This window comes from Acetobacter vaccinii (genome assembly GCF_008365315.1).
Classification (GTDB): Bacteria; Pseudomonadota; Alphaproteobacteria; order Acetobacterales; family Acetobacteraceae; genus Acetobacter; species Acetobacter vaccinii.
Map to the genome: position 1 here is coordinate 1,386,257 of NZ_CP043506.1, position 56,982 is coordinate 1,443,238.

50 protein-coding genes, 3 tRNA genes and 1 pseudogene (1 of these 54 running past the window's edge) are annotated in these 56,982 nt (G+C 61.4%); 32 read left to right on the forward strand and 22 right to left on the reverse strand.

Annotated features, from left to right (window positions below; all coding sequences use genetic code 11):
* Positions 1-354, reverse strand: partial view of a HesB/IscA family protein gene (locus FLP30_RS06150; RefSeq protein WP_149279034.1) — the 5' portion only. The gene continues 18 nt to the left of window position 1, outside the view; the window shows 354 of its 372 coding nt (coding positions 1-354); its start codon is at positions 352-354; its stop codon lies off the left edge, out of view.
* Positions 355-508: 154 nt separating this feature from the next.
* On the opposite strand from FLP30_RS06150, the gene FLP30_RS06155 reads away from it, so the two are divergent.
* Genes FLP30_RS06155 through FLP30_RS06200 form a run of 10 tightly spaced genes read left to right on the forward strand, consistent with a single transcriptional unit; the run spans position 509 to position 9,918 of the window.
* Complete coding sequence (locus FLP30_RS06155) at positions 509-1,699, forward strand: deoxyguanosinetriphosphate triphosphohydrolase (protein ID WP_149279035.1); 1,191 nt, start codon at positions 509-511, stop codon at positions 1,697-1,699.
* Positions 1,700-1,742: 43 nt separating this feature from the next.
* Positions 1,743-3,542, forward strand: a complete 1,800-nt coding sequence (gene argS / locus FLP30_RS06160) for an arginine--tRNA ligase (protein ID WP_149279036.1) — start codon at positions 1,743-1,745, stop codon at positions 3,540-3,542.
* A complete protein-coding gene (locus FLP30_RS06165; RefSeq protein WP_149279037.1) occupies positions 3,542-4,564 on the forward strand; it encodes an SPOR domain-containing protein in 1,023 nt (340 codons plus the stop codon). The genes argS and FLP30_RS06165 overlap by 1 nt, the downstream gene beginning before the upstream one ends.
* An 18-nt stretch (positions 4,565-4,582) precedes the next feature.
* A complete protein-coding gene (locus FLP30_RS06170) occupies positions 4,583-5,440 on the forward strand; it encodes a segregation and condensation protein A (protein WP_149279038.1) in 858 nt (285 codons plus the stop codon).
* Positions 5,437-6,192, forward strand: coding sequence for an SMC-Scp complex subunit ScpB (scpB, locus tag FLP30_RS06175; protein WP_408834558.1), 756 nt, complete (start codon positions 5,437-5,439; stop codon positions 6,190-6,192). The genes FLP30_RS06170 and scpB overlap by 4 nt, the downstream gene beginning before the upstream one ends.
* A gap of 60 nt (positions 6,193-6,252) precedes the next feature.
* Positions 6,253-6,825, forward strand: coding sequence for a Sec-independent protein translocase protein TatB (gene tatB / locus FLP30_RS06180; protein WP_149279039.1), 573 nt, complete (start codon positions 6,253-6,255; stop codon positions 6,823-6,825).
* A gap of 17 nt (positions 6,826-6,842) precedes the next feature.
* Positions 6,843-7,670 carry a twin-arginine translocase subunit TatC gene (gene tatC, locus FLP30_RS06185; RefSeq protein ID WP_149279040.1) on the forward strand — a complete coding sequence of 276 codons (828 nt, stop codon included), beginning with the start codon at positions 6,843-6,845 and terminating at the stop codon, positions 7,668-7,670.
* A 3-nt stretch (positions 7,671-7,673) separates the two neighbouring features.
* Positions 7,674-8,945: a serine--tRNA ligase gene (gene serS / locus FLP30_RS06190; RefSeq protein ID WP_149279041.1), complete on the forward strand. Its 1,272-nt coding sequence runs from the start codon at positions 7,674-7,676 to the stop codon at positions 8,943-8,945.
* A gap of 20 nt (positions 8,946-8,965) precedes the next feature.
* Positions 8,966-9,304, forward strand: coding sequence for a DMT family transporter (locus tag FLP30_RS06195; RefSeq protein WP_149279042.1), 339 nt, complete (start codon positions 8,966-8,968; stop codon positions 9,302-9,304).
* 32 nt (positions 9,305-9,336) lie between these two features.
* On the forward strand, positions 9,337-9,918 hold the full coding sequence (locus FLP30_RS06200) for a hypothetical protein (protein ID WP_149279043.1): 582 nt from the start codon (positions 9,337-9,339) through the stop codon (positions 9,916-9,918).
* On the opposite strand, the gene FLP30_RS06205 is transcribed toward FLP30_RS06200, so the two are convergent.
* Together FLP30_RS06205 and FLP30_RS06210 are read right to left on the reverse strand one after the other, a co-directional pair.
* Positions 9,915-12,089 (reverse strand): protein-disulfide reductase DsbD family protein, encoded by a 2,175-nt coding sequence (locus tag FLP30_RS06205; RefSeq protein WP_246856614.1) that lies wholly within the window; start codon positions 12,087-12,089, stop codon positions 9,915-9,917. The genes FLP30_RS06200 and FLP30_RS06205 overlap by 4 nt on opposite strands.
* Positions 12,090-12,138: 49 nt before the next feature.
* Positions 12,139-12,363: a zinc-finger domain-containing protein gene (locus FLP30_RS06210; RefSeq protein WP_149279044.1), complete on the reverse strand. Its 225-nt coding sequence runs from the start codon at positions 12,361-12,363 to the stop codon at positions 12,139-12,141.
* Between the two features lie 94 nt (positions 12,364-12,457).
* On the opposite strand from FLP30_RS06210, the gene FLP30_RS06215 reads away from it, so the two are divergent.
* The gene (locus FLP30_RS06215; RefSeq protein WP_408834563.1) at positions 12,458-13,552 is read left to right on the forward strand and encodes an alpha/beta fold hydrolase; all 1,095 of its coding nucleotides are present in this window, start codon (positions 12,458-12,460) and stop codon (positions 13,550-13,552) included.
* Positions 13,553-13,594: 42 nt separating this feature from the next.
* A tRNA-Arg gene (locus FLP30_RS06220) sits at positions 13,595-13,671 on the forward strand.
* Positions 13,672-13,741: 70 nt separating this feature from the next.
* Here FLP30_RS06220 and FLP30_RS06225 read toward each other — a convergent pair.
* Positions 13,742-14,164 carry an organic hydroperoxide resistance protein gene (locus FLP30_RS06225; protein WP_149279046.1) on the reverse strand — a complete coding sequence of 141 codons (423 nt, stop codon included), beginning with the start codon at positions 14,162-14,164 and terminating at the stop codon, positions 13,742-13,744.
* Between the two features lie 138 nt (positions 14,165-14,302).
* Here FLP30_RS06225 and FLP30_RS06230 point away from each other — a divergent pair, with 138 nt between their 5' ends.
* Positions 14,303-14,767: a MarR family winged helix-turn-helix transcriptional regulator gene (locus tag FLP30_RS06230; protein ID WP_210419324.1), complete on the forward strand. Its 465-nt coding sequence runs from the start codon at positions 14,303-14,305 to the stop codon at positions 14,765-14,767.
* 45 nt (positions 14,768-14,812) lie between these two features.
* Here FLP30_RS06230 and FLP30_RS06235 read toward each other — a convergent pair whose 3' ends face one another.
* From FLP30_RS06235 to FLP30_RS06250, 4 genes are read right to left on the reverse strand one after another with little or no spacing between them, the layout of a single operon-like run.
* On the reverse strand, positions 14,813-15,700 hold the full coding sequence (locus FLP30_RS06235) for a TauD/TfdA dioxygenase family protein (protein ID WP_149279047.1): 888 nt from the start codon (positions 15,698-15,700) through the stop codon (positions 14,813-14,815).
* A 21-nt stretch (positions 15,701-15,721) separates the two neighbouring features.
* A complete protein-coding gene (locus tag FLP30_RS06240) occupies positions 15,722-17,002 on the reverse strand; it encodes an MFS transporter (RefSeq protein ID WP_149279048.1) in 1,281 nt (426 codons plus the stop codon).
* Positions 17,003-17,019: 17 nt separating this feature from the next.
* On the reverse strand, positions 17,020-18,426 hold the full coding sequence (locus FLP30_RS06245) for an LLM class flavin-dependent oxidoreductase (protein ID WP_149279049.1): 1,407 nt from the start codon (positions 18,424-18,426) through the stop codon (positions 17,020-17,022).
* 38 nt (positions 18,427-18,464) lie between these two features.
* Complete coding sequence (locus tag FLP30_RS06250; RefSeq protein WP_149279050.1) at positions 18,465-19,700, reverse strand: acyl-CoA dehydrogenase family protein; 1,236 nt, start codon at positions 19,698-19,700, stop codon at positions 18,465-18,467.
* A gap of 302 nt (positions 19,701-20,002) precedes the next feature.
* On the opposite strand from FLP30_RS06250, the gene FLP30_RS06255 reads away from it, so the two are divergent.
* From FLP30_RS06255 to FLP30_RS06265, 3 genes are all read left to right on the forward strand, one after another.
* Entirely contained in the window at positions 20,003-22,477 is a 2,475-nt protein-coding gene (locus FLP30_RS06255) for a TonB-dependent receptor (protein WP_149279051.1), read from the forward strand.
* 212 nt (positions 22,478-22,689) lie between these two features.
* On the forward strand, positions 22,690-23,037 hold the full coding sequence (locus FLP30_RS06260; RefSeq protein ID WP_246856629.1) for a DUF3147 family protein: 348 nt from the start codon (positions 22,690-22,692) through the stop codon (positions 23,035-23,037).
* Positions 23,038-23,671: 634 nt separating this feature from the next.
* Entirely contained in the window at positions 23,672-26,101 is a 2,430-nt protein-coding gene (locus FLP30_RS06265) for a membrane-bound PQQ-dependent dehydrogenase, glucose/quinate/shikimate family (protein ID WP_149279053.1), read from the forward strand.
* A 101-nt stretch (positions 26,102-26,202) separates the two neighbouring features.
* Here FLP30_RS06265 and FLP30_RS06270 read toward each other — a convergent pair whose 3' ends face one another.
* Complete coding sequence (locus FLP30_RS06270; RefSeq protein ID WP_149279054.1) at positions 26,203-26,907, reverse strand: pirin family protein; 705 nt, start codon at positions 26,905-26,907, stop codon at positions 26,203-26,205.
* A 132-nt stretch (positions 26,908-27,039) separates the two neighbouring features.
* Here FLP30_RS06270 and FLP30_RS06275 point away from each other — a divergent pair, with 132 nt between their 5' ends.
* The 3 genes from FLP30_RS06275 (at position 27,040) to rfbD (ending at position 30,192) form a co-directional block, all read left to right on the forward strand.
* A complete protein-coding gene (locus FLP30_RS06275; RefSeq protein WP_149280262.1) occupies positions 27,040-27,948 on the forward strand; it encodes a LysR family transcriptional regulator in 909 nt (302 codons plus the stop codon).
* A 111-nt stretch (positions 27,949-28,059) separates the two neighbouring features.
* Positions 28,060-29,118: a dTDP-glucose 4,6-dehydratase gene (rfbB, locus tag FLP30_RS06280; protein ID WP_149279055.1), complete on the forward strand. Its 1,059-nt coding sequence runs from the start codon at positions 28,060-28,062 to the stop codon at positions 29,116-29,118.
* A gap of 168 nt (positions 29,119-29,286) precedes the next feature.
* On the forward strand, positions 29,287-30,192 hold the full coding sequence (gene rfbD, locus FLP30_RS06285; RefSeq protein WP_149279056.1) for a dTDP-4-dehydrorhamnose reductase: 906 nt from the start codon (positions 29,287-29,289) through the stop codon (positions 30,190-30,192).
* Between the two features lie 116 nt (positions 30,193-30,308).
* On the opposite strand, the gene FLP30_RS06290 is transcribed toward rfbD, so the two are convergent.
* On the reverse strand, positions 30,309-31,208 hold the full coding sequence (locus FLP30_RS06290; protein ID WP_149280263.1) for a LysR family transcriptional regulator: 900 nt from the start codon (positions 31,206-31,208) through the stop codon (positions 30,309-30,311).
* A 261-nt stretch (positions 31,209-31,469) separates the two neighbouring features.
* Between FLP30_RS06290 and metF the strand changes: the two genes are divergently transcribed.
* The gene (gene metF, locus FLP30_RS06295) at positions 31,470-32,399 is read left to right on the forward strand and encodes a methylenetetrahydrofolate reductase [NAD(P)H] (protein WP_149280264.1); all 930 of its coding nucleotides are present in this window, start codon (positions 31,470-31,472) and stop codon (positions 32,397-32,399) included.
* Between the two features lie 68 nt (positions 32,400-32,467).
* On the opposite strand, the gene FLP30_RS06300 is transcribed toward metF, so the two are convergent.
* From FLP30_RS06300 to FLP30_RS06310, 3 genes are all read right to left on the reverse strand, one after another.
* On the reverse strand, positions 32,468-33,502 hold the full coding sequence (locus tag FLP30_RS06300; RefSeq protein WP_149279057.1) for a methionine synthase: 1,035 nt from the start codon (positions 33,500-33,502) through the stop codon (positions 32,468-32,470).
* Between the two features lie 27 nt (positions 33,503-33,529).
* Entirely contained in the window at positions 33,530-34,513 is a 984-nt protein-coding gene (locus FLP30_RS06305) for a DUF1852 domain-containing protein (RefSeq protein ID WP_149279058.1), read from the reverse strand.
* A 580-nt stretch (positions 34,514-35,093) separates the two neighbouring features.
* Positions 35,094-35,168, reverse strand: a tRNA-Gly gene (locus FLP30_RS06310).
* Positions 35,169-35,506: 338 nt separating this feature from the next.
* Here FLP30_RS06310 and FLP30_RS06315 point away from each other — a divergent pair.
* The 10 genes and pseudogenes from FLP30_RS06315 (at position 35,507) to ubiM (ending at position 44,960) form a co-directional block, all read left to right on the forward strand.
* Positions 35,507-36,514, forward strand: a complete 1,008-nt coding sequence (locus FLP30_RS06315) for a zinc-dependent alcohol dehydrogenase family protein (protein ID WP_149279059.1) — start codon at positions 35,507-35,509, stop codon at positions 36,512-36,514.
* Positions 36,515-36,652: 138 nt separating this feature from the next.
* On the forward strand, positions 36,653-38,698 hold the full coding sequence (locus FLP30_RS06320) for an NAD(+) synthase (protein ID WP_149279060.1): 2,046 nt from the start codon (positions 36,653-36,655) through the stop codon (positions 38,696-38,698).
* Between the two features lie 61 nt (positions 38,699-38,759).
* Positions 38,760-39,356 carry an imidazoleglycerol-phosphate dehydratase HisB gene (gene hisB / locus FLP30_RS06325; RefSeq protein WP_149279061.1) on the forward strand — a complete coding sequence of 199 codons (597 nt, stop codon included), beginning with the start codon at positions 38,760-38,762 and terminating at the stop codon, positions 39,354-39,356.
* 151 nt (positions 39,357-39,507) lie between these two features.
* Positions 39,508-40,167 (forward strand): imidazole glycerol phosphate synthase subunit HisH, encoded by a 660-nt coding sequence (gene hisH, locus FLP30_RS06330; protein ID WP_149280265.1) that lies wholly within the window; start codon positions 39,508-39,510, stop codon positions 40,165-40,167.
* Positions 40,167-41,501, forward strand: a pseudogene (gene hisA, locus FLP30_RS06335) (1-(5-phosphoribosyl)-5-[(5-phosphoribosylamino)methylideneamino]imidazole-4-carboxamide isomerase). Before hisH ends, hisA begins: the two are co-directional and overlap by 1 nt.
* Positions 41,495-42,274, forward strand: coding sequence for an imidazole glycerol phosphate synthase subunit HisF (gene hisF / locus FLP30_RS06340; protein ID WP_149279062.1), 780 nt, complete (start codon positions 41,495-41,497; stop codon positions 42,272-42,274). Before hisA ends, hisF begins: the two are co-directional and overlap by 7 nt.
* 5 nt (positions 42,275-42,279) lie before the next feature.
* Positions 42,280-42,723, forward strand: coding sequence for a phosphoribosyl-ATP diphosphatase (locus FLP30_RS06345; RefSeq protein ID WP_149279063.1), 444 nt, complete (start codon positions 42,280-42,282; stop codon positions 42,721-42,723).
* 5 nt (positions 42,724-42,728) lie between these two features.
* Positions 42,729-43,103, forward strand: coding sequence for a histidine triad nucleotide-binding protein (locus tag FLP30_RS06350; RefSeq protein ID WP_149279064.1), 375 nt, complete (start codon positions 42,729-42,731; stop codon positions 43,101-43,103).
* A gap of 62 nt (positions 43,104-43,165) precedes the next feature.
* Entirely contained in the window at positions 43,166-43,756 is a 591-nt protein-coding gene (locus tag FLP30_RS06355) for a nitroreductase family protein (RefSeq protein ID WP_149280266.1), read from the forward strand.
* Positions 43,757-43,763: 7 nt separating this feature from the next.
* A complete protein-coding gene (gene ubiM / locus FLP30_RS06360; protein WP_149279065.1) occupies positions 43,764-44,960 on the forward strand; it encodes a 5-demethoxyubiquinol-8 5-hydroxylase UbiM in 1,197 nt (398 codons plus the stop codon).
* On the opposite strand, the gene FLP30_RS06365 is transcribed toward ubiM, so the two are convergent.
* The 4 genes from FLP30_RS06365 to FLP30_RS06380 form a co-directional block, all read right to left on the reverse strand.
* Positions 44,939-45,379, reverse strand: a complete 441-nt coding sequence (locus tag FLP30_RS06365) for a DUF4186 domain-containing protein (protein ID WP_149279066.1) — start codon at positions 45,377-45,379, stop codon at positions 44,939-44,941. The genes ubiM and FLP30_RS06365 overlap by 22 nt on opposite strands.
* Positions 45,380-45,662: 283 nt before the next feature.
* Entirely contained in the window at positions 45,663-46,889 is a 1,227-nt protein-coding gene (locus FLP30_RS06370) for a glycosyltransferase family 4 protein (protein ID WP_149279067.1), read from the reverse strand.
* Between the two features lie 19 nt (positions 46,890-46,908).
* The gene (locus tag FLP30_RS06375) at positions 46,909-48,186 is read right to left on the reverse strand and encodes a capsule biosynthesis protein (RefSeq protein WP_210419256.1); all 1,278 of its coding nucleotides are present in this window, start codon (positions 48,184-48,186) and stop codon (positions 46,909-46,911) included.
* Positions 48,183-49,871, reverse strand: coding sequence for a capsular polysaccharide export protein, LipB/KpsS family (locus FLP30_RS06380; protein ID WP_168200056.1), 1,689 nt, complete (start codon positions 49,869-49,871; stop codon positions 48,183-48,185). The genes FLP30_RS06375 and FLP30_RS06380 overlap by 4 nt, the downstream gene beginning before the upstream one ends.
* Positions 49,872-50,180: 309 nt before the next feature.
* Here FLP30_RS06380 and FLP30_RS06385 point away from each other — a divergent pair, with 309 nt between their 5' ends.
* Together FLP30_RS06385 and FLP30_RS06390 are read left to right on the forward strand one after the other, a co-directional pair.
* A complete protein-coding gene (locus FLP30_RS06385; protein ID WP_168200057.1) occupies positions 50,181-51,617 on the forward strand; it encodes an LTA synthase family protein in 1,437 nt (478 codons plus the stop codon).
* Positions 51,618-51,790: 173 nt separating this feature from the next.
* Complete coding sequence (locus FLP30_RS06390; RefSeq protein ID WP_149279070.1) at positions 51,791-52,369, forward strand: sterol desaturase family protein; 579 nt, start codon at positions 51,791-51,793, stop codon at positions 52,367-52,369.
* A 57-nt stretch (positions 52,370-52,426) separates the two neighbouring features.
* On the opposite strand, the gene FLP30_RS14340 is transcribed toward FLP30_RS06390, so the two are convergent.
* From FLP30_RS14340 to FLP30_RS06410, 5 genes are all read right to left on the reverse strand, one after another.
* Entirely contained in the window at positions 52,427-52,555 is a 129-nt protein-coding gene (locus FLP30_RS14340) for a hypothetical protein (RefSeq protein ID WP_256366578.1), read from the reverse strand.
* A gap of 541 nt (positions 52,556-53,096) precedes the next feature.
* A tRNA-Glu gene (locus FLP30_RS06395) sits at positions 53,097-53,172 on the reverse strand.
* Between the two features lie 110 nt (positions 53,173-53,282).
* A complete protein-coding gene (locus tag FLP30_RS06400) occupies positions 53,283-53,708 on the reverse strand; it encodes a DUF1489 family protein (protein ID WP_149279071.1) in 426 nt (141 codons plus the stop codon).
* 64 nt (positions 53,709-53,772) lie between these two features.
* Positions 53,773-54,948 (reverse strand): radical SAM family heme chaperone HemW, encoded by a 1,176-nt coding sequence (hemW, locus tag FLP30_RS06405; protein ID WP_408834335.1) that lies wholly within the window; start codon positions 54,946-54,948, stop codon positions 53,773-53,775.
* Positions 54,938-56,935: a potassium transporter Kup gene (locus FLP30_RS06410; protein WP_149279072.1), complete on the reverse strand. Its 1,998-nt coding sequence runs from the start codon at positions 56,933-56,935 to the stop codon at positions 54,938-54,940. The genes hemW and FLP30_RS06410 overlap by 11 nt, the downstream gene beginning before the upstream one ends.
* Positions 56,936-56,982: the final 47 nt, after the last annotated feature.

Sequence of the window (56,982 nt, forward strand, 5' to 3'; positions counted from 1 at the left end):
GGTGCCGCAGCCGCAGGACGAGGCCGCATTGGGGTTGCGGACAGAAAAATGAGCCCCCATCAGCTTGTCAGCAAAGTCCAGCTCGGCATCGGCCAGCAGGTCCAGGCTTGCGGGGTCCACCACCACCACGGCGTCTCCCCGTTCGATTCGGGTGTCGTCCCCGGCAATTTCGGTCGGGCCGACCAGAATGAAACGGTATTGGAAACCGTTGCAGCCCCCGGCCTCCACGGCCACGCGCAGGGCCACGGGGGCTGGTGTGCTGGCGGTTGCTTCGGCCTGCTTGCGAGCGATCACGCTGGCAATGCGGGCTGCGGCGCTGTCCGAAACGGAAAAGAGGGGGGCTGGCTGTGTCATGTCTGATTAGATAGTCCGCCCGCGGCCCGGTTTGAAGGGGTAAAGCAGCACCGGATGGTCAACTTTACCACCATGGCCTAGGATACGGGCCAGCACGGACGCACCCCGCCGGACGGGCGGGCCGCGCCCATGCCCAGCAAGAGGACCATGCCCCATGCTCCAGCCCGCCGATCGCCCGCCACTTGTGCCCTATGCCGTTCAGCCGGGGGAAGGCCGTGGCCGCCGCCTGTATGACGAGCCCACGTCTCTGACCCGGTCCCCCTGGCAGCGCGACAGGGACAGGGTGGTACATTCCTCCGGCTTCCGGCGGCTGCAATACAAGACGCAGGTTTTCATCAACCATGAGGGTGATTTTTTCCGCACCCGGCTGACCCATTCTCTTGAGGTTGCACAGGTGGCGCGGTCCATGGCGCGCTACCTCCAGCTTGACGAGGACCTGACCGAGGCCGTGGCGCTGGCGCATGATCTGGGCCACACCCCGTTCGGCCACGCGGGGGAGGATGCGCTGGCAGCCCAGATGCAACCCTGGGGCGGGTTTGACCATAACGCCCAGGCGCTGCGGCAGGTCATGCTGCTGGAGCGGCGCTATATGGCCTTTGATGGGCTGAACCTGACATGGGAAACGCTGGAAGGGCTGGCCAAGCACAACGGCCCGGTGCGGCGGCCCTCGCTCCGGCTGGCGGAAATGGATGCGCTGTTCCCCCTCGATCTGGGCACCTATGCCTCGGCCGAGGCACAGGTGGCGGCGCTGGCGGATGACATTGCCTACCACGGGCATGATCTGGACGACGGCGTTAAGGCGGGCCTGCTGTCTTTGGATGATTTGCAGGATGTGCCTCTGGTTGGCGGCGCGCTGGCCGAGGCAAGGGCGCTGGCGGTGGATATGCCTGCCTCCGACCCGCGCACCCTGCGGCGTATCCGCCACGAAATGGTGCGCCGGGTCATTCATGCTCTGGTCTCCGACGTGCTGCGCTGCACCCGCCAGCGCCTGGCTGATCTGGCACCACGGAGTGTGGAGGATATTCGGGCCGCCTCCGCGCCCGTTGTGGCCTTTAGCGAGAGCATGCACGAGGCCAATAAGGGGATTCGTAAATTCCTGTTCGCCCGTCTCTACCGGCATTGGAAGGTCAACCGCATGACCCACAAGGCCCGCCATGTCACGGGGGAGCTATTTACGATTCTGACGGAGTCGCCGACACTTTTGCCAGCCGACTGGCAGCGTGCCATTCCACAGGGGGACGAGGCCGGCCTGCACCGCACGGTGGCCGATTATGTGGCTTCCATGACCGACCGTTACGCCATGCAGGAACATAGGCGGTTGACGGACCTCTCGGTTGCAGGCTGATAACGCCTCTTCAGCGCCTTACTCTTATGGGATTGAGTGTTTCATGTCAGACTGTGTGTTCCAGCGTTATCGTCATCATGTGCTCGCCACCGTGCGGAGCCTGCTGCCCGACGTGCCGGAAGAGACACTGGCCCGTGTGGAACTGACCCCCACGCGTGACCCCGCCCACGGGGACATGGCCACCAACGCCGCCCTGCTGCTGTCCAAGGCAGCACGGCGCAAACCTGCTGATATTGCAGCCGATCTGGTAGCCGCCCTGTCCAAGGTGGACGGCATTGCCGCCGTTGCCGCCGCCGGGCCGGGGTTTGTCAACATTACCCTCCAGCCTGCGGTGCTGCGCGGCATGCTGCCCGTTGTCCTGCGTGCGGGCGAGGCCTATGGCACGTCCACACTGGGGGCAGGCACCAGTGTGAATATTGAATATGTGTCAGCCAACCCCACGGGGCCGATGCATGTCGGCCATTGCCGTGGCGCGGTGGTGGGTGATGCCCTGTCCCGTCTGATGTCCAAGGCCGGGTTTGATGTCACGAAGGAATTTTACATCAACGATGCAGGCACACAGGTGCGGGCACTGGCCTGGGCTGTGTACTGGCGTTACCTTCAGGCTCTGGGCACCAGCCTGACGCAGGAGGATTTTTCCGCCCTTGCGCCCGGTGGGTTGCAGTATATGGGGGACTACCTCATCCCCGTTGGGGCCGAGTTGATGGCCCGCTATAAGGGGGAACTGGCCGAGATCGCTGATGACGGTACTGCCCGCCCCGCGCCCGAGGTCACATGGCTGGAAACCGTGCGCGGCTTTGCCGTCGCCCATATGCTGACCGCCATCCGTGAGGATCTGGAACTGCTGGGCGTGCACCATGATGTCTTTACCTCCGAGGCCGAACTGCTGGCCCGTGGGGTAACGGATGCCGCCATTGCCAGGCTGGAAGGCCAGGGCCTGCTGTACGAAGGCGTGCTGGAGCCCCCCAAAGGCAAACTGCCCGAGGATTGGGAGGAGCGTGAGCAGCTTCTGTTCCGTTCCACCAGCTTTGGGGACGATGTTGACCGCCCGCTGCGTAAGTCCGATGGCACCAATACCTACTTCGCCAACGACATTGGCTGCCATGCCGACAAGGTGGCCCGTGGCGGTCAGGTGCTGATTGACGTGTGGGGCGCTGACCACGGCGGTTATGTCAAACGCATGAAGGCGGCCGTGCGGGCGCTGACGGACGATGCCGTGCCGCTGGAAGTGGTGCTGTGCCAGATCGTGCATGTCATGCGGGACGGCCAGCCGGTCAAGATGTCCAAGCGGGCAGGCACATTCGTGACCCTGCGTGACCTGTTGGACGAGGTCGGGCGTGACGCCGTGCGCTTTACCATGCTGACCCGCAAGAGCGATGCGCAGATGGAGTTCGACCTCGACCTCGTGGTGGCCCAGCAGAGGGATAACCCGGTCTTTTACGTGCAGTATGCCCATGCCCGCTGCCGTTCTGTCCTGCGCTCTGCGGCGGCAGAGGCTGTGTATGGCCAGATCGGGGACGAGGCTCTGGCCACGGCAGAGCTGGACAGCCTGACCTCGGATGCTGAAATGGCATTGGTGCGCCGCCTGGCCGAATGGCCCCGTATGGTGGAAGCCGCAGCCCTTGCGCGTGAGCCGCACCGTGTGGCCTTCTATCTTGCCGATGTGGCGGGCGACTTCCACGCATTGTGGAACCGCGGGCGGGACGATGCCTCCCTGCGCTTCCTCCAGCCTGATGCGGTGGAGGCAACGCGTGCCCGTCTGGCGCTTGTGGCAGCAACGGCAACGGTTATCCGTTCCGGCCTTGGTGTCATGGGTGTGGACCCTGTAGAGGAAATGCGCTGATGCGTGATGATGGTCAGACAGCCAGCGCGACGGATGACCGGATCAGCCGCGCGCGGGAGCGGATGAGCATGGATTATGAAGACACCCCCGTCCGCCCGGAAAAAGATCAGCCTGGGCTGATCACCCGTTTTCTGGGCAGTGATTCGGGCACACGCCGCCTGGCTTACGGGGCGGCGGGCCTGGGTGGTCTGCTGGTGCTGGGTATTGGTGGCTGGGCGCTGCTGGGCCACCGCCAGCAGGGTATTCCTGTCATGGGGCCGCCGTCGGTGCCCGTCCGCACCCGGCCGGTAGACCCCGGCGGCATGCAGCTTGATGCCCCCGGCATGGGGGACGAGGCAGAAGGCCAGCATACCCAGCCCGTACCAGCGCCTGAAAAGCCTGACCCGGCCGCTCTGGCGGCAAAATATGGAGCCAACACCCCGGCCCCCGGCACGGCTGCGGCCCCCTCGGCGGCCCCGGCTACCCCCGGCACGCCAGATGGCGCAGCCCCCGCTGTGGTGCCACCCCCGGCTACGGGTGCGACCCCCACGCCGGGTGCTGCCCCCAGCCCCAATGCGCCCGCAGCCCCGGCAGCGGAGGAGGACGCCAACGCCCCCGGTGCGGAGGAGGAAGGCGATAGTGCTGCCGCTGCTGCCCCCACAAGCCAGCCCGCCAGCCCGGTGGCTGAAGAGGCAGCCAAACCCGCGGCTGCCGCACGCCCGGCCCCAGCTCCGGCTACTCCGGCCCGGTCAACCCGGCCGGAGGCTACAGCCAGTGCGGCCCCTGCTGCCAAGGGCGGGCGCTATCAGGTTCAGCTTGCCGCGCTGCAAAGTGCGGAGGACGCCAACAAGGAATGGAGCCACCTGAAAGCCCATTACGCCACACTGTTCGGGGACAAGACACCCGCCATCATCCGTACCGAGCGCAATAACGCCACCTTCTACCGCCTGCGCGTGACAGGCTTTGCGTCGGTGGCTGATGCCCGCACATTCTGTGGCGAGGTGCGCGAGCGTGGCATGGCCTGCATGGTCGCCCGCCAGTAACCATTAGGCGACAGACTTATGGATGCTGGACCCGGGCCTGACCCGTCCACACTGGAGGACGGCCACGGCCCCCGCGTGCCCCTGCTACGGCTGGAGGGGTTCGAAGGGCCGATGGACCTGCTGCTTGACCTCGCACGGGCGCAGAAGGTGGACCTCGCACGTATTTCCATCCTGCAACTGGTGGAGCAGTATCTGGCCGTGCTGGATCAGGCCCGCCAGGTCAGGCTGGAACTGGCGGCGGACTGGCTTGTCATGGCGGCATGGCTGGCATGGCTGAAATCACGCCTGCTGCTGCCCCCTGATGATGAACTGGCCGTGGAGGGGGAGGAGGCTGCCGAACTCCTGCAGGAACGGCTGATGGAGCTGGCCCGCATGGGCCAGCTTTCCCGCTGGCTGGAACTGCGGCCCCGTCTGGGGCGTGATGTGTTTGCCCGTGGTCAGGCCGAAAACCTGACCGAGGTTGACCGTTCCGGCCTGGCGCTGGACATGCCGCAGTTGATGCGCGCCTATATGGCGGTCATGCGCCGTGGGGCGCGCAAGCGTGTCTATGCGCCCAGGCCCATCCGCTTCTGGAGCGTGCGTGACGCGCTGACCCGGCTGACCCGCCTGCTGGGGCAACTGCCGACAGGGGGCTGGAACGCGCTGGATTCCTTCATGCCCGAGGTGCTGCCGGAACAGGCGGAGGGCGATGTGGCGGTGCGCCAGCGCCGTGCGGCTCTGGCGGGCACCTTGCTGGCCGGGCTGGAACTGGCCCGCGCAGGCAGGCTGGAACTCCGGCAGGACGAAATATTTGGCCGTATCCTCCTGCGCCCGCACGACCGGGAGGATACCGGCATGGACGAGACAGACGGACAGGAAGAGGAAGGGGGCGCATGAACATCATGACTATGGATGAGACCAAGGGCGCACCCCCGACGGCGACCGACCCTGTGGTGCCGGAGGAAGCTCTGCGGCTGGCCGAGGCGTTCATTTTTGCCTCGGCTGATCCTGTCAGCCCACGCAGGCTGGCCGAATTGCTGGAGGCCCGGCAGTTCATGCCCGGTGGGCAGGACGACCTGGGGGCGTTTGTGGCCGCAGTCCTGCGCGGGCTGGAACAGCGCTATGCCACCAGTGGCGTACGCCCGGTGGAGGTCGCCGGGGGCTGGCAGTTCCGCACCGCACCCGATCTGGCCCCGATGCTGACCCGTGTGCTGGAAAAGCCCCGCCGTCTGCCCCGCGCGGTGATGGAAACCCTGGCCATTATTGCCTACCACCAGCCCTGCACCCGTGTTGAGGTGGAGGAAATACGAGGCGTCAGCCTTGGCCAGACCGTGCTGGATACCTTGATCGAAGCCGGGCTGATTGCCCCGCGTGGCCGTAAAGAAGTGCCGGGGCGGCCTGTGCTGTGGGGTACCACGCCTGATTTTTTGCGCTGCTTTGGCCTGCGCGCCCTCTCCGACCTGCCCCGGCGGGAGGAACTGCTGGTGGAGGTGCCAGAAACCGCCAGTGCCCGCGCGCAGGAACAGGCGGAAATCGTATTCGGCACCACGGCCCCGGCGGAAGTGCGCCCCGCAGGGCAGGCCCCCAGCGCGCCGGACGAGGGGGATGGTGCCGCAGTCGATGCGGTTTCCCCTCCCGAACCGGCATGATAGACACGGGGATGGTCGTGTCCGGGTCCGGGGCACGGGCGGGCAGGAGCGGGGTTGTGCATGTTTGATTTCGCCTGGTCTGAAATCGCGCTGATTGGTGCGGTCGCACTGGTGGTCATTGGCCCCAAGGACCTGCCCGTGGCTATTCGTGCGGTGTCAGGCGGTATCAAGAAAGCACGCCGCATGGCCGGAGAGTTTCAGTCCCATCTGGATGAGATGGTGCGTGAGGCCGATCTGGGCGATGTGCGGGACCTCAAGAACCTGAACGTGCGCGGCAGCCTGATGAAAGTGCTGGACTCCGATGGCAGTCTGGCCCGTGCCGTCGCCCCCCCTGCACCGCTGGTGGACTATCCGCTGCCCGCAGGCCCGCGTGCGCTGGATGCAGCCCCCCCCATAGCCAGCACCCCCTGGGTGGACAGCGTGGCGTCCTACGAGGATGAAACTTCCAACGTGTCCGAAGCCGAGGTGCAGGCCGCCCCGCTGGAACTTCCACCGGGCATTGTGCGCCGAATTCTTAACGAACGCGACCGGCTGAACCCGCCCGCCATTCTGCCGCCGGTGCGTGTTGTGCATGGCCAGCGCGCGGTAGCGCCGGGGCGGTTGCCGGGGGCCGGGCACGACCCGGCGGCATGACAGGCAGACAGGCTGAAATGAGCGAGAACACACAGGGGGGCGAAGACCCCATTCACGACCAGCCCATGTCCCTGCTGGACCATCTGCTGGAGCTGCGGCGCAGGCTGCTGTGGTCGGGGCTGACCTTTATCCTGTGTTTTGCCCTGTGCTACCATTACGCGCAGGCTATCTACCTGTTTCTGGCACAGCCGCTGGGCGACATCATGCGCCAGCAGGGCGAGCAGCCGCACCTGATCTACACGGCGTTGTATGAGGCATTTTTTACCTACATCCGTGTGGCGCTGTTCGGGGCGGCCTTTCTGTCCTTTCCCATGATCGCCATTCAGGCGTGGATTTTTATTGCCCCCGGCCTGTACCGGTCCGAAAAGCGGGCGTTTGCACCGTTTCTGGTGGCAACACCGGTGCTGTTTGTGGCCGGGGCCGCGCTGGCCTATTACTTTATCTTCCCCATTGCGTGGCGGTTCTTCCTGTCCTTTCAGACACTGGGGGCGGGCACAGGGGTACAGATCGAACTTCAGGCCAAGGTGTCGGAATATCTGACACTGGTGATGAAGCTGATCATGGCCTTTGGTGTGGCGTTTGAACTGCCGGTGGTGCTGACCCTGCTGGCCCGGGCGGGCATTGTTACCTCGGCCATGCTGCGCCGGGTGCGGCGCTACGCCATTGTCGGGGCGTTTGTGGTGGCGGCTATTCTGATGCCGCCCGATGTGATTACCCAGGTGGGTCTGGCCGTGCCGCTTGTGCTGCTGTACGAGGTGTCGATCCTGTGCGCCCGGCTGGTTGAACCGGCACGGCTCACCCGCCAGACCGAAGACGAGACGACACCAGAGCAGGAGGCTCCCTGACCCATGCACGACATTCGCGCCCTGCGGGCTGACCCCGCTGCATTCGACGCAGACCTGGCACGCCGTGGCCTGCCGCCCGTGGCGGAGCAGTTGCTGGCCTGGGACGAGCAGCGCCGACAGGCCCAGACCACCCTGCAGGAGCGTCAGGCCCGCCGCAAGGCGCTGGCGCGTGATGTGGGGCAGTTGAAGCGGACTGGCGGTGACACCGCCGCCCTTGAGGCGGAAGGCATTGCCCTGCGCGCCGAAATGGAAGCACTGGAAGAGGCCGTCAACGCGCTGGAAACCCAGAGCACGGCCCTGCTGGCCAACCTGCCCAACAGGCTGGACGCCACCGTGCCCGATGGCGCGGATGAAAGCGGCAATGTGGTGCAGCATGTCTGGGGCACCCCGCGAGACTTCAGCTTTACGCCGCGCCAGCATTTTGAACTGGGGGAAACCCTGGGCATGATGGATTTTGCCACGGCCTCCCGCCTGTCCGGCGCGCGTTTTGTGGTGCTGCGCGGTGCCCTGGCACGGCTGGAGCGCGCACTGGGCCAGTTCATGCTGGACCTGCATGTGACCGAGCATGCCTATGAGGAAACACTGGTGCCGGTGCTGGTCAATGATGACGCCATGTATGGCACCGACAAACTGCCCAAATTTGCCGACCAGTCCTTTCGCACGGAAGATGGCCGCTGGCTGATCCCCACCGCCGAGGTGCCGCTGACAGCCTCTGTCAGTGGTGAGATTCTGGACGGTGCCGTGCTGCCCCTGCGGATGACGGCGCTGAGCCAGTGCTTCCGCAGCGAGGCCGGGGCCGCCGGGCGTGATGTGCGCGGGATGCTGCGCCAGCACCAGTTTGAAAAAGTGGAAATGGTGTCTGTCACCACTCCCGAGGAGAGTGCAGCCGAGCACGAGCGCATGACCCGCTGTGCCGAAACGGTGCTTGAACGGCTGGGTATTCCCTACCGGCGGGTTCTGCTGTGCGCGGGCGACACAGGCTTTGGCGCGGCCCGGACTTACGATCTGGAGGCCTGGCTGCCCGGTCAGGGGGCCTGGCGCGAAATTTCGTCCTGCTCCAACACGCACGACTTCCAGGCCCGCAGGATGAACGCCCGCTTCCGCCCGCAGGCCGGTGCTGCCCCGCAGTTTGTGCATACGCTCAACGGGTCCGGGCTGGCAGTAGGCCGCACGTTGATCGCAGTGATGGAAAACGGACAGAACGAGGACGGCTCCATTACCGTGCCAGAGGTCCTGCGCCCCTACATGGGCGGGCTGGAAACAATCGCCCCGTAAAGTAGAAGGCTGCCCCGACCATGCTGCACAAGCCTATGGTGTTTCTGGCCCTGTCCATTGTGTCTGAAATGGTGGGCACCACCTGCCTTGCGGCATCGCAGGGGTTTGCCCGCTGGGTGCCTGCGGCCATCAGCCTTGTGGCGTATGGTGTTGCGTTTTACTGCCTGTCCATACCGCTCAAGACCATGCCTGTGGGGGTTATCTACGCCCTGTGGGCTGGGGCCGGGGTTGTGTTGAGCGCGCTTGTGGGGCTGGTGGTGTTCAGGCAGACACTGGACGTACCCGCCCTGCTTGGTATCGTGCTGATTGTGGCGGGGGTGCTGGTGGTCAACCTGTTCTCGCACTCCGTCCATCACTGAGTCAGGTGCCGGGGGGCGCACCACCGGGCTTTGTGGCGTACTTTAATAAGCGGGAAACAGCCGTGCCTGTGCGTGTGACAACAGCCCTCATGGGGGTGCTGCTGGTAGGGCTTGCGGGGTGTACCGCCCCTTTGCGCCCGTCGTCGTCGTCCGACCAGTCGGGGTCGTTTGACCAGCCGGGCCGGGGCGAGCCAATCCGCAACTTCCCCTACAAGGCCGGGATTGATTTCGCCCATCTGGAAAATGATCATGCTGATTGCGAGGTCGCAGCCTCGCAACGGGTGCCGCAGAGCATGAGCACCCAGTCCATGCCCGCCTATACCGTGCCCGAGCAGACATTGTGCAACCAGTTTGGCGCACGCACCGTCTGCCGCCAGACTGGCGGGCAGGTAACCGGGGGGCAGGTTTACACGATTGATGTCAACGCCCCTGCCCGGCGGCAGGTGTATGAGCTGTGCATGACGCACAAGAACTATCAGTTCGTCACCCTGCCTGCCTGCTCACGGGGTACGGATCTGTCCACCCAGGGTAAGGATACCGTGCTGGGGTCGTTTTCATCCTCCACCTGCTATCAGGTCTTTTCCTCTGGCGGTTTCGCCATTGGGGAGGATTAAGGCTCCCTGTCCAGTGTGGGTGGGGTTATGGCCTGTATGACCAGAGCCGGGGTGAGCAACTGCGGCAGCGTGACCTCCGCACCATGGGCAGGAACAAACAGATAAAACGGCACACCATCGCGCCCGTGCTGGCGCAGGAAGGTGGTTATGGCGGGGTCATGCCGTGTCCAGTCGCCGCGCAGCAGAGTTACGCCGTCGCGGGCAAAGGCGGCCTGTGTGGCGGGGGTGTCCAGCGCTACACGCTCGTTGATCAGGCAGGTAATGCACCATGCGGCTGTCATGTCGATAAAGACAGGTTTGCCCGCATTATGCAGGGCTTCCAGCCGGGATTGGGAAAAAGCTTCCACTCCGGCGTGCTGCGCCATGCCACCCAGACTGGCCACAGGCGGGGCGGACTGGTGGCGCAGGGCCGGCAGCAGGCTGAACGCCCCCAGCATGACCAGCAGCGCCAGCCCCCGCAGGGTGGTGTTGCCCCGGCTATTGCCCTGGGTGGCCTGTAGCCGCTGCGCCAGCCCATACAGCCATGCCGCCAGCCCCAGCAGCAGCAGGCCAGAGGCAACAAGCAGGGTTGTCGCCCCTGAACCTTCCAGCGTTGCTACCCATAGGAGCCATACACAACTGCCCAGAAGCGGAAAGGCCAGAAACTGGCGTACATACACCATCCATGCCCCCGGCCGGGGCAGGGCGGCGGCAAGTCTGGGGGCATAGGCCAGCACGACAAAGGGGGCGGCAAGGCCAGCCCCCAGGGCGGCAAATATGGCCAGCCCCGCAACCGGCGGGCCTGACAGAGCCCCTGCCATGGCCACCCCCATAAAGGGGCCGGTGCAGGGGCTGGCGACGACCACCGCCAGCAGCCCGGTCAGGATGTCATGCCAGGGCCCGCTGCGGTGTGTGGGCAGGCTGAGGGCCGGGCCGGTAAAGGTAAAAACATCGAGCAGGTTCAGCGCCATGCCAAACAGCAGCCAGCACACCATGGCGACAAACAGCGGGGACTGAAGCTGAAACCCCCAGCCTATGCCGTCCCCAACAAAGCGCAGCCCCATGATCAGCCCGCCCAGCAGCACAAAACCGGCCAGCACACCGCCGCCATAGCCAAGGGCTGCATGGCGCTGTGTCCGCAGTTCGGCCCCGCCAAGGCGGACAAGAGCCAGTGCCTTCATGGCCAGAATGGGAAACACGCAGGGCATGAGGTTCAGCAGCAGCCCGCCCACGAACCCGAAGGCCAGCAGCTTGGCGAATCCCGCGGTCGAGAAAGTGTCTTCCGGCGTGGCGGCGACCGGCTGGGCATGAATGCTCAGGGCTTCCTCCGAGCCAGCCGGGTCTTTGAGAACAACCAGCCCGTCCAGCGCCTTGCCCTGTGGGAAGTCGGCTGCGGGGTGCAGGTGCAGGATCACACGACCCTGGCGGATGGTGGGCGCTTGTGGGGTGGCCTCGGTAATCTGCCCCCGGTCCTGGGGCAGAAACCACGCATCCATGACGGCATGGGGCCCAAGTTCCGGCCCCAGCAGGGTCAGCGTGCCAGTGGGGCTGATGGTGGCAGGGTAGGGGGAGGGATGGGGTGAAAACCGGGCCACCGTGTCAAACAGCGGTGCCTGAATGGAGGGCTGCTGGGGGCCGGTTTTGATATCGAGGGTAAAGTCGGCCTCCTCTGGCACGCAGGACTGGGCGCAGACCAGCCAGCTTGCGTGGGCGTTCAGGGTGGTCAGCCCCCCTTCCGCCGGGTTGGGGGCTGCGGCGGCCAGAGGCAGCAGCAGGGGCAACAGCGTGTCCCCCGTATAGGCGTAGGAAATAAGCGATCCTTCACGGATACGGGTGGGGGTGGGCCACAGGATTGTCTGTGTTGTGCCAGCCAGCGCGCCACTGGCGGTTACGGTTATGGTTGCAGGGTCGCCCGCATCGCCAGGGTTGCGCCAGTAGGTATGCCAGCCCCTGTCAAGCTGGAGCCGCAGCCCCACGCGTAACGGTGCGTTGGGCATGGCCGTGTTGGAATAGGTCAACAGGCTGGCGATGGCATGCCCGGTGCGTATGGGCAGGCTTTCACCCGCATGGCTCCGGGGCGCACAGGCAACCCAGAGCAGCATGGCCACAGCAACGGCATAGAGCCACAGGGCCGCCCGCTGGCGGGCAGGTATGGGGCTATGGCCCAAGGGGGGCGGGCTGGGGCCGGTCATGCCGCAGGGCTGGTCATTGCTGGGGGTGGCGGTTGGGTGGGGGCTGTGTTCAGTGTTCGTGGTCCGCCCCGGCGGAGGGTTGCAGCACAAACAGGCGTGAGCAATAGGGGCAGACAGCCTGATGGCCACCAATTTTCAGCCACACGCGCGGGTGCCCCAACCGACCAAGCCCGCCGTCACAGGCAATTTTGCGCCTGTCCACCACAATGGTTTCAACATGGCCCAGCCGGGGGCGGGGAATGGGGTTGGCAGGCTGCACAAGTGTGGGCACCATGGGGTTTGTCCTCTGCGCGGTTTGGCCGCTATGGCATGAATGTTTGGGGGATGATACGCATCCTGATGTGGTTTTACACCTTTCATTTTTTCCCATGCGCGTGAAGCGGGTTGCACGGCTGGGCCGGGCCATGGCTGCCATGCTGGCGTGCGGGCTTGCCGCCTGCACCACTCAACTGCCGCCCGCCCCCCCAGCACCAGCGCGTTTTCAGGCCGCAGGGCGGCTTGTGCCCCCGGACCGGCACTTTGTCATGGCGGATGGCGCGGTGCTGCCTGCCCGTGTCTGGGCTGCGCCGGGACGGCCCCGTGCCGTGCTGTTGGCCCTGCACGGGTTTAATGACAGCCGTGATGCCTGGGAATATCCAGGCCCGGTCCTGGCAGCACAGGGTATTACCGTGGTGGCCCCTGACCAGCGTGGCTTTGGTGCGGCCCCCGGGCGCGGGCACTGGGCGGGTAGCCAGCGCATGACCGCCGATGTGCGGGAGGAAGTGGCCGTGCTGGCGCGAGAAAATCCGGGCGTGCCGCTTTATCTGGCGGGTGAAAGCATGGGGGGTGCCGTGCTGATGGTGCTGATGGCACAGCCCGATGCCCCGCATGTGGCAGGCACCATTTTACTGGCTCCGGCAGTCTGGCGGCTTGGTCTGGGGGCAACCGTGCCGCTGGATATTCTAGCCGGTCTGTCGCCCGATAGCGTGGTGACGGGGCGTGAACTGCCGGTGCATGTTGTGGCCAGCAACAACATCGCAGCCCTCATCAGGCTGTATTATGACCCGCTGAGCCTGCGTGGCACCCGGCTGGGCACCCTGCGTGGGCTGGTGCAACTGATGGATGAGGCCGCCCGCGCCGCACCCCGGCTGCATGGGCCGGTTTTGTGTGTGTATGGTGGGCACGACCAGCTTGTGCCGCCAGAGGCCATGGGGCAGGTCTGGCGCAGCCTTGGCCCCGCAGGCAGGCGCGACCTGGTGCCCGGTGGCTACCACCTGCTGCTGCGTGACAAAGGCCGTGCCCTGGTCGAGCGTGATCTGGTGGCCTGGATAACCCAGCCAGACTGGTTTTTGCCATCTGGCGGGGATAGTGCCGCCAGTGCCTGGCTGGCGCAGGGCCGGGGGGAGGCATGGCCGGGGCATTGGCAGTTCCCATGGTTCCTGCCTGCCCGGCTGGATACACTGGTGGGTGCAGACAACAGATAAACTCTTGGCAACGCCCCGGCTTTGCGTTAGGGAATGGCGCGTGGACCCGTAGCTCAGCTGGATAGAGCGTTGCCCTCCGAAGGCAAAGGTCGAAGGTTCGAATCCTTTCGGGTCCGCCATTTTCCTCAAAAATTACAAACATCACAGCGGTCAGCCATGCGGGTGCATGGCCTGTGCTGCCGAGTCCGTTCAGGCAATGCTGAGGTGAACCTTCGCACCATGATGCGCCAGGTGCGAATACGGGCAGACAATATCCGCCTCAGCCACCAGAGCTTCGGCCACGTCTGGCGCAATGTCGGGCACGCTCACACGCAGGGCAATATCCAGCCCGAACCCCTTGCCGTCCTCACGCGGGCCAATGCCGACTGTGGCGGTTACGGTTGTGGTTTCAGGCAATTTCACCTTCTTCAGACCGGCAACATGCTTGAGGGCGCTGAGAAAGCAGGCTGAATACCCGGCGGCAAAAAGCTGTTCGGGGTTTGTGCCATCGCCACCGTTGCCGCCCAGCTCCTTGGGGGTGTCGAGGGTGACGGCCAGGCGTCCGTCGCTTGATTTTGCAGACCCGGTGCGCCCGCCGGTGGCAGTTGCTTCAGCACGGTAGAGAATGCTCATAATACCCTCCATTTATATATCGCGATAAATGTTACCGCGATATATTTATGCTAGGGGATGAAACACCATCTGTAAAGTCTGGTCCTTATCACGATAGGAACTGTCGTGATAAAGGGAAGCCCCCGATGGAGACCAACCTTGGACGCCTTGCCCGAAGCCCTGCCGCTGGATGCACATCTTTGTTATGCAATCTATTCCGCCAACATTGCCATTAACCGCGTGTATCGCCCGGTGCTGGAGCGGCTGGGACTGACATACCCGCAATATCTGGTCATGAATGTGCTGTGGGAAAAGGGGGGTCAGTCAATCGGCGCCATTGCGGAGCGACTGGCGCTGGAGTCCAGCACGGTCACACCGCTGGTCAAACGGCTGGAAGCCGCAGCCCTTGTCCAGCGCGAGCGCAACCCTCAGGACGAGCGACAGGTGATTGTCAGCGTCAGCCCCAGGGGGGCGGCGCTGGAGCAGGATGCGCGCTGCCTTGCGGCCACACTGGTCCAGCAGGCGGGCCAGCCTGTTGCCGAACTGGCAAAGCTGACGGCAGAAGTCCGGCGCCTGACCCAAAGCCTGATGGGCAAGAGCGACCGGCTACAGACGGTAGAGTGAGTGCGGTGGCTGTGGTGCCCGCAGGGCAGGCACCACAGGGGCTGGTCAGGGTTGGCGCAGGTAGTGGCTGGTGCGGCCATCCACACTGACAGGCACATCCCCCTGGACGGTAATGCGGCGTAGCTGCCTTTGGTGCTGGTCAAAATCGGCGGGGGCGTAGTGCTGCGTGGCGCGGTTGTCCCAGATGGCAATGTCGCCCTCATCCCATCGCCAGGTCAGGGTGTTTTCCAGCTCGGTAATGTAGCTTTGGAAAATATCGACCAAAGCGTTGGACTCCCGTGTGGAAAAACCGTCCAGACCAACGACAAAGTGCCCCAGCACAAGGCTCCTTTCCCCTGTTTCAGGGTGGACACGGACAACCGGGTGTTTGGTCTCGTAAATGCGGGAAATGAACTCGGCCCGGAAGTCAGCGATCTCCGACTGTCTGGCGTCATATTTATAATAATTGGTGTCGTAGTCATTGGAATGGATGGCCCAGGCCGTATCCGCCAGGTTTTTCAGGGGCTGTGGCAGGGCGTCGTACGCTGTTGCGGTATTGGCCCAGATGGTGGCCCCCCCGTAGGGCGGAATATGCAGCGCACGCAGGATGGAGGCCTTGGGGTAATCCGGCACAAAGGTGACATCCGTGTGCCATGAATCGGTGGAGCGCCCATAGCGGGATTTGAGCTCGAAGGTGTAGTTTGTGCCTTCGGGCGCGGCAATGGTGGGGTGCAGGATCGGCTTGCCAAACACCTGGCTGAAGCGTTCGTGCTGGTCATCGTCCAGAAACTGTTTTTTGAGGAAGATGACCTTGTTTTTGGCAAGCTCGGTATTCAGAAAGCGTTTTTCTTCCTCATTCAGCTCTTGCTTGGCGTCGATCCCGTGGATGATTGCACCCAGCCGGGCTCCGACCTTTTCCACCGACAGGCGGCTTTGGGAGACTGTTTCGGACATAAGCCGGTTTTCCTTATGAGTTTATAGCTGTGCGAGAGAAAGTTGGGAGGGGTCAGGGTGGTTCTGCGGCACAGTGCCCGTCTGGGGTGGAATTTTGATCCACGACACCAGAATACCGCTGAGGAAAAACAGGCCCGCGTAAATATAGAGAACGCCAGAGACCCCAAAAAACGGTTCAAAGGCATACACAACCAGCGGCCCAAGCCAGACACTGCACCCGGCCCCAAAGTTCAGAAACGACATGGCCAGCCCTTTGCGTTCGGGCAGCAGGGATGGGGCCAGCGCGGATAGCGGCACATAACCGGCCAGCGTCAGGCCGAACAGAATGGCCGTGGCATATACAGCCCATGGGTGGCTGTGCCCGTACAGGGCAGGCACCCAGTACAGCATGACACTGACCACACTGCTGCCAATGCCCCCCGCCCACAGGATGGTGCCGCGCCAGGACAGGCGGTCACTGATGGCCCCAAAGAAGACATTGAAAACAATATTGCTGGCAAAAATTGTTTCTAAAAACCGTATCCACAGGTCGTTTGAAAGCCCAAGGGCCTGCACGAAATAGAACGGCATGAAGACAAGAATGCCATGGGTTGCCGCCGAGTTGATGGCCCGGACAACACAGACCAGCAGGAGCGAAGGATTGGCCCGGCAGATCTGCCCAAGGGTTGCGGGTGTCAGGCGTTCGGGCGGCTGTTGTGTCGGGCGGTAGGCTTTTTCATTATCCAGCGAGACAAGGGCCAGCCCCCCACCGGCCACAACAATGACCAGCGCCAGCCAGAATGTCCGGTAGTCCCCAAAGACAGGCAGCGCAAAGGACGCCACGACAGTCCCCAGTGTGGGCAGGCCGCAGGTAAAGCAGAACCAGAAAATACCAGACGCCAGACCGCGTTGTTCCTGACGGACTTCCTTGACCACAAGGGTGAGGATCCCATAGGCCAGCAGCGGGTAGCCCAGACCGCGTATGCTGTATGTCAGCAAAATACCCCAGGTCGAATGGGCAGGCACCGCAACGGACAGGAACAGGATCTGCGGGATAGTCCACAAGGCAATGCCCGCAATAACTACCTTGCGGCAGCCTATGGCGTCGCACAGAAGCCCCGCGGTCCAGGCCGATATGGCAGCCGCGACCCCATACAGGGTAAAGACGAGTGCGGCCTGATGCTCGCTAAGCCCGCATTGAACCAGAAAGGGGGAGAGGTAGCCAACCTCCACCCCGTCCCCGATCATGAACAGCAGCAGCCCGATGTATTGGAAGGCGAAGTCACGCGGCGTTTTGTTAGGGATGGCAAGCTGGCCTAGCATGACCGCGGCTCCTTTCTTCAGGCAGGTACGCGCTGGGCAAACGCATGGCGTGCGGCAGGGTGGTCTTGCGGGGGGTAGGGGCTGCCCTGTTCGGGAAAGAGTTTTTCCCGCAAGGTGGCGCCCCCTTCGGGGCGGATGCGCCCACGTTGCCGGAGTTCTGGCACGACCAGTCGGCCGAAGTCCTCAAAACTCTCGGGATTGACGAGCTGGATCAGATTAATGCCGTCTGTTTCCGTTTCCTCCAGCCAGAGTTCAAGCCCGTCAGCAACAGTGCTGGGAGACCCGATGAAGGTGCGGGCCCGGCCAAAGTTCTTTTCCGGGTTGGCGGCCTGCTCAAGCGTCCACTGCCGCCCGCTGACAGCAGGGTCAAACTGGCTGAGAACAGACTGGCTGGCCTCGGTGGGCTGATAGTGCAGCACATCGGCCCGCTCGGTCTTGGCAAAGTCCACCCCGGTCATGGAGGAGTAGTGGATGATGGAGCCTACGGGGTCATAATAGTTGTAATAGTCTTCAAACTTCTTCAGCGCTTCTTTATCGGTTTCAGCGGTGACAACGGCGACAGCGGTAATGAACTTGATGGCATCGGGGTTGCGCCCATACTGCGCGGCCTGCGCCCGGATACGGCGCACGTTTTCGCGCACGCCACTGGCCCCGGCCCCAACCACAAACACCACCTCGGCATGGCGGGCGGCAAAGTCCGACCCGCGGGCCGATGTGCCTGCCTGTAGAATAACGGGCACACGCTGGGGGCTGGGTTCTACCACATGCCCGTCAGGCACGGTAAAATAGGTGCCTTTGTGTTTGATGGGGTGGACCTTTGCGGGGTCTGTATAAACGCTGTTCTCAAGAGTGGTGTTGCGGACAACCGCATCACTCTCCCACGAGGCCTGCCAGAGCTTGTAGGTGACTTCCAAAAACTCGTCGGCAACATCATAGCGTTTGTCATGGGCCACCTGCTGGCCCAGGCCGAGGTTGCGCGCAGCACTGTCCTGCTGGGATGTGACAACATTCCAGCCAATGCGGCCCTGTGTCAGATGGTCAAGAGTGCTGAACTTGCGGGCTGCCAGATATGGCTGTTCGTAGGTGGTGGACAGCGTAATGCCAAAGCCAAGCCGCTGCGTTGCCGCAGCCATGGCCGACACCAGCAGCAGCGGGTCGATCAGGGGGGACTGAATACCATGGCGGAGCGAGGCTTCGGGGCTGTGGCCATACACATCAATCAGCCCCAGAGCATCGGCAATAAACAGGCAGTCAAACCCGGAGCGCTCAAGCGATCGGGCCAGCTCCACCCAGTAGGCAACGCTGGTGTAGTTGTGGGTATGGTCCCTGGGGTGGCGCCACAGCCCGTAGTTAAGGTGCGAGACCGTGGCCATGCTGAATGCATTGAGGATGATAGGTGCTTTGTTTTTTGCTTTGCCGGGCATGACTTTTCTCCTGTCCTGATCGTGGTGGGGCTGTGTGTTCAGACAGTGCCAACCCGCCACTGGCCGGGGGGGAGTTCGCCATTGACCAGGTAGTCGCCCACCACACGGGTGCGGTAAACGCGGGGGTTATGGCAGCCAATGGTGCGGATATTGCGCCAGTAACGGTCAAGCCCGGCGCTGCGGACTGTGGCGGTGCCACCCAGAGCGTCAAACAGCAGGGAGGTTGCATTGAGTGTCAGCGGGAAAATGATTTCCTGCGCCTGCCAGACTTCCAGTTCCGCTTTGACAGTATGGGGGCCGCGTTCAGTCTCACGGCTTTCCACTGCGGTTTGCAGGGCGTCGGCCGCATGCCGCACAATGGAGCGCGCAGCGTGGGCGGCTGCGCCAACATGGCCGACAATTTCAAGAATTTGCGGGTCGTGGGCAGGCAGGTCGTGGTTGGCGTGGCTAAAACCGCGTTTGCGGTTTTTGACCGCCGCAGCAATATCCAGAGCCGCGGCCTGGGTTATGCCCGCCACTGTTGCCAGGTGGTAAAGCTGGAAAAATGCCTGTGAATACGGAAACTCCGTGTTACCATAACGCAGGATATCGTCCTGAACCAGAACATCGCGGAAGTGGGCCGTGCCGCTGGCGGTCAGGCGCTGGCCTACGCCGTCCCAGTCATCCACAATGTCCAGCCCGGCGTCGGTGCGTGAGGCCAGGCATTTGACGGTCTGTCCATCCTCTGTGGAGCCAGTTACCGTCAGCCAGTCGGCATAGAGCGAGCCGGTGGTAAAATATTTGGTGCCGTTGATGACCCAGCGCCCGTCCTTGTTGGACAGGGTTGTGGCAAAGCGTTCGCGTTCGGTCCCTTTTTCGGCCGCAGCAGCCCCGGCGGTCTGCCCTTTGCCCAGCCGTTCAAACCACAACTCAGTATAGGGGGAGGGTTTTTCGTAAAGCAGGTGTTCGCTAAAGCCAAAATGGGCACGCAGGGCCTGGGCGACGTTGGAGTCAGCCGTTGCTAGATCGATCACCGCGGTAAACAGCTCGGAGATGGAACGCCCAAGCCCCCCAAAACGGGTGGGGACCCGGAAGGCGGTAAAGCCATTGTCCTTGAGGGCGCGCAGGGCCTCGAAGGGTAAAATACGCTCCACCTCGGCTTTAAGGGACTGCTGGCGAATACGCTCCAGCAGGGCGGTATGGCCGTCAATGGCGGTTTCGTACCCTCTGTGCGTGGTTTCTCCCCACAGGGTGGCACTCCGGTCCTGCTCTGGGGATCGATTCTGTTTCAACATGAGTATTGTCCTGACACATGGGTTTCCGACCGTCCTGCTCGGTTGGGAAGACTCTTTGCTGTGTCACCTGTTTTGCGGTCACAGCGGGAAGAGCACCACACGAGCCAGAACAACGTGTTCTATTCGTATTTCGACATATTTGTACTAATCATGCAAGTGGCTTAATTATTGATATGATTAAAATATCGCATTGACTCGTGGGTTGTGCGCGCATTAGCTAGGGTCATACACTTAAAAGTTTCGTTAAAAACTATGATTAACAACGAATTATAATCGTTGTTTTCGCGCGGGAGTCCCTGGAAGTGAAATCGAGAAGAGCACGGCAGCTTGCCACCACAACAGCCCTTGCTGTGTATTCCATGCTCGGGGTGGACCGTCTGGCGCATGCTCAGTCTACCCAGGTGGTCCAGCCTGGGCAGACTTCCCACAAGGTGGCGCAGGCGGGCCAGCCAGTGGCCGCAGTCGCAGGGCAGGGCAGTGCGAACAGCAGGAAAAAAGCCCCATCCGAGGCCGTGGAGGCAACATCGGTCGAAAATGTTGGTGTGCAGGCCCAGCGGCAGGCCAACTGGGTGGTTACTCCCGTGACAGCCGCCACCATTGCCAATTATGTGCCTGGCACAAATGCCCTCAAAGCCCTGACAACCCTGCCTGGCGTGATGTACAATTCAGCCGACCCGCAGGGGCTTAACCTGTGGGGCCAGTCTTTTCTGATGCATGGGTTTGACCAGACACAGATTGGCATGACACTGGACGGCATGCCACTTGGCAACCAGTTCTGGAGCAATTCCAACGGGCTGAGCCCATCGGCTGCGATTTCCTCTGAAAATATCGCCCGTATGGAAGTCTCTGCCTCGGCCGGGTCGGAAGGGGCAGCCAGCACCAGCAACCTGGGTGGCACAGTACAGTTTGTCTCGCGCGATCCTTCGCACAAGGCGGGGGGCACGGTGCGGCAGACCTTTGGCAGCAACTCCATGTTCCACACGTTTGTGCGGGCCGACAGTGGTGACCTTAACCAGCAGGGCACCCGTTTTTATGTGTCCTATATGCGCAATGACACGGATAAATGGCGCGGCGGGCAGGACCAGTTTATGCAGCAGATCAATGCCAAGCTGCTGCACCCCATTGGAGAGCACAGCAAGCTGACAGCATTTTTCAACTATGCTGATGAGCAGATGCAGAATTATCAGGATTACAATATGAACATGTTCCGCCACGGCGGATACTATATTGATAATCTTGCAGGCACACCCAACGGGTATGAAACCGCATACCGCCTGGCCCTGGCCTCCAAAGGACTGCCCGGCGGGGCTGTGCCTGCTGCCTATCAGAAACTGTCCAACCCCTATAACGCATCCTTTTATGATGGAGCAGGCAACCAGCGGCAGTATTTTGGCGGGGTTAACGCAGACCTGGCCCTGACAAGCCGCCTGCGTTGGAGTTCCACCTTCTATGGCCATCGCTCGTGGGAGGTCGGGACTGTGACCAGCCCGTTGATTGCCTCCCCCAACGGTGCGCCGTTTGTGGAACAGGCAACCATGCCCAGCACCAACCGCTTTGGTCTGCTGTCATCCCTGACATACAACATTGCCCATAACGAAATTAATGGCGGGATCTGGTACGAAAATACAAAATTCACCGCAGATAAAAGAGCGTATGAAGAACCCTTGCTGGAGGATGTTCTGTCGGGTGCGGCCAACCCCATTGATGGCATGAACCTGACATCCCCTTACCAGACAGAATACAAGCAGGTGTTTAACACCAACACGTTTGTGGCCTATTTGCAGGACACGTATCACCCGCTGTCCAATGTGGCGCTGCATTTTGGCTTTCGCTCGGTCCTGAACAACACGCGTGTCAGCGAGGTTGCAAACTGGGAGACCTATACAAGAACAAACGCCATTGTCGGCGGGTCTGGCATTACCACCAGCAAGCCGTTTCTGCCGCATATCAGTGGGGAGTGGAGCTTCCTGCCGGGGCACCAGCTGTATTTTGACATTGCCAACAACGTCAAGGTTCTGCCCGTGGCGGGGTATAATGGCGGGGCCTCGCCCTTTGCAACAACCCAGGCGGCCTTTAATGCCTCGGTCGGCAATCTGACATCGGAAACGGATTGGAACTACGCCATTGGCTACCGCTATAATTCCCACTTCATAAGCGGGAATGTTTACGCTTATCACACAGATTTTTCTAACAGGTTGCAGCAGATTTCAAGCGGTAGCCCTAACAACCCCTATACGGCCATCCGCAATGTGGGTGGTGTGACCATGAATGGTGTGGATGCAGGCTTTGTGCTGCGGCCCGTCAAGGGGCTGCAACTGGCCAGCAGCATCAGCTATGACCACGCAACCTATTCCGACAATGTGACATCCACCACAACGGCGGGCATTATCACCTACCCGGTCAAGGGCCAGCAGGTCGTGGCATACCCACGGCTGATGTACAAGGGGCAGTTGTCCTACAGGTGGCGTGATGCGGAACTCCATGCTGATACGCAGTTTATCGGGCAACGTAACCTCAGCTACACAGGGGATGAGAAAGTTCCGTCCTACTGGCTGACCAACGTTGGCGTGCGCTATGACCTGACACCGCTGCTTAACCGCGGCACGGCGGCGGGGATTATCAAAAATGCCTCGCTCGTTTTCAATGTCTATAACATTACCAACGAGCACTATATTGCCACCATGGGGCAGAACGGCTTTCCCATGCAGGGGGATTATCAGTCGGTCGTGCTGGGGGCGCCGCGCCAGTATTTTGGCTCCATCCAGGCTGATTTCTGATAAAACAAACGCGGTTCCAAGGGTGTTTATGAAGTAATGTGCATGCTCCAGCCTGTCGCAAAGCAGGCTGGAGCATTCCTGCGTTCTGAACGTTGTAAACATCCATCAGGAGGCGTGTGGACGCAGTGGCCAGGAAATGCTTTTGTCAGGCCCGTTGTAGGCCGCGCTGCTGCTGTGGTGGCCGGTAAGCTGGGCGGTTGTGTCAGGCTATGCTGTATTTTGTGTTCAAATCCGCCCTTTCGGGTGTGCTGATTGCTATTATCTCCACGCTGGCACGGCGTTTTCCCGGTGTAGGGGCTCTTGTGGCCTCCCTGCCGCTACTGTCCGTGCTGGGCATGCTCTGGCTCTGGCGTGAAAGGCCAGACCCGGTCAACATGGCCGACCATGCGGCGGCAACATTCTGGTATGTGCTGCCATCACTGCCCATGTTTTTGCTGATCCCCTTCCTGCTGCGGCGGGGTGTCAGCTTCTGGATAGCGTTGACATCAGGCTGCTGTCTGACTGTCGTGCTCTATTTGTTAATGACATGGATCGGCCCGCGTTTTGGCCTTAAATTATAGGCTCCTGCGGGGTACCGCACGGCGGGTTCTGTTAAGGTTGTAAACATCCGCCTGTTTGCAAATGTCACGTGTAAATCAGTATTTGCAACCCATAGTGGTGGGGCTGTTATGCAGTGCCGCGTTTTGCAAACCGCGCCTGCAAAATGGTGCGCAGGGGGCCTGGGATCGTCTCCGGGTTGCGGGGTTGAGTCTGCGGACAAGAGTAGCCGGTTCAGATGTATTGTCTTTGTTATAACAAAGAAAGCGCAATATTCGTTTGATTTTAGGTGTGCCTCTTTTTGTGGTCGCATTGTCAGGATGAGCGCACGGTACCTGCGACCGGGTTGCATTAACTGCATGACAGGGCAGCGCCTACTGCCAGTCGCGCATGCCATCATGGAGCGGGCAGGGGCCCCAGCGGTGGGCAGCAGATGGGTTGGCGTAGTCCTGTAAACTTTCTTCTGTTGTCAGCAGTTACGCCTAAAGCCTGTTGTGGGTGGGGCAGGTGGTGGTACCCATGACTGTGCGTGTGCGCACATAGTTTTTATGGTGCGTTACAGGGTGGATTTGTGGCCATAATGCGGCGTAAGGCTTGCGGTGTTGTAACAAGTGTTCAACAACGCAGCGCAGAACCGACGTTTATGGAGTCACAGGTATGAGTGAAACTATACCAATACCCGAAAGACGGGGGCTTAAGGACGCCTACCGGCTTCTTGTTGCTCTTGTTACCGCTGTTGTGGGCCTGGCCCTTATTTATGGCGGTATCAAGCTGGCTATGCTGGGTGGATCGCTGTACTACCTTCTGGCTGGTCTGGCGTACGCGCTTGTAGCCGTTCTTTTCGCGCTCCGGAAAACCCTGTCTTTTGTGGTTTCCGTGGCTATTTTTGCCGCCACCTTTGTGTGGGCGCTGTTTGACACGCCGGAATTCGGCTTCTGGGCGCTGCTGCCGCGTCTGGTTGTCCCGGCAATTCTGTTTGCTCTGGGCCTGTGGGCTGCTGCAACCCTGCCTGCGCTGTCGCGCGGCGTGCGCCGTGGCAGTGTTATTGGCGGGCTTGGGCTGACAGGCGCGCTGCTGGCCACACTGGCCGAGGCCTTTGTGCCCCACGGGCAGGTGCGTAACCCGTACGACGCCACAAAGCCGGAAACTGTTGCCAAGGCTGACGTGCCGGATGACTGGGCCTATTACGCCCGTAACGAGCACGGCACCCGCTATGTGCCCTATACCCAGATCACACCTGAAAACGTCGGTAAGCTGAAGGTCGCCTGGACCTATCGCACCGGGCGGCGCGTGTCTGGCCCCGGCGCGGGTGTTGACGAAAACACGCCCCAGCAGGTTGGCAACGTGCTGTATTCCTGCACGCCCGAAGACCTGATTACGGCGCTGGATGTTGATACCGGCAAGCCGCTGTGGAAGTTTGACCCGCACGCCCACACCGCCGAGCATGTGACATGCCGTGGCGTTGGGTATTACGACGTTGACAAAGACCCCACCCTGACGGCCGAGGAAAAGGCAGCAGACCCGCAGGCACCGTGCCGCCAGAGCATTCTGGTATCCAGTGTTGATGCGCGCTTCTTTGCTCTGGATGCCCATACCGGCAAGACCTGCCCGCGTTTTGGCACCGACGGCTTTGTTGACCTCAAGCCCCGCATGGGACCGACGGAAAACGGCAAGCGTTACCACCCCACCTCTGTCCCTGTTGTCATGGGGCATACGGCTGTTATTGGTGGCTGGGTGCGTGACATTGTGCATGGCGAACCCTCTGGCGTTGTGCGCGCTTACGACGTACGCACCGGGGCGCTGGCCTGGGCATGGGATGTGGGCGACCCGGACAACGCCAACGCAGCCGACCCGCAGAAAGACTACACGTTGGAAACCCCCAACGTCTGGACTATTCCGACCTATGACCGTGAGCTGAACCTGGTCTATCTGCCCACCGGCAACGGCCCGCCTGACTACTGGGGTGGTGACCGCGACGCGGTGAAGGACAAGTTCGGTGCAGCCATTGTTGCGGTCGATGCCTCGACCGGTAAAACCAAGTGGGTCTTCCAGACCGTCCATCATGACGTGTGGGACTATGACCTGCCGTCCCAGCCTGTGCTGTATGATGTGACAAACGCCAAGGGCGAAGTTGTTCCCGCACTGATCCAGACCACAAAGACTGGCAACATCTTTGTTGTGGACCGCCGCACGGGTGAGCCCGTGGCCGATGTGCAGGAAAAGCCGGTTGCAACGCAGCCTGCTGCCCAGGGTGAACGTCTGTCCCCCACGCAGCCGTTCTCGGTTGGCATGCCGCTGATCGGGGCCGACCCGCTGACGGAACGCTCCATGTGGGGCATCAGCACCTTTGACCAGCTGTACTGCCGTATCATGTTCAAGGACTCGGTGTATGAAGGCGCCTTCACCCCGCCGGGTGAAAAGCCGTATATCGAATATCCCAGCCTTCTGGGCGGCATGAACTGGGGCGGTGTGTCCATCGACGAAGCCCGCGGCCTGATGTTTGTCAACGACATGCGCATCCCCCTGCGTATGATGCTGGTGAACGCAGCCAATGCTGGCAAATACAAGATCTCGATGGATGAGGTCCCCGGCTTCATGGGCACGCTGCGCCCGCAGGTTGCTGGTCCTTACCGTGGGGTGCGCATTGATATCCTGCAGTCCCCGCTGGAAATTCCGTGCAACACACCGCCGTTCGGGACCATGAACGCCATCGACCTGCACACCAAGAAAGTGCTGTGGCAGGTGCCGCTTGGCACGGTGCAGGATACTGGCCCCATGGGTATGAAAACCCGTATGCCGGTGCCGCTTGGTCTGCCCACACTGGGTGGCCCCACGGCGACAGCATCTGGTCTGGTGTTCTTCTCCGGTACGCAGGACTACTACCTGCGCGCTCTGAACTCCCTGACGGGTGAGGAAGTCTGGAAGGCACGCCTGCCAGTGGGTGCACCTGCTGCACCGCTCATTTACCGTTCGCCCCGTACGGGTAAGGAATATGTGGTCATTTCCGCAGGTGGCATGAGCCACTCGCCGGATGTGGGTGACTATGTCATTGCCTACACCCTGCCCGACGGCGAAGCCTCTCACTAAGAGGCAGCCTTGGCCCTGCTGGCGCGATAACCGTTGCCAGCGGGGTTGGTGGGTGTGACGTGGTCATACCCACCGGCTTTGGGGCCGCAGCCCCATCCCGCTTAGACCGGGAGAGTATCAACCAGAACGATCTCACTGTCCTCCAGCGCGTGGACACTCAGGATTTCGGTCTGTGACAGTGCTGCGCCATCCCGTTCCCCCACACGTTGCCCTTCTATCAGCACGGCCCCTTTGGCCGGAACCAGATAGCCCAGGCGTTGCGCGCCCAGCGGGTACTCCACGGTCTGCCCTTTCTTGAGGGTCGCCCCGACAACGCGGCTGTTGGAGTGAATACGCAGGGCATCCGTATCGGCCTCAAAACCCGAAGCCAGCGTGACAAACTGCCCCGCCCGATCAGCACCGGGGAATGCGTGCGTGCCCCAGGACGGAGCATGGCCGCGCCGGTCGGGCAGAAGCCAGATCTGGAAAATACGGGTTGTGTCGCTTTCCTTGTTGAACTCGCTGTGGACAATACCTGTCCCAGCCGACATCACCTGCACATCACCGGCCAGGGTCCGGCCGATGTTGCCCATGCTGTCCTGGTGGGTAATCGCGCCGTCACGCACATAGGTAATAATTTCCATATCCTTGTGCGGGTGAGCGCCAAACCCCTTGCCGGGGGCGATTGTGTCGTCATTCCAGACCCGCAGCGCCCCCCAGTGGACATGGGCGGGGTCGTAATAATCCGCGAAGGAAAAGTGGTGCCGGGCGTCCAGCCAGCCGTGGTCGGCATGGCCAAGGGCGGTAAAAGGGCGAAGGGTGATCATGCTGTTGTTTCCCTGATGGAGACTGTCTGGGAAAACCCTAACGCGGGCATATGTGGTATAAAACAGAATTGGTGGAAATCTATTGTTTCCATTTGTGATGTTTAAGGGCAGGAAAGGTAACAGGGCATGTCCATGCGGCTACCGGATTTTGAAGGATGGGCCATTTTTGCAAAGGTGGCGGAATGTGGCTCCTTCGCCCGTGCGGCGGACGAGGTGCAACTGTCCCGGCCTACCGTGTCCAAGGCCGTGTCGCGGCTGGAGCAGACATTGGGTGTCGCCCTGTTCAACCGGACATCGCGCCAGTTGTCGCTGACGGAGGAGGGGCGCGCTTTGCTGGGCCACGCCAGCCGTATGCTGGGGGCTGCCCAGTCGGCGGAGACCGAAGCCATGGAAGGCACAGCCCGCCTGTCCGGCCCGATCCGTCTGGCGGCCCCGATGTGCTTTGGCGTGCATCATGTGGCCCCTTTGCTGCCCGCCTTCCTCCGCCAGTATCCCGGGATCGACATTCTGGCGGATTTTAGCGACACGGCGGTGGACCTGGTGGCCGACGGGTTTGATCTTGCGCTCAGAATTGCATCGCTGGCGGATTCCTCGCTGCGCGCGCGCAAGCTATGTCCGGTCAGGCTGCTGCTTGTGGCCGCCCCGTTCTGGCTGGCAGAGGTCGGGCGGCCCCAGCACCCGCGTGATCTGGTGGGGCGCAAGGGGTTTGTGTACACCAACACCGCAGCCCCCGGCACCCTGCGCTTTCAGCACGGGCAGACAGGGGAGGATTTTGTGCTGTCGCAGGCAGCGCGCATGCGCTCAAACAATGCCGAGGCCTTTTTACCCGTCCTGCGTGAGGGCCTGGGCTACGGCCTGTTTCCGGCCTTTATGGTCCATAGCGCCCTGATGGCGGGGGAGGTTGAGGTTATTCTGCCCGACTGGCAGGTGGCCTCCATTGCGCTGTACCTTGTGACACCACCCAGCCCGCTGCGTTCGGCCAGGGTTAATGTTTTCATGAACTATCTGACCGACCGTTTTCTGGCTCCCACCTGGCTCTGACAGGGCAGCAGGAGGCACAGATGGGCGTAAGTCCTGTGCTGGACATAATTTTTTCATTCTGTGGTTCTATGCTATGGAAAGACCCACTTATTCACAAGTTCAGAGACAATAATGCGTATTTTATTAACAGGGGGCTGCGGTTTTATCGGCTCCGCCGTGGTCCGCCATATCATTCGGGATACCGAACATACTGTTCTGAACGTGGACTGCATGACCTATGCGGCCTCCCCCGAAACGGTGGAAGGGGCCGCCGCCAGCAGCCGCTACAAATTTTCCCAGACCAATATTCTTGACACTCCGGCGCTGGATGCCCTGTTTGCCTCCTTCCAGCCCGATGCGGTCATGCATCTGGCAGCAGAAAGCCACGTAGACCGCTCCATCGACGGGCCGGGCGTGTTTGTCCAGACCAACGTTGTGGGCACCTGCTCCTTGCTGGATGCCGCCCGTCGTTACTGGCTGGGGCTGGACAAGGCGGGGCAGAAGGCGTTCCGCTTCCATCATATTTCCACCGATGAAGTGTTCGGTGCGCTGGAAATGGGCGATCCGCCGTTTAACGAAAGCACTCCCTACGACCCGCGCAGCCCGTATTCTGCCAGCAAGGCGGCGTCCGACCATTTTGTGCGGGCCTGGTACCATACCTATGGTCTGCCGACCTTTGTGACCAACACCACCAACAACTACGGTGTGTGGCACTTCCCCGAAAAGCTGATCCCGCTGGTGACGATCAACGCCATCGAGGGCAAGGAATTGCCGGTTTATGGCACGGGTGAGAACGTGCGTGACTGGCTGTTTGTGGATGACCACGCCGTAGCACTGGTCAAGGCGGTGGAACAGGGCCAGCCGGGCGAGACCTACGCCATTGGTGCCCGCCAGCCGCGCAGCAATATTGAGGTGGTGCGTGCCATCTGCTCCGTGCTGGATGAGCTGGTGCCCGACGCTGCAGGCCCGCGTGAGCGCCTGATCCGCTTTGTGACGGACCGTCCCGGGCATGATTTCCGTTACGAAATCGACCCCTCCCACGCCGAGCAGGCACTGGGCTGGAAGGCGGAACATACGTTTGAAAGCGGCATCCGTCGTACCGTGCAGTGGTATCTGGACAACCGGAACTGGTGGGAGGGTATTCGGGCCCGCCGCTATACCGGCCAGCGGCTGGGTGCGGCTGCGTCGTAAGCCCCCTTTGCCCCGGTCTGCGGCATACGCGGCAGACCATGCGGGGTGGGTGCGGCCCATAAGGGACAATTGCCCCACCCCGGATAACGCTTTTGCTTGAAATCAGGTGGGCAGGACACAGCTTTCCAGCGCGAAAGCCCCGCCCCGTATAGACAGGGAATAATGGGGATGACGACACTGTCCGCGCAGGGCAAGCCTGTTCTGGTGATCGGAGGGGAGGGGCAACTGGCCCTGTCTCTGGCGCATCTGGGTGGGCCGCGTATCCATCGGGTTGGCAGGCCGGTTCTGGATTTTGACCGCCTGGAAACACTGGATGCCGCCGTGGCAGAGGTTGCACCCTGTGCCGTTGTGAACGCCGCCGCATGGACCGCTGTGGACCTTGCGGAAAGTGAGGCCGAAGCCGCAGCCCGTGCCAATACCGCAGGCCCCCAGCGGCTGGCTGAACTGTGCGCGGCGCGTGGCATCCCCTTTATACATGTCTCGACCGACTATGTTTTCAGCGGTGACAAAGGCGCACCCTATCTGGAGACAGACCCCATTTCCCCCCGGACGGTGTATGGTCGCACCAAGGCGGAGGGAGAGGCCGCAGTGCTGGCAGCCTGCCCGCAGAGCATTATCCTGCGGACATCGTGGGTCTATTCGGCTTATGGGCGCAATTTTGTGCGTACCATGCTGAATGCAGGGGCCAAGAACCCGAGCCTGCGCGTTGTGGGCGACCAGCAGGGCAACCCCACCAGTGCGGAAGACCTGGCCAGCGCCATTCTGTCCATTCTGGGCACGATTGAAGCGGGCGGCTGGAAGGAAGACTACGCAGGCATCTACCACGCCTGTGGCACGGGCGATGCTACATGGCACGACCTTGCCGTGGCCGCCTTGCAGGACGCCGTGGCTTATGGGCAGGCCATGCCCGAAGTGACTGCCATCCGTACCGAGGACTGGCCAACTCCGGCCCACCGGCCTGCTGACTCCCGCATGAATACTGACAAGCTGTACCGCGTTTTTGGTGTGCGCCTGCCCCAGTGGCGGGAGAGTGTGCACCATGTTGTGCAGCAGTTGCTGGCGCAGCCTGCCTGAACAGGGTGATCTATCGGCAGGCTTCCGTGCTGGGTAAGGATATTCAGCACGGATGTTTGTCTTCTGGGCAAGCAGGGCTGCTTGTTTAAAATCGAGAGGTGTTTTTTAAAGTTGTGCTAGGAATTCTCGCGTGGTGAGGCAGCGAATTCTATAAAATCACGCAAATACTGAATGTCTTCATCAGTTTCTCGCCGTCCCAGAAAAATCTGCTTTGCAATGCCATTTTTGCCAAGTCTGAGTGGGTAAAGCTCAAAACGTGTGGCGTATTCGTCCACCAGCCAGCGGGGGAGTGCCGCAACCCCCCTGCCATGGGCGACCATGACCAGCATGATATCGGTGGTTTCGATCTGCTTTTGCTGCCGTGGGGCAATGCCCGCAGGTTGAAAGAACTGGGTATAGATATCAAGCCGTTCGGAAGGTACAGGGTAGGTAATCAGTGTTTCACCAGAGAGTTGTTCCGGTGTGACAAACTTCAGGTGCCGCAAAGGGTGCTGGGGGCCGACAACCAGCACCAGTTCATAGTCAAAAACCGGCGTAAATGTCAGTTCTGGCTTATACAGCGGGTCGGGTGTGACTAGGATATCAATCTCGTTACTGAATAACGCCCCGATCCCGCCGAACTGAAACTTCTGCCGTACATCGACATCAACCTTGGGCCAGCGTTCCAGATAGGGCGATACAACTTTTAAAAGCCACTGGTAGCAGGGGTGACATTCCATTCCGATACGCAGCGTGCCGCGCTCGCCATTGCCAAACTGTTCCAGCCGTTTTTCGGCCAGTTCAAACTGCGGGAGCAGCCTGTTGGCCAGCAGCAGCAGCCACTCTCCAGCCTGGGTCAGTACCAGGGAGCGTCCTTCCCGCCGCCAGACTTTGACCCCTAACTGGCTTTCAATTTTGCGAATGGCATGGCTGAGTGCAGGCTGGGTCAGATGCAGGCGCAGCCCGGCGGCAGTTAGGGAGCCCTCACGCGCGACTTCCTGAATGATCTTCAGATGACTGCGCTCTAAAATGCTCATCATGGGCTCCATCAATGCATGGAATTTATATAATCATAAAAACATATCATTTCCGATCATTTTTTAGAAAGCCTATTATGAGAAATCATGACAATTATATTGGAGATTTCTCCATGATCAGGACCAGCCTGTTCTGTTCGCCCGGTATGACTAGGCATGGCCTTGCCGCACGCTCTGTGTGGTGTCGGGGGCGTATGCCTCCGGGTCATTGCATGGTAGAAAACTACTGTCTTACACAAAGCTTTTCCTGTAGTGGCTGAGATGTTTCCAGCCCCACAATCCTGCCTCCTGACAGAACGGTATGGCACCACGCCGCAGCATGAGGGCGCAGGGCCAGCGCTCTCGTTCGAGTTCGTTCCATCACGGACAAAGGCGCAGGAGCAGCGGCTGTGGCAGTGTATCCGCCGTCTGGAGCCTCTTTCACCCCGTTTTGTCTCGGTCACATATGGGGTCGGGGGCACAACACGCACCTCCACCCAGGATACGGTAATGCGTCTGAAGCGGGAGACCACTCTGGCCCCTGCCGCCCATCTGACCTGTGTTGGCGCACCGCGTGAGGCTGTGGATGAGATGGCCCGTAATTACTGGCAGGCGGGTGTCAGGCATATTGTGGCTCTGCGGGGTGACCCACCAGCCGGGCAGGCATACACCCCCCATCCGGGTGGTTATGCCTATGCCAGTGACCTTGTGGCAGGGCTACGCCGGATTGCGGATTTTGAAATTTCAGTAGCGGCGTACCCAGAGACACATCCTGCGGCTATGAGTGCTGCGGCTGATCTGGATAACCTCAAATGCAAGTTTGACGCCGGAGCTACCCGCGCCATTACGCAGTATTTTTTTGACCCCATACTTTATGTGCGTTTTCTGGACCGTTGCCATGCCGCAGGTGTGACCGCGCCGATTGTGCCGGGCCTGATGCCGGTTACCAATTATACTCAGGTGGCACGCTTTTCCGCCGCATGTGGGGTGGATGTGCCCGCGTGGCTGACCCGTTTGTTTGAAGGCACACAAAACAACCGGGAGTTACGCCGCACTCTTGCCTGTGTTGTCATGGCGGAACAGGTGCGCATTTTGCAGGGATATGGGGTTAATGAGTTCCATATCTCGACCCTCAACGCCCCCGAGCCTGCTCACACCATCGCGCATATTCTTGGTGTGCGCCCTATCTGTGCGGGGAAAACAGACTTTTAAAGCCAGCAGGACGACAGACTGCCCGGCGGCGGGGTAAGCCGCCAGGCAAGGCCTGTTGTTGTGTGGTCTTACCCTTGGGCAGACAGTTCCTTGCGGATGATGGCAGCGCCTGCGCTCAAGGCCTGCAGCTTGCCCCGTGCCACATGGCGCGGCAAGGGGGCCATGCCGCAATTGGTGCAGGGGTAGAGCTTGTCAGCATCAACAAACCGCAGTGCCTGACGCAGGGTATTGGCAACGTCTTCTGGCGTTTCAACCGTGTGGGTTGCAACATCAATAGCGCCAACCATCACTTTTTTGCCGCGGATCAGTTCAATCAGATCCATCGGCACGCGCGAGTGCTGGCATTCCAGTGAGATCAGGTCAATATTGGACTTTTGCAGCTTGGGGAAAATTTCCTCATACTGCCGCCATTCGGACCCCAGAGAGTTTTTCCAGTCGATATTGGCCTTGATCCCATAACCATAGCAGATATGGACAGCCGTTTCGCATTTTAGCCCTTCAATGGCTTTTTCCAATGTTGCAATGCCCCAGTCATTCACTTCATCAAAAAAGACATTAAAGGCGGGTTCGTCAAACTGGATGATGTCAACGCCTGCGGCTTCCAGTTCTCTGGCTTCCTGATTGAGAATTTTGGCAAATTCCCAGGCCAGTTTCTCGCGGCTTTTGTAGTGTGCGTCATACAGTGTGTCGATCATGGTCATGGGGCCGGGGAGCGCCCATTTGATCGGTTTTTTGGTAAGGCCGCGTAAAAACTTGGCGTCTTCTACAAAAACGGGTTTTTCGCGTGAGACAGCGCCGACAACTGTGGGCACGCTGGCATCATAACGATTACGAATTTTAACGGTCTGGCGGCTTTCAAAGTCAACGCCGCTTAGGTGTTCGATAAAGGTTGTTACAAAGTGCTGGCGTGTTTGTTCACCATCACTGACAATATCAATGCCTGCACGGTCTTGATCATCCAGCGACAGGCGCAGGGCGTCCTGCTTGCCTTCAATCAAGGCAGCATCCTGCAATTTCCAGGGTGACCAGAGGGTCTCGGCCTGTGCCAGCCAGGAGGGTTTGGGCAGGCTGCCTGCCGTTGATGTAGGGAGTAGTGTTTTCATAAGATACAACCTCGTATTTTTTGTGTCTCAGGCAGCGTATGTGGCAGACCATTCTTCAAGACGGTCCTGATAGGGCGCGATAAAGCTTTCTTGTGTAAACCTGCCCTGTTTAATGGCTAACTGGCTCCGTTCCTCCCGGTCATACACAATCCGGGTGAGCGAATAGTCCTGATGTTTCAGGCTGGGCTGATAGTCTTTTGCCGCTGCGGAATTGGCATTGTAGATTTCCGGACGGTAAACTTTCTGAAAAGACTCCATGGTGCTGATGGCGCTGATCAGCTCCAGGCTTGTATAATCGGCCAGCAGGTCGCCAAAAAAGTAGAATGCCAGCGGCGCAACACTTCGTGCAGGCATGAAGTAGCGTACCTGCATGCCCATTTTGGCAAAATACTGGTCTGTGAGAGAAAACTCGTGCTGCTGATATTCAACCCCCAGGATCGGGTGCTGGTTGTCTGTGCGGTGATAGGTCTTGTTGGTCGAAACGCTCAGGCAGATCACAGGGAGTTTCTGGAATGCCGTTTTATAGGCAGTCGAGTTCAGAAAGCTCTTGAAAAGATTACCATGCAGGTCGCCAAAGTCATGGGGGGCGTTAAACGAGGGCTGGGTTTTGTTGTAGTCCAGCAAAAGAATGCTAAAATCATAATCACGCACGTAAGAGGAGAAGTTGTTGCCGACGGAACCTTCAATACGTGTCTTGGTTTTTTTATCAACAATCGTGGTGTTCAGGATTTCGATCAGCGGGAAGGTATCTGCGCTGTTATCGTTTTCAATCTCGATCTCGGCAGAAATAATCTCGATCTCAACAGAATAGCGATCCCCCGTCGGGTTGTCCCACTGTGCCAGATCATTGAAGCGATTATCAATCATCTTCAGGACATTACGCAGGTTTTCCTGACGGTTTTCACCACGGGCCAGATTGGCAAAATTGGTTGTCAGGCGGGTATTGTCCGAGGGATGATAGGTCTCATCAAAATAAATCCTCTTAATTTTAAAAGAAGAGTCTTTGATCATGGTGGTTTGCCATCCTGTTCTTGAGAGAAGATCATGGCAGAAGGATTGGCGTTATAAAAACGTCCAATTTTCTTTATGATTTTCTCTATCAGAGAGTTCTGTTGTGCGGATCGTCACGCGTTGTTCTTGTTATGCCTGATCAGTTGAGTGAATAAAAATGATTTTATTTCATTAAACCATGAATCTCATTCATGGTCCTGAGTGGCGGGTGCGCGTATCTGGCGGTTGGTGCTGCCAATGGAATGGCGCGGAAAGCATAGGTTATGACTTATGTTTTCCGGGTTATTGCGCAGCCAAAGGTGAACGGGCTTTTTGGGTAGGGCTATAGCCTCTCCCAGCCGGTTCATTGTGGACAGGTTTGCTGCCAGTAGCACGCAGTTCTGTTCTGGGTGGGGCCAGCTAAGGCGGTCAACGTGCTGAGAACTGAACACGCAACTGTCTGGCACAGACGCTGTGTTGTCATGCCGTCTGTTATGTTTGTTTGGTTGTCCGAATGCTGGATGTTTTAGCCATTGGCCAAAACGACAAAAGCCACCTTGCGGTGGCTTTTTGTGTCGCTTCAGAAATCCCGGAGGAAATCTGGAGCGGGCGATGGGATTCGAACCCACGACCCCAACCTTGGCAAGGTTGTGCTCTACCCCTGAGCTACGCCCGCATCGGATGGCCTTCTTCTACGGGTGATGCGGGATGTGCGCAAGAGGAAAAATGCAAAAAATTCAATTTTTCTAATCTTTTCTGGGGCTAGGCGGAAAAAATGGCGGAAAACTGCGACCCTTGCTCGCGCCCCTGCGGCTGGCCACTCATGCCTCCCACCAAAACAGGCTGGTAGGTCATGGTGTTGCGGCCCCGGTAGTGGAGTTTGGGGCATGCAAAAGCTGCGTTACTGGCGCAGCGGCCGGGCAGGCTGCTGCTGGGGCGTATCTTTTGGTATCATGCAGGCATGGTGCCCCCGTCCGGGGGTTGTTGCAGGTTTTCACACAAGGCAGGTGGCGTATGTCCAAGGTTGTTGTTGTTCAGCCCGGCGGTGGGTTCGATCGTGTTGTTATGGAGGAACGCGCCACACCAGCCCCGCAGGCCGGGCAGATTACGGTGCGGCTGCATGCGTCGTCCCTGAACTATCATGACTATGCGGTGGTCAGCGGCATGTGGGGGCCGACCGAGCCGCGCATTCCCATGGCTGACGGCGCGGGGGAAGTGCTGGCTGTGGGTGCGGGCGTGAGCGAGTTTGCTGTGGGGGACAGGGTTGTCAGCACCTTTTTTCCTACATGGCTTGCGGGCACGCCCGAAGTTGTGGGCTTTGCTACCGTGCCGGGTGATGGGGTGGATGGTTACGCCCGGCAGGAGGTCACTGCCGCCGCAACCGCCTTCACCCATGCGCCCGTGGGTTACACCCACGCCCAGGCAGCAACGCTGACCACGGCGGGGCTGACAGCATGGCGCGCCCTGTTTGCCGACGGCCCCTTGCAGCCGGGTGAGACTGTGCTGGTGCAGGGCACGGGCGGGGTCTCGGTCTTTGCCCTGCAATTTGCCAAGCTGGCCGGTGCCACGGTGATTGCGACCTCCTCCAGCGATGAAAAACTGGAACGGATGAAGGCGCTGGGGGCTGACCACCTTATCAACTATCGCACCGACCCGCAGTGGGGGGAGACCGCACTGCGGCTGACAGGTGGGCGGGGTGTTGACCATATTATCGAAGTGGGCGGCCCAGCCACGCTGGAGCAGTCCATGCAGGCCGTGCGGGTGGCGGGGCATATTGCGGTTATTGGTATTCTGGGCGGGGTTGCGACCACATTCCAGTTCGTGCCAGCCCTTGTGCGCCAGATTCGCCTGCAAGGCGTGCTTGTGGGCAGTCGCGCCCAGCAGATTGAAATGATCAGGGGCATCAATGCCAGTGGCCTCAAGCCCGTGGTGGACCGTGCCTTTGCGCTGGACGATCTTGTGGCCGCTTTCCGCTATCAGGAAAGCAACCGCCACTTTGGCAAGATCTGTCTTGAGTTCTGATCACTGACCTGAGGGGGGAGTTCTGCCCCCCGACAAGGGGTGTGATACCCCGCAGGGCTGACTTGTCGTGGCGTGGACTCCAGTCCCCTGCTAAGCAGGGGTATCTGGCAGCAGGCCGATAGCAAGGGAAGCAACGCCATGGCTCCGTCCTCATTCCGATCGCTTTACCATCAGGGGTTTGCCCGTGTTGCGGTCTGCACCGTGCCTGTGGCGCTGGCTGACCCAGCCACCAATGCGGGCAGGATAGGCGATGTCGCGGCGCAATGCGGGCGCGACGGCGCGGTGGTGTGTGTGTTCCCCGAACTGGGGCTGTGTGGCTACTCCATAGAAGACCTTGTCCGGCAGGATGTGCTGCTGGATGCGGTCGAACTGGCGCTGGAAAATCTGGCAGCTGCCACAGCGGAGATGACCCCCATTCTGGTGGTAGGTGCGCCGCTGCGGCACGGCACGGCGCTGTATAACTGCGCGGTTGTGCTGCACCGGGGGCGTATTGTCGGGGCTGTGCCCAAAAGCTACCTGCCCGGCTACCGCGAGTTTTACGAATTCCGGCATTTCACCCCCGGCGTTGCCGTGCGGGGGGAAACCCTGACCCTGCGCGGGCGTGACATTCCCTTTGGCGTGGACCTGCTGTTTGAGGCGCGGGATCTGCCGGGCTTCTGCCTTGGTGTGGAACTGTGCGAGGACCTGTGGGTGCCTGCCCCGCCGTCCACCCAGCAGGCCATGGCGGGGGCCACGGTGCTGGCCAATCTGTCGGCCAGCGATATTACCGTGGGCAAGGCCGAAACACGGGCCATGCTGTGCCGGTCGCAGTCAGCACGCTGTGTTGCGGCCTATCTTTACGCCGCCGCCGGTGAGGGCGAATCGACCACCGATCTGGCGTGGGATGGCCAGACAACCATTTTTGAAAACGGCCAGCTTCTGGCCCAGAGCGAGCGCTTTCCCACAGGGGCCCGCGCTTTGCTGGCCGATATAGACCTGACCCTGCTGCGGCAGGAGCGGCTGAGCATGGGCTCGTTTACCGCCTGCGGGAAGGCGGCAGGGCAGGATGGCTGGCGCAGGATCAGCCTGAGCCTGAACCCTACCCGGCGTGACATTGGGCTGCTGCGGCCCGTATCCCGCTTTCCGTTTGTTCCAGCCGACCCGGCCCGGTTGGAGCAGGATTGTTTTGAGGCTTTTTCCATCCAGGTATCGGCCCTGCGGCAGCGGCTGCTGACCTGTGGGGCGCGGGCCATGGTCATCGGGGTTTCCGGCGGGCTCGACTCCACACACGCGCTGCTTGTGGCGGTGCGTGCGGCGGATGAGCTGGGCTGGCCGCGCACGGCGGTGCGTGGCTACACCATGCCCGGTTTTGGCACGACCGAGAAAACACTGGCCAGTGCGGTGGCCCTGATGGAGCGGCTGGGTATTCATGCCCAGACGCTTGATATCCGCCCCACTGCGCAGGTCATGCTGAAGGAAATGGATCACCCCTTTGCCAGAGGGGAGCCCGTGCATGACATTACCTTTGAGAACGTGCAGGCCGGGCTGCGGACGGACTTCCTGTTCCGGCTGGCCAACCAGCATAACGGGATCGTGATCGGCACGGGCGACCTGTCGGAACTCGCGCTAGGCTGGTGCACCTACGGTGTGGGCGATCAGATGGCCCATTACGGGGTCAACGCGGGTCTGCCCAAGACCCTGATCCAGCATCTTATCCGCTGGTGTATTGCCTCGGGCCATTTCCCCCCGCCTGTGCGTGAGGTGTTGCAGATCGTGCTGGAGACCGAAATCTCGCCCGAGTTGGTGCCTGCGGGGGAGGGGGGTGGCCAGCGGACGGAGGACATCATCGGCCCCTACGCCCTGCACGACTTTGCGCTCTACCATATCCTGCGCCATGGCCTGTCACCGTCCCGCGTGGCCTACATGGCCGAGCACGCTTGGCGGGACGCCACTGTGGGGGACTGGCCCCCGGGCTTTCTGCCGCAGGACAGAAAAGCCTATACTCTGGCCGAAATCCGGCATTGGCTGGGGGTGTTCCTGCGGCGCTTTTTTGCGCTCAGCCAGTTCAAGCGTTCGGCCATGCCCAATGCGCCCAAGGTCATGCCCGGTGGTAGCCTGTCCCCCAGGGGGGACTGGCGTGCGCCCTCGGATGGTAACGCCCGCCTGTGGCTGGCGGAGCTGGAAAACAGCGTGCCGCAGGACTGACACACCCCATGGTGGTGGCCGCAATGGCATTGTCCTGTGTCTTGGGCTATAAGCTGGCCCCATGACAGTATCACGCCAAGCCACCGTGCAGCGCACGACCAGCGAAACCGATATCGCCATTACCCTCAACCTTGATGGGTCGGGGGTTGCCCGCAGTGCAACCGGGATCGGCTTTTTCGACCATATGCTGACAGCCCTTGCCAAGCATGCGCTGTTTGACCTGGACGTAAGCGTGCGTGGTGACCTGCATATTGATGGCCACCATACGGTGGAGGATACAGGCATTGCCCTTGGGCAGGCGCTGCGGCAGGCCTTGGGCGACAAGCGCGGCGTGCGCCGTTTTGGCCATGCGCTGGTCCCGCTGGACGAAGCATTGTGTGAGGCCGTGGTCGACCTTTCTGGCCGCCCGTTCCTGACCTTTAATGCTACCTTTACCCGCGACCGGATCGGGGAGCTGGATACAGAACTGGTGGAGGAGTTTTTTCGTGCCTTTGCCATGTCCGCCATGCTGACCCTGCACCTGAACCAGAAGGCCGGGCACAACTGCCACCATATTGCCGAAGCCGGGTTCAAGGCTCTGGCCCGCGCCCTGCGCATGGCGGTAGAGGCCGACCCACGGGCTGCGGGGGCCATTCCCTCCACCAAGGGTGTCCTGTAAGGTGCAGCGCGCAATCCGGGCGGGCTAGGCGTTCTCCCCTCTGACGGGGTGGCCCCGCTCCGGGCCGGATCAGTCTTTTACGCTGCTGTCCCTGCTGTGTTGTGTGGCGGGTTGGCGGTGTTCCACAGTGCAGACCAGCAAGGGGGTTTTTGTGGCCCAGCCTCTCTCTATCGCCGTTGTTGACTATGAAGGCGGCAACCTTGCCTCCGCCGCCCGGGCCGTGGCCCGCGCGGCTGAACTGTCGGGCGTGGCGGCGTCGGTGGTTATTACCAACCAGGCGGCAGCCGTGCGGCATGCGGACCGTATTATCCTGCCCGGTCAGGGTGCTTTTGCCGACTGTGCACAGGGTCTGGCCGCAACGCCGGGGCTGAAAGACGCCATTATGGAGGCCACGGCGGCGGGCACGCCGTTTCTGGGCATTTGCGTGGGCATGCAGCTTATGGCCCGGCGCGGGCTGGAACACGGTGTGACAGAGGGCTTTGGCTGGATTGAGGGCGATATCATCCCCATGGATGCGCCGGGCCTGCGCCTGCCGCAGATGGGCTGGAACGAGCTTGACCTGCATGCTCCCGCCCACCCGCTGGTGCAGGGGCTGGGGCCAGCACCGCACGGGTATTTTGTACATTCCTACGCACTCGGCCCGACATCGCCTGATGTGCTGGTGGCGACCACGGACTATGGGGGCAGTATTCCGGCCATTGTCTGCCGTGGCAATGTGGCTGGCACACAGTTTCACGTGGAAAAAAGCCAGACGGTGGGCTTGAAGATTCTGGCCAATTTCCTGTCCTGGCAACCGGAAGAGCGGCTCTGATGCCCAAGACCTCGCGCGTTCAGCGTATTCTTGCGCTGGATGAGGACGACCTTCAGGCTTTGTGTGAGGCTGTTGATGCCGCCATCCTTGACGGTGGGGGCTTTGACTGGGTCCAGCCGCAGGGGCGGCAGGTGCTGGAGCGGTATTTCCGTGGCCTGCTGCTGGTGCCCGAGCGCATGCTGTTTGCCGTGCGCCAGCAGGGGCTTATTGTCGGCTGTGCGCAGCTTGTCCGCGCCCCGCGCAATAACGAGCTCCAGGCCATGTGTGTGACTCTGGCGCACCTGTTCGTGGCCCCCTATGCGCGTCGCAAGGGGCTGGGGGCGCTCTTGTTGCAGGAAGTGGAAAGTGCCGCCCGCAACATGGGCTTCCGGGTCATGAATGTGGATGTGGCCGAAAACCGCCATGCCGCCATAGGCCTGTTCCGCCGGGCGGAGTTTCTGCACTGGGGGTCGCACCCGTTTTACGCCCGTACGGCCGATGGTATTCTGCCGGGGCTGTATTTTACCAAGAACCTGGACGACACCCCGCCGTTTCGGGCTGACCAGCCCAGAACCCAGCCATAAAGCCGGTTTTACGCCATGACGATTCCTTCGCGCTCCCTGACCCTCTATCCCGCAATCGACCTTAAGGACGGTGCCTGCGTGCGCCTGCGCCGGGGCGAAATGGACGATGCCACCGTCTATTCCGACAACCCCGGTGCCCAGGCCAAGGCCTGGCAGGACGCCGGGTTCCGCTGGCTGCATGTGGTGGACCTGAACGGCGCTTTCGCGGGCCAGTCCGAGAATGCTCAGGCCGTGCGCGCTATTGTCGAGGCAGCAGATGTGCCCGTGCAGCTTGGCGGTGGCCTGCGCGACATGCAGGGTATTGCGGCTTGGCTGGAGGCGGGCATTACCCGCGTCATTCTGGGCTCTGTCGCGGTCAAGAACCCCGCCCTTGTGCGTGAGGTCTGCCGTGCCTTCCCCGGCCGGGTTGTCGCCGGGATCGACGCCCGCTCTGGCCTGGTGGCGACAGAAGGCTGGGCCGAGGTCTCGGACATGCAGGCAACCGACCTTGCCCTGCGGATGCAGGACGCAGGGGTTGCGGCCATTATCTTTACCGAAATCAGCCGCGACGGCATGCTCGAGGGGCTGGATATTGACCAGACAGTGGCACTGGCCAATGCGGTGTCGGTGCCGGTTATTGCCAGCGGTGGCGTGGGCGGGGTGGAGCATCTGGCCGCCCTGCGTGACGCCGCCCGCGATGCACCGGGGATCGAAGGAGTGATTGTCGGCCGGGCGCTGTATGATGGCCGTGTCTCCCCGGCGGAAGCCTTGCGGGTGTTAAGCTCATGCTGAAGCTGCGGGTTATCCCCTGTCTGGATGTCAAGAACGGGCGGGTTGTCAAAGGGGTCAACTTTGTCTCTCTGCGGGATGCGGGCGACCCGGTGGAACAGGCTGCGGTGTATGACGCCGCAGGCGCGGACGAGCTGACCTTTCTGGACATCACCGCCAGTAATGAAAACCGCGATACCATTCTGGATGTGGTCAGCCGCACGGCCGAGCGTATTTTCCTGCCGCTGACAGTGGGCGGGGGCGTGCGCACGACGGATGACATGCGCCGCCTGCTGCTGGCCGGGGCTGACAAATGCGCCATGAACTCGGCTGCCGTCTCCCGCCCCGAACTGGTGAATGAGGCCGCCCGTAAATTTGGCAGCCAGTGTGTGGTTGTGGCGGTGGACGTGCGACAGGCCGCCCCAGGCCGGTGGGAGGTGTATACTCACGGTGGCCGCACAGCCACCGGGCGTGATGCGCTGGACTGGTGCCGGGAAGTAGCCGAGCGGGGCGCGGGGGAAATCCTGCTGACCTCCATGGACCGTGACGGCACCGGCTCCGGGTTTGACCTGGGGCTGCTGCGCTCGGTTACGGCGGCGGTGCGCCTGCCCGTTGTGGCCTCGGGCGGTGTTGGCGCGCTTGAACATTTTGTGGAAGGGGCCGCCGCCGGGGCCAGTGGCCTGCTGGCGGCCAGTGTCTTCCACTTTGGCCAGTTTTCCATTCCGCAGGTCAAGGCGGCGCTGGCCGATGCTGGCTTGCCTGTACGGCCCTCTCCCGCTCCCTTTCAGGTTGGTTGATGTCCATGATCAAGAAAGTCCCCTCCAAGGCTCCCAAATCCCGCAAGGGCAAGGCCACGCAGGACACGCCCGAACGGGCCACCGTGGCCGAGGCCGCAGCCATGGCGGCTGACAGCAGCGTGCTGGAACGGCTGTATGAGGTCGTGCAAAGCCGTAAGGGAACCGACCCGACTGTCAGCCATTCTGCCCGCCTGCTGTCACGCGGGACATCCAAGATCGCCCAGAAGTTTGGCGAAGAAGCGGTGGAATGCCTGATCGAGGCCGTGGCAGGCCGCCGCACCCTGCTGGTGGGGGAAAGTGCCGACGTGCTTTACCACCTGATCGTCCTGTGGGTAGATGCGGGGATCACGCCTGAGGATGTCTGGGCCGAACTGCGCCGCCGTGAAGGCACAAGCGGTATTGCCGAAAAGGCATCCCGGCCCCGCCCGGCAGACAGCGAGAAAGTGTGAACGCCATGGTTGTGAACGGAAAAGGCCCCTACGACTCGCAGAACATTTTTGCCAAGATTCTGCGTGGCGAAATTCCCTGCGCCAAGGTTTTTGAAAACGACTGGGTGCTGGCGTTTAACGACATCGCCCCCAAAGCCCCTGTGCATGTGCTGATTATTCCGCGCAATGCGTACGTGTCCTTCATGGACTTCAGCAGCACCGCCCCGGCGGAGGAAATTGCTGGCGTTATGCAGGCCGCGGGGGAAGTGGCCCGCCACATGGGGCTGGAAGAAAACGGCTACCGGCTGATTACCAACGCCGGGCGCGACAGCGGGCAGGAAGTCCCGCACTTTCACCTGCATCTACTGGGCGGCAAGGCGCTTCCGGCCTTCCCGATCTGAACACAACGGCAGGCGGGCAGGGCTTGCCCCAAGCCTGCCAGCCCTTGGGGGAATACTCTGTCATGAACGCCATGGACCAGCTTCTTTCCCGCGTTTCTACCGACCGCCTGCACGAGCCAGCCCCTACGGCTGCCCAGCTTGAGCAATGCGTGGCCGCAGCCCTGCGTGCGCCTGACCACGGCTACCTGCGGCCTTGGCGCTATGGCGTGGTCACGGGTGAGGCCCGCGCCCAGTTGGCCGAGCGTGTGGTGGCCAGCCTGCTGCGGGTGGACCCGGCAGCCCCCCAGGCTGCGCAGGACAAGCGGCGGCAGCGTTTTTCTACCATGCCCATGACCCTTGTGCTGGGCATGCGCCTGCGGCCTGACCACAAGATTCCGGTGTGGGAGCAGGAAATGACGGTCGCCGCCGGGGTCATGAACCTGCTGAACGCCCTGCACGCTCAGGGCTTTGGGGCCATCTGGGTGTCAGGCCCCCCGGCGCAGGACCCCGTTCTGGCTGCCGAACTGGGCTTTGCCGCCCCTGACAGGCTGGCCGGTTTTGTGTTTGTGGGCACGCCGGAAACACCGCTGCCTGCCCACCCCCGGCCCGATGCCACCTCGGTCATGGCCGACTGGCAGGGGGGGCCGCTGTCCTTTGCGGCAGATAGGGGGTAAGGCAGCCATGACAGCAGTAACGCATGCAGATGTCGCCATTATCGGGGGTGGGCCTGTAGGCCTGTCCACAGCGCTGCTGATGGCGCGTGCTGGCCTGCGTGTCAGCGTGCTGGAACGGGCCGAGCAGAGGAATTGGGAAGAACCCGGTTTTGACGGGCGTGAAATTGCGCTCACCCACCACTCTGTCCGCATCCTGCAAGACGCGGGCGCGTGGGATTTCATACCCCCCGTGGCCATATGCCCGTTGAAGGAAGCACGGATTGAAACCGGCAGTTTCCGCCATCCTCTGCGGTTTGATACGCAGGGGCATGGGGTGGAGGCTCTGGGCTGGCTGGTTTCCAACAGTCTTATCCGGCGCGCCCTGTTTGCGGCTGCCAGCGTGCAGGACGGCATAACCCTGCTGCCGCGCACGGAGGTCAGCACCATCCGTCAGGGGCAGGATTACGCGGCGGTGCATCACTCCGGCGGCCAGTTGCATGCCCGGCTGGTTGTAGCAGCGGATGGCCGGTTTTCGCCCACGCGGCGCAGGGCGGGTATTGGGGCCATTGTCCATGACTTTGGCAGGACCATGCTGGTCTGCCGCATGGCCCATGAGTCCCACCACCATAACGTCGCGCTGCAATGGTTTGACGAGGGCCAGACTATTGCGCTGCTGCCGGTCAACGGCATGGCGTCGTCCCTGGTGCTGACGTTGCCGGATGCGCAAATCCGCGAGATGCTGGCCATGCCGCGTGATGCCTTTAATGCCGAAGTCACCCGCCGTGTGGGGGGCAGGCTGGGGGCAATGCGCCTTGTCAGCACCCGGCATGCCTATCCGCTCAAGGGCGTGTATGCGCACCGCTTTACAGCGCGCCGCATGGCGCTGGTGGGGGATGCTGCGGTGGGTATGCACCCCATTACGGCGCATGGTTTTAACCTTGGCCTTAAAGGGCAGGAAACCCTTGTGCAGTCCGTTGTTGCCGCTATGGCCCGTGGGGGAGATGCGGGTGATGCCTCCGGCCTGCGCCGTTTTGAGCGCCAGCACCGCTTGGCTACAGCCCCGTTGTTTGCGGGTACGAATGGCATTGCAACACTGTACACACATGATGGCCCGCCTTTCCGCCAGATGCGGCAGGCCTGCCTGCGGCTGGCAGATGGTTTCAGCCCGTTCAAAAAAGCTGTGACAGCCCTTCTGATGGACCGTCAGCCTACACCGTCGGTCTGAACTGGCGGCGTGGTGGCACTGGCATGGAGTTCGCGCTCCAGCCAGACGGCCAGCACCGCCAGCACATACTGCTGCTGGGTCTCGGTCAGGGCCGTGCCTTTGCTCATGCTGTGCCATTTTTCCAGACACGAGCGGCAGCAGGTGCCGGTGGCATGCTGGGCCACAAAAACCGGGTGGCCTTTCCAGGGTGTCTGTCGGCCATCGCGCGTAGGGGCTGCGGGGGCCAGACGGCGGTTAATAAAGCCCCGCCCATGCTCCAGCACGGCTGGCAGGCCCTTGTCGCGCAGATAGGCCATGTCCTGTGCATTGAGATGAAAGCGGCTGCGAAAGGCTGATCGGCTCAGTTTTTGCCAAAGCGCGTCAGCAATATCAGCCTTGGGCAGCGGCTGCGGGAACAGGTCACCCTGAGTCGTGGTCATGCCCGTACTATGGCCCTCTGGCAGGTTTTTTCCACCCCGCAGGGGGCATGGATGGTGTGCTCCCCACAAGCCTTGCAGCCGGACAGTGTGTGGCAGGAGGTGGGGCCTATAGGGCCATAGTCGTGCAGCGCCGCCCCAATGCGTGAGTAGCTTTTGGCGGGGTGGCGCTTGCCGGATTAGCGGCGACTATTGTTTGCAATGGTCATTGTCGCACGCACCGCACCTGCCAACTGGGGGGAGAAACCTCTCCCCCCACGGCCCTTGGTGTTTAGACGGCGGCAGATTAGCCCTGCTGGCGGCGGGCGTGTTCCGCCAGCGCGAAGTCCAGCCCAAGGCGTACCTGATGGGGCCAGTCCTGCACGGGCGGGTGTGTGGCAGTGGGGCGTAACTGCGACAGGCTCTGCCGCGTGGGTGTGCTGGCCAGATTCTGGATGGCAGCCTGCCAGCCGGGGCTGTCCAGCGGATGCAGGTAGTGGGCGGCATCCCCTGCGATTTCACGAAAGACCGGCAGGTCGCTGCACACAATGGGGGTGTCCAGGGCCAGAGCTTCCAGCAGGGGCAGGCCAAACCCTTCGGTAAAGGATGGAAACAGCAGGGCGCGGGCGTTGCCTAGCAGGTGGGCAACGTCGCGGTCGTCCAGTTCGTTCTTTTCGCTCACGCTGCTGGCAATGGCCGGGCAACGGTCGAGCATGTCGATGATGTTTTCATTCTCCCACCCACGGCGGCCGATAATCAGCAGCCGTGGGGTTGCGGCCCCAAGGGTCTGGCTGAGTTCGCGCCAGATGTTCAGCAGCAGCAGGTGGTTCTTGCGTGGCTCAATCGTGCCGATGCAGACAAAATACGGATCCTGCATCTGCGTGCCATCATGCGGTGCTGCGGTGCCCCGGCCCCAGACATGCAGCCCGTGGGCAATGGGGGCAATGGGCACATGGGCGGGTACAAACGGCCGCAGGTCGGCGGCCACCTGGCCGGAGGGCACGGTAATGCTGTCCGCCAGCCTGGCCACGCTGGCAATGCGGCGGCGGTGGCGGTCGTCCTCGCCCGGGCGGTTGTATTCGGGAAACTGCATGGGAATGAGATCGTGGATCATCACGCTCATGCCCGCGCCCGTGTGGTGCAGAAACTGGCTGATGGTGTCCGTGCGCATCAGATGATGGTGGGACAGCAGCAGGTAAAGCGGGCGTTCGCCCCCTGTGCGGGCGGGGGGCGTGCCACTGCCCAGAGCGGCTTCGGACAGCAGACGCCGTGCCAGCCATTTCAGGTTTGACAGGGGTTGTTTCCTGCCGTCCCACAGCTCTGCCGTCAGGGCCAGAAACTGCGCGACAGCCGTGCGTTTGAGAACGCGGATACCCCGCAGCGGCACATAGGCGACAAACACCACCCTGTCCGCCCAGTGGGCATGCACATGGGCGGCATATTCATATTCCACCCGGTCAATCCCGGTAGGAACGGCGTGCCCCGCGCGCGACAGCAGGCGGGAGATATCCATGTAAAGCAGGGTGCGTGACATAGCGGAGGGTCGATAATTCCTAGTTATCCAGATGCGAAGGCAGGAAGACCACGTTATCGGGTTCCGACCTGACACTGCTGACACGGCGCAATGTGCCCGCCACAAGGGTGGACAGCCCTTCTTCCGAGAAGAAACCGCCTTCAATAAGGCAACGGTCGATCAACACCTTCATGAACGCGTGAAGAGTGTCAGGGTCGGGCGGCGTGGGGTTTGCCCAGAAGTCATCCAGCGGCTGCTGGTCTGTAACATGGTCGATATTGTAAACAGCCCGGCCCAGCACTTTGACGGGCACGTTCTGCGCCAGAGCCAACGTGCCGGTGGTGCTGTTGACGGTCACAACCCCGCGGGCATCGCGCACCATGTGGCTGATTTCACCATATTCCACGTAGCGCACCCGCTGGGCGATGCCCAGATGGGTGGCAATACGGGTGATCATGGCTTTCCAGTCCTTTACCCCGTTGTCCAGCGGGTGTTCCTTGACCAGCAGGTACAGGTCGGCAGGGGCATGCAGGGCAAAGGACTGCATGACCATGGCAATGGCCGGTGTCATGCCATTGAAGTTGGAATGCAGGTGGATCTGGGAATCCGCATCCAACTGTAAGGGAAAGAGCACGTAGGGCAGCTTGCCGGTGGCAAACCAGTCCAGCACCTTCTGGGATTCGGCCCGGGCGGTCTTTTTGCGCGCCAGCCTGCGCAGCCAGCTTACACCTTCATACCACGCGCCCCAGGGCCGGTAGTCCTGCCAGTAGGGGAAATGCCTGCGGGTCAGAATATCGGCGGCATTATAGGCCACAGCCTCCAGCGCCCTGCGCGGGAAGGAGGAGGACACCGTCTGGTGCGGAGCCAGCGGGGGCAGCAGGCGGGCCTGCTCGACATACCATGCGGAATTGCGGGGCAGGGTGGAATGGCCGTTAACCCCGTCCATTTCCAGCGTGACCCAGTCGGGGCGGATATAGCCTTCCTCAAACACGTAAATCCGGGTGCCGAGTTTTTTGCACAGGGCAATGGCCTGGCGGTGGCGCGGTCGGCAGTCCCCAAAGAGCATGATGTCGGTAATGCCCAGGCTCTCGATTTTTTCGCGCAGGAACAGCGGCCATTCATCATCCGTGCCGGTAAAGGACATGGCGTTGGGCAAGCGCCAGAACAGGCAGTCCCCACCGTTGAAGTTGATCTTCCAGACCCCGTAGCCGTTTTCACGCAGGGCTGTGCCAATGCGCTGAAAAAAAGGCCCCATCAGGCCTTGTAGCAGAAGGAAGCGGCGTTCCTCCGGGCGTGGGGGAAGGGGGGCTTGGGTCATGGAACGGTGCATGTCCGTATGAAATGGCGGGCTTTTGTGAATAGGCGTGAGGGAAGGGATTGGCGCAGGGCCATCTGGGTACGGCGCAGGGCCATCCACCGTGTTTGCCTCCAGGCATCGGGCTGATCAAAACGGTCGAGCAGGATTTCAACCGGGCAGGGCAGGTGTGTCACCGGGTCAAGGTAACGGGGGTAGAGCAGCAAGGTGCCTGCCACAAGCTCGGCCAGGGTCAATGCGCGGCCCCGGCGTGCGGGAACGGGGGCCTGGTCGGTTGTCAGGCCCCATCCAGCATAAAAAGGTGTGCCATAGGTGGTGACGGGAATACCGCGCACCAGTGCTTCAAACCCGGCAAGGGATGTCAGCGTATGGACGGCATCCACCTGCATCAGCACGGAGGTAATGGCTCCGCCCCGGCTGATTTCATCCGCGGTCTCCAGCACTACGGCGTCGGGCAGGGCACCTTTGCGGTAGCCTGCCTCCACATCCGGGTGGGGGCGGTAGAGAATATAGGCATCCGGCCGGGCGGCTCGTACAGCGCGCAGCAGGGCCAGATTGTCGCGGATCTGCCCCCCACCCCGCAGGACAGACAGGTCATCCGCCACCTGACCGGGCACAAGAATGACAGGGCCGGAGCGTGCCGCCCGCTGGCGTGGCTGTTCTGGCTCACCCTTGCCGTATTTGGAAATGCCAGCATCCCGCAGCCGCACCATGAGCGTTTGCGCACGGGCCCGCAGGGTGTCGTCAAAAACCGTGGTGGCGAGGATATGTTCCAGATCGCTGGGCTGGGCGGGGTCGTAATAGACACCACGGCGGTCAAGGAAAATGGAGGCCGGGGGCTGGAGCGCACTGCCAAGGCCGATGGAGCGGATAAACCCGTCCTCCACCCGCAGCAGGGTCAGACCGGCCTGTGCAAGGTGCTGCTCCACCCCTGCGGGCATGCGGGTTGTCCATATGGCCACACCGGGCCTGCGCGTAGCCCGGCAGGCCGCCACGGCGCGGGGGATGGAGCGGAAAAAGGCAGGATGGCCGGGGGCGCTGGCCAGAAAGGCCGCAATCTGCGGCCTTTTCCACAATGACATGCCCATGCACGCGCCAACCTGACGGTTGGCTTGCAGGGTCTGCTTCCATAAGACCAGCACATCCAGCACGGCGCGGCAGGTGGTGGGCTGGCCGGTAAAGGGGCAGCTATAGCGCGTGTCGTTCAGGATATGGTCCAGCGCTGCCTGTTCGGTCAGGGGCTGGGCTGTCCCGGCAGGACCGGAGGTAATGCTGACGGTCAGGCCACGCAGTGCGGCCAGCAGGCAGAGGTCGTGCTGGGGGCCATCCGGGGTGAGGGCGCAAAGGTCGCGCACCGTGTCCAGCACAGCGTGAGGGTCCAGCACGTGGGCGTCGGCACAGGCAAGGCCCAGTCTGCGGGCCAGACGCTTGCTCTGCCGGTCAAAGCGGGAGGGCAGCAGCAGGATGTTCTGGCGCGGGTGGCGGGCTGCCAACGGGTGCAGTGCTGCGCGTGCCTGGGCCAGCGGCAGGGCAGAGGGCACGCACAGAACGGCCGTAAAACTGCGGGGCAGTGCCTTGGCCCAGAACTGTCCGCCCACCCGTTCCTGCACAATGGTATCGCGCACAAAGGCGCGTTCTGCCGCATCGGGCAGCACATCGGGGCGGGCCGGGGTGGCAAGGGCGGGCATGCTGGCGCGGAAAGGGGGAGGGGCGAGGAAACACCGTGCTCTCTGCCCCGCTGAATACCTTGAAAGCGCCGTCATCATCCCAACACGTTGAGTTCTGTTTTTACGGGGTATGCGTAATAAGCCCGTCTACAGAAAAGGACGACATCACATTTGCATACTATGGCATCGAGTATATACAGGGGCATCCCGCGCTTAACAAGATGAACACTGGCGCGGAAGACCTGACAGAAACCTTGAACCTTCATGCGGCAACGCGGGAACAGGCCAGAGCCGCCCAGCGGGCTGCGGTGTGGAAGAAATTTTCTCCTGATGATGCTAGGCCAGTTCACGGTATTTTACGCCCTGTCTGTTTTTATTGCGTTGCCATCCCTGCTGATGCCCATGCCAGTAAAAAAAGGGGATATTGAGGCGAAGCCTCTGGTCTTTCTGTATTGTCTTAATACTTTGTTCTTATATGCCGCCGTGGTGGCGGGGGATGGCGCGCCTGCTCTGGGGTGCGTTGTCGCGGTTGCGCTGTCCTACGGGCTGGCATTTGCCTCACGCGTGAAATACCGCATTCTGGGCGAGCCTGTTCTGTTCACGGATATTATTTCGCTGGCTGAACTGGTCCGTAACCCGAAGTTTTTTATCTTCTCCCTGCCGCCTGCGGCCTGGGTGGCCAGTGCGCTGGTGCTGCTGGCCCTGCCGTGTGTGTTCTGGTGGTTTTTTACTTGGGATTACGCGCTGCGACTTGTGGCGGCCTTGGCTGTGGTGGCTGTTGTTGCGGTGTATACCCGCCTGCCGCTGGCCCGCTGGGTTGCCGTGCCCAACTGGCGGCGTGATGTCTGGCGGCTGGGTGTTGCAGGCATGCTGGTGCTGTACTGGCGGCGCTGGAAGGCGCAGGCAGCCCCCCAGCCCCCGATGGCTGTTGCGGGCACGGCTGCGCGTGATGTTGTTGTGGTGGTGCAGTGTGAGTCCTTCGCTCTGCCGGGCATGTTTGCGCAGGAGCAGGCACGGGGTGTTGCCTTGCCGGAACTGGAACGTGCCCAGGCGCGGGCGCGCAGTGCCGGGGGGCTGCTGGTCAGCGGGTTTGGGGCCTACACCATGCGGACCGAATACGGCGTGCTGTTTGGTCGGGAGGAGCAGGAACTGGCCTTTCGCCAGTATGATCCCTTTCTGACCGCGGCGGATGATAAGCAGTTTTCCCTGCCATGGCGGTTGCGGCAGGCTGGGTATCAGAGTGTTTTCATGCACCCGCACAGCCTGGCGTTTTATGGCCGGGACCGGCTGATGCCCACGATCGGGTTTGATGTGGTGGATGACAGCATGGGCGAGCATACGCCCACCCGTGCAACACCCTACCCTGAGGACACAGCTCTGGCCGCACGGATGATCGACAGGATTCGCACAGCCTCCGGGCCGTTGTTTCTTTACGCCGTGACAATGGAAAACCACGCCCCATGGCCCGGTGCGCCGGATGAGGCGTTGGGGCATTATCTGCGGCATCTACGTAATAGTGACACAATGCTGGGTATGCTGGTGGATGAACTGGACAGGCTGGGGCGGAAGAGCCTGCTGGTATTTTTTGGTGACCACCGCCCGTCCATTCCAGGAGTGAACAGTGTGACCCAGGAGCGCACAACGCCTTATGTTTGTGTTGAATTTCCCGCTACGGAGGGCAAAGCCAGCAGGGTACCCCAACAGGACATGACACCCGCCGCCCTGCACCATCTGATTGAGGGGCTGGCGGTTCATCGTACTATGTGATTTCTGGTATGGGTGATGAAATTGGCACATCCTCGCTGTCTAGGATTGAACCGTGCGGGGAAAACAGCAATAACAACGACAGGCGCGCCTGATCTGGAAAGAAAGAGTAAAACAACTTGCGGGAAAAAGGGGTAAGACTGTTTCGTTCCGGCTGGCTTGAATGCCTGACCTACATGCCTTTTCCGGTATTTGTGGTGGCATGGCTGGTTATCCTGTCGGGTTTGGCGGCCAATCTGGTCATACAGCCGATTCCCCCCGTGCGCGCTGTCGCCATGGTGGCCTGCGGCTTGGCAGTCTGGTTTTTCTTTGAATATGTCATGCACCGCCATCTGTTCCATATGGCGTTCCGCAGTGCGATAGGGCAGCGCTTTGTCTTTATCATGCACGGCAACCATCATGATTACCCGCGTGACCCGCTGCGCAACCTGATGCCGCTGATTGTCAGCCTGCCGCTGGCCGTGGTGCTGGAAACGCTGTTCTGCCTTGTGATGGGCTACGATTGGGGCCGCCCGTTCTTTCTGGGCTTTGTGGCCGGGTATGTGCTGTATGACGGCATGCATTTTGCCATGCACCAGTGGCGCTTTTCCAATGCCCTGCTGCGCCGGATCCAAATCCACCACCTGCGCCACCATTACCACGACCACGAGACCAATTACGCCGTGACGGCCATTTTCATCGACCGGCTGTTCGGCACCTGTGCGCGCAAACATCATGGTCAGGCTGACCGCTCCGAAGTTCGCCGCCGCGCCTGATCGGCTCCAGTCAGGCCCGCCCTTGCCGGAGGGCCTGTGTTGAGACCGCTTGCTTAATCATTCCATTAGATGACAGCCCTGTGCCTGTGCCTGTGCCTGTGCCTGTGCCTGTGCCTGTGCCTGTGCCTGTGCCTGTGCCTGTGCCTGTGCCTGTGCCCATTTCTCCAGGGATGCGTAAGTGTTCATATCTTCCCCAGAGTCGGGGCTATGGTCCGTGGCGTACATTCTCAGCGAATGGGATCGGCCTCCTGCCAAATGGCTGCGTGGGGACGTCAAAGCCTGAGTATCGTTTCCGATTGGTTGTCGTTGGGCCAAGAAAGGTCTGGAGTGCAGGAGAGTATTCTGCCACCTCCATCGGGGTTTAATGAAGTGCCTGATGGTCCTTGCCGGTTTCTGGAATCTGACCGAGGGCTGTCCACCCTTGTGGGGCATCTCTCGGAAAGAGGGCAGGCCCTTACGAAATGTCATTCAAAGGGGGCAGGAAGGTTCTGCTGTGTCACTCGCAAGCTTTTTTGAGCGCAGGTGGCATGCAGGGCGCTTTGATCGGGTTTTGGAGTAATCTGCGCGGGCCATTGCATATTGTTCATGCAGGCGAACAACATACAGCGTGAGGCATCAGCAAAGCCGAAGACTGTGGCTCTACATCTAAACTTGGCATATTTTCCATTGGAAGTACGACTGCACATCGGATACCGTGTGCTTTAAAGCGAACTACCTAAACGGTAGTTGGCGTCCCGTACGGGATTCGAACCCGTGTTGCCGCCGTGAAAGGGCGGTGTCCTAGGCCTCTAGACGAACGGGACAAGAGGCGTCGTTGAGGGGTTATCTATAGGTGTTCGCGGGGGGCGTCAAGCGACTAAAACCATTTTTTTCAGTTTTTTATCTGCCCCCACCAAAACGCCCTTCCGGTTCCTTACAGACCAAACTCGCTCAGGCCCCGCAGCAGGGTTTCGGGCAGGTCTGCGGTGGTGCTGTCGCTGTCAGGCGGGGCATCGGCCTGGGTCAGATAGCGCCAGCCCTGGAACGGCCGCATGGGGCGGGCCTGCACACGGATGATGGTGGGGGACAGAAACAGCAGTGTCCCGGTGCTGCCATCGGCCCGGGTGTGTGTCTCTATGGCTTCCAGCACCTGTCGGCACAGGATCATCCCGCCGATCACACGGTAGAGGGAGCCTCCCTCCAGCAATGCTTCCGCCTGACGGGGAAAGGCGCGGGTGTGCACAACCGGCAGGGCCACGGTGGACCCCGCAGGTGCGTGCATGTTCTGGGGTAAGGTCTGCCGGGCTGCCAGGTCTTCAAGCGAGGCAACACCGACAACCAGTTTGATCAGGTTCAGCATTTGGCAAGGATGGCCGAGGTCGCGCTTTCTGCAAAGGCCCACAGGCGCATGGGCCTGTGGCGTGTCAGAGCACTAACGCACCCAGTAGGGCTTCCAGCCGCAGGCGTCCCTCGGGGGTGGCGCGCAGGGTGTCGGGTGTCTGGGTCAGATACTGCTCGTCCAGGGCTGCGTGCAGAATGGTCGGGTCGACGGCCTGTGCCAGTGTCAGCCCCGTGCGGGCGGCAAAGCGGTGGGTGTTGATGCCTTCTTCCACCCGCAGGCCCATCAGCAGCATTTCCCGCGCGCGTTCACGGGGGTCCAGCGCGTCCTGGCTGGTCTGGCCAGTGCCGTGCTGCTCTACCAGTGCGGCCCAAGGTTCGGGCGCGCGGTGCCGCCGTGTGGCGTAAAGCCCGTCGGACAGGCTTAACCGCCCATGCGCACCGGGGCCAATGCCCAGATAGTCGCCATAGCGCCAGTAGGTCAGGTTATGGCGGCTCTCACTGCCAGGGCGGGCATAGTTGGAAACCTCATACGCCCGCAGGCCGTGGGCGGCGGTTATGGCGGTGGTGGCGTCATACAGGGCGGCGGCTTCATCCTCATCAGGCAGGGTAAAGCTGTGCGACCGGTACAGGGCTTCAAACTTGGTGCCGGGTTCTATGGTCAACTGGTAGAGCGAGATATGGTCCGCTGCCAGTTCCAGCGCGGTATGCAACTCGCTCTGCCAGGCGGCCAGTGTCTGCTCTGGCCGGGCGTAGATAAGGTCAAAGGTAATCCGCTCAAACAGGGCGCGGGCACTTTCCAGCGCGGCGCGGGCCTGTGTGGCGGAATGTTCGCGGCCCAGAAAGCGCAGGGCTGCATCGTCCAGTGCCTGAATACCCAGCGACACCCGATTGACCCCTGCCTGACGGAACTGTGCCAGCCGTGCGGCCTCCACACTGGTCGGGTTGGCCTCCAGCGTGATTTCAAGGTCCGGGGCGGGGTCAAACAGGGTTGTGGCGTCGGCAATCAGAGCGGCCACAGTATCGGGCGCCATGAGCGAGGGGGTGCCGCCGCCAAAGAAAATGGATGTCAGCCGCCTGCGGCCCAGCCGTGCGGCTTCGTGCGCCAGTTCGGCCCGCAGGGCTGCGCCAAAGCGGGCCTGCGGGATGGTGTCGCGCACATGGGAGTTAAAGTCGCAGTACGGGCATTTGGCCAGGCAGAACGGCCAGTGGATGTACAGGGCAAGAGGTTCGCCCTGCACAGTGCCGAGGTCAGATGGCAACCTTTACGCCCAGTTCCACAACGCGATCAGGCGGGATACGGAAAAATTCCATGCTGGAGGTGGAGTTGCGGAACATGAACATGAACAGCGACAGCCGCCACCGGGACAGCTTGGGCACGGAGGAGCGGGTAATCAACTCGCGCGATGTAAAGTAGGAGGCCTGAAGGGCATCAAAGTTGACGCCATTGGCTTTCAGTTCTTCCAGCGCGCGCGGGATGTTGGGCATTTCCATAAAGCCGTAGCGCAGGATCACACGGTAGATGTCGGGGGCCAGCTCTTCCACCGTAACGCGGTGGCCGCGCTCGGCTTCGGGCTGGTCAAGGTTCAGCACCGTCACAAACAGCACGTGGTCGTGCAGGATGCGGTTGTGGCGCAGGTTATGCAGCAGGCAGGGGGGTACAAAGTCGGGCGTGCTGGTCATGAACACAGCCATGCCCGGCACGCGGATGGTGCGCGATTGCGGCAGACGAGCAATAAAGCTGCCCATGGGCAGGCTGTCCTGCCGCTGCCGGGTGATGATGAGGCCACGGCCCTTTTTCCATGTTGTCATCATCAGTGTCAGCACGGCACCCAGCAGCACGGGCACCCACCCGCCATCGGGGATCTTGAGGGCGTTGGCGGTAAAGAAGGTGCCGTCAAGCAGCAGGAATGACCCAAAGACCAGCGCCACCTGCCAGGTTGGCCATTTGAAGTGCCGCTGAAAAACCGCAACGGCCAGAATGGAGGTGCAGATAAAGGTGCCAGTCACGGCAATACCATAGGCCGAGGCCAGCGCGTCGGAACTGCGGAAGGCCAGCACCAGCAGCACAGCCCCCACGGCCAGGAAGCGGTTGAAGTCGGGCAGATAGATCTGGCCTTCCTCCTCCGCGTTGGTGTGGGTCACGCGCAGGCGGGGCATGTAGCCAAGCTGGATCAACTGGCGGCAGATGGAAAACCCGCCCGAAATACCAGCCTGACTGGCAATGACGGTGGCCAGCGTGGACAGCAGCACCATGGGGCCACGCATCCAGTGCGGGCAGAGCATGAAGAAGGGGTTGGCCAGCGCCTTGGGGTCGGCAATGACCAGAGCAGCCTGCCCAAAATAGTTCAGCACCAGCATGGGCAGCACAAAGAACAGCCAGGCGTAGCGGATGGGTGCACGGCCAAAATGCCCCATATCGGCATAAAGGGCTTCCGCCCCGGTCACGCACAGCACGACCGAGCCAAGGGCCAGAAATGACAGCGTGCCGTGGTAGAACACAAACTCTGCGGCATATGTGGGGGAAAGTGCCATCAGAATGGCGGGGTGGTGGATAATCTCGATCACCCCCAATGCTCCCAGCGTGCCGAACCAGAGCAGCATGACAGGGCCAAAAATGGTGCCTACCCGCCCGGTGCCGATCCACTGGACACTGAACAGGCTGATAATGACCAGAATGGCAACGGGAATAACCACGTCATGCGCGGCAGGAACGCTGACTTCCACCCCCTCGATTGCGGATAGCACCGAAATGGCGGGGGTGATAATGCCATCTCCAAAAAACAGGCAGGTGCCCACAATACCAACCAGCCCGAGGATGAGCCTGTTGCGCGCGCTTGATGTCACCCGCTGGGCCAGCGACATAATGGCCAGAATACCACCTTCGCCATTGTAGTCCGCCCGCATGATCAGCAGCACGTATTTAACGGTCACCACAAGGATCAGCGTCCAGAAGATCAGGCTGGCAACGCCCATGATCTCCCACGGGGCAACCTGATGGTGGCCCGAAATAACCTCCACCGTGGAGCGGAAGGCATAGAGCGGGCTTGTGCCGATATCACCATACACCACGCCCAGCACACCCAGCAGGGCGGCAAAGCCCACGGGGGCTACGGTCTGCTGTGGCTGGTCCGCCCCGAACTCGGCAATATGCCGTGGTTCTGGCGCATTGGCCTCGGCATGGGGCGGGCTGGCTGTGTCCTGCCCGGTGGCAGGCCGGGGGGCTGGTGTCGGGGCGGGGTCAGTCATTGTGCTTCTGGCTCCACAGCGTGGGCGGGGCGTTCGGGATGACTCTG

Coding starts and splice junctions, on each gene's coding strand:
- FLP30_RS06245 (WP_149279049.1), bottom strand. CDS start 18,426: ATGCCCGGCAAAGCAAAAAACAAAGCACCTATCATCCTCAATGCATTC.
- FLP30_RS06300 (WP_149279057.1), bottom strand. CDS start 33,502: ATGAAAACACTACTCCCTACATCAACGGCAGGCAGCCTGCCCAAACCC.
- serS (WP_149279041.1), top strand. CDS start 7,674: ATGCACGACATTCGCGCCCTGCGGGCTGACCCCGCTGCATTCGACGCA.
- FLP30_RS06270 (WP_149279054.1), bottom strand. CDS start 26,907: ATGATCACCCTTCGCCCTTTTACCGCCCTTGGCCATGCCGACCACGGC.
- tatB (WP_149279039.1), top strand. CDS start 6,253: ATGTTTGATTTCGCCTGGTCTGAAATCGCGCTGATTGGTGCGGTCGCA.
- FLP30_RS06275 (WP_149280262.1), top strand. CDS start 27,040: ATGCGGCTACCGGATTTTGAAGGATGGGCCATTTTTGCAAAGGTGGCG.
- ubiM (WP_149279065.1), top strand. CDS start 43,764: ATGACAGCAGTAACGCATGCAGATGTCGCCATTATCGGGGGTGGGCCT.
- FLP30_RS06290 (WP_149280263.1), bottom strand. CDS start 31,208: ATGAGCATTTTAGAGCGCAGTCATCTGAAGATCATTCAGGAAGTCGCG.
- FLP30_RS06215 (WP_408834563.1), top strand. CDS start 12,458: ATGCGCGTGAAGCGGGTTGCACGGCTGGGCCGGGCCATGGCTGCCATG.
- FLP30_RS06315 (WP_149279059.1), top strand. CDS start 35,507: ATGTCCAAGGTTGTTGTTGTTCAGCCCGGCGGTGGGTTCGATCGTGTT.
- FLP30_RS06210 (WP_149279044.1), bottom strand. CDS start 12,363: ATGGTGCCCACACTTGTGCAGCCTGCCAACCCCATTCCCCGCCCCCGG.
- FLP30_RS06155 (WP_149279035.1), top strand. CDS start 509: ATGCTCCAGCCCGCCGATCGCCCGCCACTTGTGCCCTATGCCGTTCAG.
- FLP30_RS06250 (WP_149279050.1), bottom strand. CDS start 19,700: ATGTTGAAACAGAATCGATCCCCAGAGCAGGACCGGAGTGCCACCCTG.
- scpB (WP_408834558.1), top strand. CDS start 5,437: ATGAACATCATGACTATGGATGAGACCAAGGGCGCACCCCCGACGGCG.
- FLP30_RS06165 (WP_149279037.1), top strand. CDS start 3,542: ATGCGTGATGATGGTCAGACAGCCAGCGCGACGGATGACCGGATCAGC.
- FLP30_RS06385 (WP_168200057.1), top strand. CDS start 50,181: ATGATGCTAGGCCAGTTCACGGTATTTTACGCCCTGTCTGTTTTTATT.
- FLP30_RS06265 (WP_149279053.1), top strand. CDS start 23,672: ATGAGTGAAACTATACCAATACCCGAAAGACGGGGGCTTAAGGACGCC.
- FLP30_RS06365 (WP_149279066.1), bottom strand. CDS start 45,379: ATGACCACGACTCAGGGTGACCTGTTCCCGCAGCCGCTGCCCAAGGCT.
- FLP30_RS06345 (WP_149279063.1), top strand. CDS start 42,280: ATGATCAAGAAAGTCCCCTCCAAGGCTCCCAAATCCCGCAAGGGCAAG.
- FLP30_RS06240 (WP_149279048.1), bottom strand. CDS start 17,002: ATGCTAGGCCAGCTTGCCATCCCTAACAAAACGCCGCGTGACTTCGCC.
- FLP30_RS06410 (WP_149279072.1), bottom strand. CDS start 56,935: ATGACTGACCCCGCCCCGACACCAGCCCCCCGGCCTGCCACCGGGCAG.
- FLP30_RS06320 (WP_149279060.1), top strand. CDS start 36,653: ATGGCTCCGTCCTCATTCCGATCGCTTTACCATCAGGGGTTTGCCCGT.
- metF (WP_149280264.1), top strand. CDS start 31,470: ATGTTTCCAGCCCCACAATCCTGCCTCCTGACAGAACGGTATGGCACC.
- FLP30_RS14340 (WP_256366578.1), bottom strand. CDS start 52,555: ATGAACACTTACGCATCCCTGGAGAAATGGGCACAGGCACAGGCACAG.
- rfbD (WP_149279056.1), top strand. CDS start 29,287: ATGACGACACTGTCCGCGCAGGGCAAGCCTGTTCTGGTGATCGGAGGG.
- FLP30_RS06225 (WP_149279046.1), bottom strand. CDS start 14,164: ATGAGCATTCTCTACCGTGCTGAAGCAACTGCCACCGGCGGGCGCACC.
- FLP30_RS06400 (WP_149279071.1), bottom strand. CDS start 53,708: ATGCTGAACCTGATCAAACTGGTTGTCGGTGTTGCCTCGCTTGAAGAC.
- FLP30_RS06370 (WP_149279067.1), bottom strand. CDS start 46,889: ATGTCACGCACCCTGCTTTACATGGATATCTCCCGCCTGCTGTCGCGC.
- FLP30_RS06305 (WP_149279058.1), bottom strand. CDS start 34,513: ATGATCAAAGACTCTTCTTTTAAAATTAAGAGGATTTATTTTGATGAG.
- rfbB (WP_149279055.1), top strand. CDS start 28,060: ATGCGTATTTTATTAACAGGGGGCTGCGGTTTTATCGGCTCCGCCGTG.
- FLP30_RS06390 (WP_149279070.1), top strand. CDS start 51,791: ATGCCTTTTCCGGTATTTGTGGTGGCATGGCTGGTTATCCTGTCGGGT.
- FLP30_RS06205 (WP_246856614.1), bottom strand. CDS start 12,089: ATGACCGGCCCCAGCCCGCCCCCCTTGGGCCATAGCCCCATACCTGCC.
- FLP30_RS06170 (WP_149279038.1), top strand. CDS start 4,583: ATGGATGCTGGACCCGGGCCTGACCCGTCCACACTGGAGGACGGCCAC.
- FLP30_RS06235 (WP_149279047.1), bottom strand. CDS start 15,700: ATGTCCGAAACAGTCTCCCAAAGCCGCCTGTCGGTGGAAAAGGTCGGA.
- hisF (WP_149279062.1), top strand. CDS start 41,495: ATGCTGAAGCTGCGGGTTATCCCCTGTCTGGATGTCAAGAACGGGCGG.
- FLP30_RS06380 (WP_168200056.1), bottom strand. CDS start 49,871: ATGCCCGCCCTTGCCACCCCGGCCCGCCCCGATGTGCTGCCCGATGCG.
- FLP30_RS06195 (WP_149279042.1), top strand. CDS start 8,966: ATGCTGCACAAGCCTATGGTGTTTCTGGCCCTGTCCATTGTGTCTGAA.
- argS (WP_149279036.1), top strand. CDS start 1,743: ATGTCAGACTGTGTGTTCCAGCGTTATCGTCATCATGTGCTCGCCACC.
- FLP30_RS06375 (WP_210419256.1), bottom strand. CDS start 48,186: ATGACCCAAGCCCCCCTTCCCCCACGCCCGGAGGAACGCCGCTTCCTT.
- FLP30_RS06355 (WP_149280266.1), top strand. CDS start 43,166: ATGAACGCCATGGACCAGCTTCTTTCCCGCGTTTCTACCGACCGCCTG.
- tatC (WP_149279040.1), top strand. CDS start 6,843: ATGAGCGAGAACACACAGGGGGGCGAAGACCCCATTCACGACCAGCCC.
- hisB (WP_149279061.1), top strand. CDS start 38,760: ATGACAGTATCACGCCAAGCCACCGTGCAGCGCACGACCAGCGAAACC.
- FLP30_RS06350 (WP_149279064.1), top strand. CDS start 42,729: ATGGTTGTGAACGGAAAAGGCCCCTACGACTCGCAGAACATTTTTGCC.